The organism is Tardiphaga sp. 862_B3_N4_1 (assembly GCF_051811085.1).
Classification (GTDB): Bacteria; Pseudomonadota; Alphaproteobacteria; order Rhizobiales; family Xanthobacteraceae; genus Tardiphaga; species Tardiphaga robiniae.
Genome location: NZ_JBPWQB010000003.1, coordinates 1 through 57,671, shown reverse-complemented (window position 1 = coordinate 57,671; position 57,671 = coordinate 1). Strand labels below are relative to the sequence as shown.

General features: G+C 58.7%; 42 protein-coding genes and 1 pseudogene (1 of these 43 running past the window's edge). 22 read left to right on the top strand and 21 right to left on the bottom strand.

Going from position 1 to position 57,671, the window contains the following annotated elements; all coding sequences use genetic code 11:
* From AB8B02_RS30785 to AB8B02_RS30775, 3 genes are all read right to left on the bottom strand, one after another.
* Positions 1–162 carry the 5' end (the start) of a response regulator gene (locus AB8B02_RS30785; protein ID WP_439066006.1) on the bottom strand. It extends 210 nt beyond the left edge of the window, so only the first 162 of its 372 coding nucleotides appear in the window; the start codon lies at positions 160–162; its stop codon lies beyond the left edge, outside the window.
* Between the two features lie 212 nt (positions 163–374).
* Positions 375–533: a hypothetical protein gene (locus tag AB8B02_RS30780; protein WP_439066005.1), complete on the bottom strand. Its 159-nt coding sequence runs from the start codon at positions 531–533 to the stop codon at positions 375–377.
* Between the two features lie 819 nt (positions 534–1,352).
* Positions 1,353–4,568: an autotransporter outer membrane beta-barrel domain-containing protein gene (locus AB8B02_RS30775; RefSeq protein ID WP_439066004.1), complete on the bottom strand. Its 3,216-nt coding sequence runs from the start codon at positions 4,566–4,568 to the stop codon at positions 1,353–1,355.
* A 641-nt stretch (positions 4,569–5,209) separates the two neighbouring features.
* Between AB8B02_RS30775 and AB8B02_RS30770 the strand changes: the two genes are divergently transcribed.
* The gene (locus AB8B02_RS30770; protein WP_439066003.1) at positions 5,210–6,808 is read left to right on the top strand and encodes a winged helix-turn-helix domain-containing protein; all 1,599 of its coding nucleotides are present in this window, start codon (positions 5,210–5,212) and stop codon (positions 6,806–6,808) included.
* Positions 6,809–7,289: 481 nt separating this feature from the next.
* Positions 7,290–8,039: an outer membrane protein gene (locus AB8B02_RS30765; protein ID WP_439066009.1), complete on the top strand. Its 750-nt coding sequence runs from the start codon at positions 7,290–7,292 to the stop codon at positions 8,037–8,039.
* A 1,650-nt stretch (positions 8,040–9,689) separates the two neighbouring features.
* Here AB8B02_RS30765 and AB8B02_RS30760 read toward each other — a convergent pair.
* Both AB8B02_RS30760 and AB8B02_RS30755 read right to left on the bottom strand, forming a co-directional pair.
* Positions 9,690–9,947 (bottom strand): HdeA/HdeB family chaperone, encoded by a 258-nt coding sequence (locus tag AB8B02_RS30760; RefSeq protein WP_439066002.1) that lies wholly within the window; start codon positions 9,945–9,947, stop codon positions 9,690–9,692.
* A 64-nt stretch (positions 9,948–10,011) separates the two neighbouring features.
* The gene (locus AB8B02_RS30755; RefSeq protein ID WP_439066001.1) at positions 10,012–10,302 is read right to left on the bottom strand and encodes an HdeA/HdeB family chaperone; all 291 of its coding nucleotides are present in this window, start codon (positions 10,300–10,302) and stop codon (positions 10,012–10,014) included.
* Positions 10,303–10,998: 696 nt separating this feature from the next.
* On the opposite strand from AB8B02_RS30755, the gene AB8B02_RS30750 reads away from it, so the two are divergent.
* A complete protein-coding gene (locus AB8B02_RS30750) occupies positions 10,999–11,265 on the top strand; it encodes a hypothetical protein (protein WP_439066000.1) in 267 nt (88 codons plus the stop codon).
* A gap of 1,457 nt (positions 11,266–12,722) precedes the next feature.
* On the opposite strand, the gene AB8B02_RS30745 is transcribed toward AB8B02_RS30750, so the two are convergent.
* From AB8B02_RS30745 to AB8B02_RS30735, 3 genes are all read right to left on the bottom strand, one after another.
* The gene (locus AB8B02_RS30745; protein WP_439065999.1) at positions 12,723–12,986 is read right to left on the bottom strand and encodes a ribbon-helix-helix domain-containing protein; all 264 of its coding nucleotides are present in this window, start codon (positions 12,984–12,986) and stop codon (positions 12,723–12,725) included.
* A gap of 316 nt (positions 12,987–13,302) precedes the next feature.
* The gene (scpB, locus tag AB8B02_RS30740; protein ID WP_439065998.1) at positions 13,303–13,959 is read right to left on the bottom strand and encodes an SMC-Scp complex subunit ScpB; all 657 of its coding nucleotides are present in this window, start codon (positions 13,957–13,959) and stop codon (positions 13,303–13,305) included.
* Position 13,960: 1 nt separating this feature from the next.
* Positions 13,961–14,902: a DUF1403 family protein gene (locus AB8B02_RS30735; protein ID WP_439065997.1), complete on the bottom strand. Its 942-nt coding sequence runs from the start codon at positions 14,900–14,902 to the stop codon at positions 13,961–13,963.
* A 122-nt stretch (positions 14,903–15,024) separates the two neighbouring features.
* Here AB8B02_RS30735 and AB8B02_RS30730 point away from each other — a divergent pair, with 122 nt between their 5' ends.
* The 10 genes from AB8B02_RS30730 to AB8B02_RS30685 all read left to right on the top strand — a co-directional run bounded on the left by AB8B02_RS30730 (position 15,025) and on the right by AB8B02_RS30685 (position 23,534).
* Complete coding sequence (locus AB8B02_RS30730; RefSeq protein ID WP_439065996.1) at positions 15,025–16,164, top strand: site-specific integrase; 1,140 nt, start codon at positions 15,025–15,027, stop codon at positions 16,162–16,164.
* A 111-nt stretch (positions 16,165–16,275) separates the two neighbouring features.
* Entirely contained in the window at positions 16,276–16,548 is a 273-nt protein-coding gene (locus AB8B02_RS30725; RefSeq protein ID WP_439065995.1) for a type II toxin-antitoxin system Phd/YefM family antitoxin, read from the top strand.
* On the top strand, positions 16,545–16,979 hold the full coding sequence (locus AB8B02_RS30720) for a type II toxin-antitoxin system VapC family toxin (RefSeq protein ID WP_439065994.1): 435 nt from the start codon (positions 16,545–16,547) through the stop codon (positions 16,977–16,979). Before AB8B02_RS30725 ends, AB8B02_RS30720 begins: the two co-directional genes overlap by 4 nt.
* 244 nt (positions 16,980–17,223) lie before the next feature.
* Positions 17,224–18,426, top strand: a complete 1,203-nt coding sequence (repA, locus tag AB8B02_RS30715) for a plasmid partitioning protein RepA (protein WP_439065993.1) — start codon at positions 17,224–17,226, stop codon at positions 18,424–18,426.
* A 2-nt stretch (positions 18,427–18,428) separates the two neighbouring features.
* Positions 18,429–19,454: a plasmid partitioning protein RepB gene (gene repB / locus AB8B02_RS30710; RefSeq protein ID WP_439065992.1), complete on the top strand. Its 1,026-nt coding sequence runs from the start codon at positions 18,429–18,431 to the stop codon at positions 19,452–19,454.
* A 223-nt stretch (positions 19,455–19,677) separates the two neighbouring features.
* A complete protein-coding gene (gene repC, locus AB8B02_RS30705; RefSeq protein WP_439065991.1) occupies positions 19,678–20,910 on the top strand; it encodes a plasmid replication protein RepC in 1,233 nt (410 codons plus the stop codon).
* Between the two features lie 361 nt (positions 20,911–21,271).
* Positions 21,272–21,946 (top strand): hypothetical protein, encoded by a 675-nt coding sequence (locus AB8B02_RS30700; protein ID WP_439065990.1) that lies wholly within the window; start codon positions 21,272–21,274, stop codon positions 21,944–21,946.
* A 101-nt stretch (positions 21,947–22,047) separates the two neighbouring features.
* Positions 22,048–22,275, top strand: coding sequence for a DNA-binding protein (locus AB8B02_RS30695; protein ID WP_439065989.1), 228 nt, complete (start codon positions 22,048–22,050; stop codon positions 22,273–22,275).
* Positions 22,276–22,368: 93 nt separating this feature from the next.
* Positions 22,369–23,073, top strand: a complete 705-nt coding sequence (locus AB8B02_RS30690; RefSeq protein WP_439065988.1) for a hypothetical protein — start codon at positions 22,369–22,371, stop codon at positions 23,071–23,073.
* Complete coding sequence (locus AB8B02_RS30685; RefSeq protein WP_439065987.1) at positions 23,070–23,534, top strand: DnaA N-terminal domain-containing protein; 465 nt, start codon at positions 23,070–23,072, stop codon at positions 23,532–23,534. Before AB8B02_RS30690 ends, AB8B02_RS30685 begins: the two co-directional genes overlap by 4 nt.
* Before the next feature lie 623 nt (positions 23,535–24,157).
* Here AB8B02_RS30685 and AB8B02_RS30680 read toward each other — a convergent pair.
* Positions 24,158–24,808, bottom strand: a complete 651-nt coding sequence (locus tag AB8B02_RS30680) for a response regulator (protein WP_439065986.1) — start codon at positions 24,806–24,808, stop codon at positions 24,158–24,160.
* A 179-nt stretch (positions 24,809–24,987) separates the two neighbouring features.
* Positions 24,988–26,385, bottom strand: coding sequence for a sensor histidine kinase (locus AB8B02_RS30675; protein WP_439065985.1), 1,398 nt, complete (start codon positions 26,383–26,385; stop codon positions 24,988–24,990).
* A 530-nt stretch (positions 26,386–26,915) separates the two neighbouring features.
* Between AB8B02_RS30675 and AB8B02_RS30670 the strand changes: the two genes are divergently transcribed.
* The 6 genes from AB8B02_RS30670 to AB8B02_RS30645 all read left to right on the top strand — a co-directional run bounded on the left by AB8B02_RS30670 (position 26,916) and on the right by AB8B02_RS30645 (position 41,414).
* The gene (locus AB8B02_RS30670; protein WP_439065984.1) at positions 26,916–33,887 is read left to right on the top strand and encodes a peroxidase family protein; all 6,972 of its coding nucleotides are present in this window, start codon (positions 26,916–26,918) and stop codon (positions 33,885–33,887) included.
* An 82-nt stretch (positions 33,888–33,969) separates the two neighbouring features.
* Positions 33,970–35,721: a type I secretion system permease/ATPase gene (locus AB8B02_RS30665; protein WP_439065983.1), complete on the top strand. Its 1,752-nt coding sequence runs from the start codon at positions 33,970–33,972 to the stop codon at positions 35,719–35,721.
* Positions 35,718–38,060, top strand: coding sequence for a calcium-binding protein (locus AB8B02_RS30660; protein WP_439065982.1), 2,343 nt, complete (start codon positions 35,718–35,720; stop codon positions 38,058–38,060). The genes AB8B02_RS30665 and AB8B02_RS30660 overlap by 4 nt, the downstream gene beginning before the upstream one ends.
* Before the next feature lie 20 nt (positions 38,061–38,080).
* Positions 38,081–39,424 (top strand): HlyD family type I secretion periplasmic adaptor subunit, encoded by a 1,344-nt coding sequence (locus AB8B02_RS30655; protein WP_439065981.1) that lies wholly within the window; start codon positions 38,081–38,083, stop codon positions 39,422–39,424.
* A 418-nt stretch (positions 39,425–39,842) separates the two neighbouring features.
* Entirely contained in the window at positions 39,843–40,100 is a 258-nt protein-coding gene (locus tag AB8B02_RS30650) for a hypothetical protein (protein WP_439065980.1), read from the top strand.
* Between the two features lie 471 nt (positions 40,101–40,571).
* Positions 40,572–41,414 carry a universal stress protein gene (locus tag AB8B02_RS30645; protein WP_439065979.1) on the top strand — a complete coding sequence of 281 codons (843 nt, stop codon included), beginning with the start codon at positions 40,572–40,574 and terminating at the stop codon, positions 41,412–41,414.
* 237 nt (positions 41,415–41,651) lie between these two features.
* On the opposite strand, the gene AB8B02_RS30640 is transcribed toward AB8B02_RS30645, so the two are convergent.
* From AB8B02_RS30640 to AB8B02_RS30590, 11 genes are all read right to left on the bottom strand, one after another.
* Positions 41,652–42,953: a glycosyltransferase gene (locus tag AB8B02_RS30640; RefSeq protein ID WP_439065978.1), complete on the bottom strand. Its 1,302-nt coding sequence runs from the start codon at positions 42,951–42,953 to the stop codon at positions 41,652–41,654.
* A 431-nt stretch (positions 42,954–43,384) separates the two neighbouring features.
* Positions 43,385–43,903, bottom strand: a complete 519-nt coding sequence (locus AB8B02_RS30635) for a helix-turn-helix domain-containing protein (protein ID WP_439065977.1) — start codon at positions 43,901–43,903, stop codon at positions 43,385–43,387.
* 333 nt (positions 43,904–44,236) lie between these two features.
* Positions 44,237–45,430, bottom strand: coding sequence for a Na+/H+ antiporter NhaA (gene nhaA / locus AB8B02_RS30630; protein WP_439065976.1), 1,194 nt, complete (start codon positions 45,428–45,430; stop codon positions 44,237–44,239).
* A 1,251-nt stretch (positions 45,431–46,681) separates the two neighbouring features.
* Positions 46,682–47,611 carry an HlyD family secretion protein gene (locus AB8B02_RS30625; protein WP_439065975.1) on the bottom strand — a complete coding sequence of 310 codons (930 nt, stop codon included), beginning with the start codon at positions 47,609–47,611 and terminating at the stop codon, positions 46,682–46,684.
* Between the two features lie 481 nt (positions 47,612–48,092).
* Positions 48,093–48,410, bottom strand: a complete 318-nt coding sequence (locus AB8B02_RS30620; protein WP_439065974.1) for a hypothetical protein — start codon at positions 48,408–48,410, stop codon at positions 48,093–48,095.
* A gap of 30 nt (positions 48,411–48,440) precedes the next feature.
* Positions 48,441–49,430, bottom strand: coding sequence for an HAD family hydrolase (locus AB8B02_RS30615; protein WP_439065973.1), 990 nt, complete (start codon positions 49,428–49,430; stop codon positions 48,441–48,443).
* Between the two features lie 2 nt (positions 49,431–49,432).
* Complete coding sequence (locus AB8B02_RS30610) at positions 49,433–49,810, bottom strand: DUF1622 domain-containing protein (protein WP_439065972.1); 378 nt, start codon at positions 49,808–49,810, stop codon at positions 49,433–49,435.
* Between the two features lie 105 nt (positions 49,811–49,915).
* Positions 49,916–51,460 carry an arylsulfatase gene (locus tag AB8B02_RS30605; RefSeq protein WP_439065971.1) on the bottom strand — a complete coding sequence of 515 codons (1,545 nt, stop codon included), beginning with the start codon at positions 51,458–51,460 and terminating at the stop codon, positions 49,916–49,918.
* A gap of 95 nt (positions 51,461–51,555) precedes the next feature.
* A complete protein-coding gene (locus AB8B02_RS30600; RefSeq protein WP_439065970.1) occupies positions 51,556–52,017 on the bottom strand; it encodes a YidH family protein in 462 nt (153 codons plus the stop codon).
* Positions 52,018–52,031: 14 nt separating this feature from the next.
* Positions 52,032–52,541 (bottom strand): hypothetical protein, encoded by a 510-nt coding sequence (locus tag AB8B02_RS30595; protein WP_439065969.1) that lies wholly within the window; start codon positions 52,539–52,541, stop codon positions 52,032–52,034.
* Positions 52,538–53,512, bottom strand: a complete 975-nt coding sequence (locus AB8B02_RS30590) for a formylglycine-generating enzyme family protein (protein WP_439065968.1) — start codon at positions 53,510–53,512, stop codon at positions 52,538–52,540. Before AB8B02_RS30590 ends, AB8B02_RS30595 begins: the two co-directional genes overlap by 4 nt.
* Before the next feature lie 864 nt (positions 53,513–54,376).
* Between AB8B02_RS30590 and AB8B02_RS30585 the strand changes: the two genes are divergently transcribed.
* From AB8B02_RS30585 to AB8B02_RS30575, 3 genes and pseudogenes are all read left to right on the top strand, one after another.
* Positions 54,377–55,369 carry a SphA family protein gene (locus AB8B02_RS30585; protein WP_439065967.1) on the top strand — a complete coding sequence of 331 codons (993 nt, stop codon included), beginning with the start codon at positions 54,377–54,379 and terminating at the stop codon, positions 55,367–55,369.
* Between the two features lie 145 nt (positions 55,370–55,514).
* A pseudogene (locus AB8B02_RS30580) lies at positions 55,515–55,842 on the top strand (IS5 family transposase); the annotation flags it as partial.
* Positions 55,843–56,758: 916 nt separating this feature from the next.
* Positions 56,759–57,671: PAS domain-containing protein (locus tag AB8B02_RS30575; RefSeq protein ID WP_439065966.1), on the top strand; the 913-nt coding region annotated here is incomplete at its 3' end.

Here is a 57,671-nt window from a genome sequence, read left to right as displayed (position 1 = left end):
ACCTAATTTTATGTCAGTCACAAGCGCGCGATATTTTGATCCGGAACTGCCGAGTAGCCTGACCGCTTCTTCGCCGGTGTCAGCCAGGACGACTTTGAATCCGCCGTCATCCAACGTCTCTTCGACTATGTTTCGGATCAGCTCTTCGTCTTCAACGAGCAAGATTACTGGAAGTCGTCCACTGATGCGCCCCCTTGACTGTCGGAGGCGACGGTCGCGCTACAATTGATGCGGAGCCGAAAAGTTCCAATAAACCTTCGATGCTTAGCCGCCCTAGTAATGGAAAGATTGGTCTGAATTGACGCGAGTTGAGCAAAAGCGAGGTGGGATGACGGCAGACCGGTCGCATTGCGATACGGTAAACTGCCCAGCGATCACTTAAACTCGCGCGCTATTTTTTCCTTGATGTCAGTACGGCAACGCTCGGCCTCGCGATAGTAGTCAGCCCGAGTAACAGAGTCTTGTGTTTCTCGAGCAAGCGCCGTTAGACGCCGCATCTCTTGGACCGGTGTTTCGCGAATTTTGATTTTCATGTTTACCTCGTCACGGCGCCTCCGGGGTGACGTGGGTCAAGTCACCAATTGAGGATAATTTCCCCCAGCGGCGCCGAGCCTGACCGGTCCGAAGGGGGTGTGCCGGAGATGGCCTGCTAGAAGACGTCGGCATCGACCTTGCCAACGGCCCTGCGCTATTTCCTATGCCTTAATCGGCAGTCAATGTTGGGCTGCGGTTCTCCAGTGCAGCAAACAGCCTTTCAGAAGCTGACCCTGATCTGCACTCCCCCGATGCGGTCGGCGTTGGCGGAAAGGTCTCCGTCAAGGTGGAGACCAAGCCGGATATGTTCGCTGAGGCGGGCGCTGATGCCGGCGGGGATAAGCGTGCTGTTGTGATCGGCGGCGCTCCGCCGTCGCGATAGCGGCTCAAAAGCCGATAAGTCTGCCGTGGCGTGACGTTCATTAGCCCAGGCGCAGCCGCAACCGTCAGCCTGTTACTGTTCAACCGTGCGAGAACATCAAGACGGTTTAGCTCGCGCTTGTTCATCAACACCACGCTCATCGAAACGACAGCCTCCAGCGTTCCCAAAAGGACAGGAAACTGACATCTGAACTTTGCTCAGTGCTGACATTCTAGCTTTGCTGCTACACGAGGCATTCGTCCTTCGAGTGTTATGGAATGCACGGCTAAGGATACGGTCCGAGATTATTTTGGCGCGGTCCTACTGCGGCAGCTCAGCGGCGAAAACAGGCGGAGCGTTTTCGCCGAGCCAAGGGACGGAAGCGCTCCGGGGCAGGCTGCCCGATCTAGCCGTAATTTGGCAATGCGGTGGGAGCCCGCGAAGCGGGCTGCTAGCGCTACCAGGCGTAACGCACCACCCCCTTGCCCGCGTAGCTGCGGCTGACGTCGGAGAATTCGCCATCGAAGGTGGCCGCAACCGACCAGCCGCCTTTGAAGGACATTTCAGCCGAGGCCGAAGTCAGCGCCGCATTGTGGGCAGCGCGGGCGCCGTTCACGGTGAAGGTCGAACCGGGCAGCGACTGGAACACGGCGCTGACGTTGCGGTCGTTGTTGTAGTCATGCGCCCATGCGGCACGGCCGCGCAGCGTGAGAAGCGCATCGTTGACGGCGAAGGACTTGTCGCCGCGCAGGCCGAGTTCGGTGCGCGTCGAGGTCACGGTCTTCGCCGCGTAATTCAGAGCGAAGCCGCCGGCTCCGTTGGCGGATGTTTCCGAGTAGCCCGGCAGGTCGAACGCCGTGACCTGCATCGCCGCATAGGGCGTTACGCCGATGCCACCCAACGTCGGCATCAGCCAGCGATTGCCGCCTTCGATACGGCCCGAATACGCATTGGCGCTGAAGTTTGCGCGCAGGCGTTCGGTGCCGACAGCCGTGATCAGACGATCGGTGCTGATATCCTGCCAGCCATAGGCTGCGGTCGCGGTGATGTAGGACGACGCGAAGCTGTGGCGGACGAACGCGCCGGCCTGGAATAGATCGGACCGGCCATTGCCGCCATTTGCTACCGAGAAACTGGTGCCGCCACCGGCAAGCGCGAAGCCGGCCACGGTCGACGGCGAGAACCAGTAGTCGGCGCCGACGGCAGCGCCGGCGATGTTGCCGGTGGTGCGGTTCGAGCCGAGGGCCGTATTGCCATCGGTGGTGCGCGAACCGCCGAAGCCGGCGGCCCACGCGTTCCAGCGTGCCTCATAGGCGCGCGGCGGCGCCTTGGTGAACATCGCAAAGGCATCCCGCTCACCGCGCGAGCGCTTGCGGCCGTCCGGCGTATAAGCGAGCGCGTCGTCGTCGGCAGCGAAAGCCGAAGCACCCGGTGCAGTGCCGCCGCGGCCAGCGGTGAAGGGATCCGACATCACGCCCATGAACTGGGTCATGGCATCGAAGGTGGTCTGTTGCGCGCCGGTGATGGTCTCGCCCGAGATTTGCGTCAGGGCATTGAGGAGATTGTTGCCGGTCAGCACGAAAAGCCCGTTGAACGACGCAGGCATGATCGCACCGGCCTCGAGCGCGTTGTCGATTCCGGTGGCGACGTTCCTGTGGTTGATCGAGGCATTACCGGGCAGGCTCGGGTTGAGCAAACCGGGATCGAGGGTCAGCAGCACGTCGTTGCCGACATAGCTCAGCCGTGCATTGCGGCCGAAATTATTGGTCAAGGAAGCGCTGTCGAATGTGCCACTGAGCGTGCCCGCATTGAAGATCGTATAGGTCGTGGTGGATGCGAGACGCGCCAGCGGATCGACACTGACCTTGCCGGCGATGGTGGCTGTACCCGTCACGATCGTCTTGTCCGACAACGTGCCGGAGACCTGCACCAGATAGGTCGAGGCCGCGGTCATGGTCAGGCTGCCGATGGTGAGCGTGCCGATGGAATTGCCGGGCGCCAGCGTGCCGCCATTAATGACGGTGGCGCCGAGCACACCATTGCCGCCGAGTATGCCGCCGGCATTGACCGTGAGCAGGCTGGCGGCAGCGAGATTGCCGTTCACCGCGAGCGTGCCGCCATTGACGTTGACGGAGCCGGTATAAAGCGACGTACCGGTCAGCGACCACAGCGAGCTGTCGATCTTGTTGAAGGTAGTGAATCCGACATATTGAAGTGCTGGGTCCAAGCCGAGCTGCGAGATATCGAAGCTTCCGGTGCCGGTACCACCGAGCTGCAATGTGTTGCTGCCAACGGGAGCGAGGACCTGGCCTGAGATGACGGAGGTTGGCGCCAGCGTGAGCGTGTTGCCGCCGCTTTGGAAAAGCATCGCTGCGCCGAAGAACAAGGGGTCGGTGCCGCCGCGGATGGTGCCAGCGTTGAAGATCGACACGCCGGTGCTTGAGACATCTCCGTAAATCGCGACCCCAGCGGCGCTGATACTTGCTCCCGCGTTGTTGACAAGCTGCAGTCCGCCGCCGACAACGGCAATGCCGGAGCCGCCTGATGAAATCGTTCCGAAATTGGTGAGGGACAGGTTCGCAGCAGTGATGGCGGTATCGGGGAAGCTCGCGGAGATACTTGCGCCGGCGTGATTGACCAGCGTGCCACTCCCGAAGACTCTGTTGATGATGCCGAAATTGTTGGTATTCAGCACGCCGCCCAACAGCCCGATCACGCCCGTTTCCGTATTGAGCACCGTGCCTGTCGCGCCGCTGACCCCACCGAGATATCCGGAATTCTGCGCGACCATATCGGCCCCCGCGATGACGTTGCCGTTGATCGTTGCGCCGGCCCGGTTGATCAGCGTCAGATTACTTTGAGAGGAGGCGGCTACCGTGCCCGCGCCTCCGACCGTAATGGTTCCTGAATTGTCGAGGTTGAGCGAACCACCACGCCCGAATATTCCGATTGTCGGACCGGAAATGACACCGCCAGCCCGGTTGATCACCGTGCCGCCGTTGAGGACATCGATGCCGGCCGTGGTCGTGCCGGTGATGCTTCCGGCATTATCGAGGGTAATGCCGCCGTTGGTCGAAACGACGCCGTTGGCACCTGAGATGACACCGCCGGCATGATTGGTCACCGTCACGTCGGAGGCCGCACTGATGCCGTTACCGGTCGTTCCGGTGATGCTTCCTGAATTGTCGGCGTTGACGGCGCCGCTGGTCGAAGCGACGCCGTCCACTTGACCGGAGATGGCGCCAGTCGCGTGATTGGTCAGCGTCACGCCGGTGGCCGCGGTGATGGCAGTCCCGTTCGTGCCGGTGATCGAACCCTCATTGGTCACAGCGAGAGAGCCGGTTGCGCCGACGATGCCGTTCGTCCAGCCCAGGATCGTGGAGCCGACACCGTTGTTGATCACGGCATCGCCGACCCAGATGCCGTGACTGGCTCCGAGCGTTGATCCCTGCACCGACGCGTTATTGAGGACGTTGATCGTGATGCCCGTTTGATTGCCGGTGCCGTAGCCATTGGGCGAATTCTGTTCGGTGGTCGTCAGGTCGCAGGTCACCGTCGTGCCCGGCGCAGGTGTGGTTGCATCGACGGCGCCAGGCGTACATGCGGCTTGCGCCAGTGTTGCCGTGGTGATTGTCACGCCGACCACCAGAGCCGCGCCCGTAGCGCGCTGCATCAACCGCTGTCCCCGACCAAACTGCACGTTCGCCCCCATCGATTTCACGCCTGCGGCGCATGTCACGATGGAGTTCAACAACGGACCGGGGCACCTCCACAACCATTAATAATGGCTTCTGCCCAAAACATGTGATGCAAGTGTCTGAAAGAGCTCACTTTCTAACAATTACTCGACAATTCAAGAACAATGCCGCAACATTCCACACGCGATGCGTGTAGCAGATAGAAGGCGTGAAAATACCGATATGTCGTTGTTGTGCATGCCTGACGGAACCCCGGCTCGATTCGGCGTCGACACGCGCTGACACACGCAACAGGGTGGCACCGCCATGACCGCGTGCGTCCGTCAGCTGAGCCTTGTCGCAGTCTGCGGCCATCGCCTTTGTCGGCGCCATCGTGCTGCATGTGCTGTAGGGCTCGTGCTTATCCCCGTTATTGCGAGCAGCGAGCGCCGACCAACAGAACCGGCGGCGGCCTTCCTGTCGACTTAGAACCAAGTTGCGCAGGACAACTGGCCGCATCCTGACGGTGGCGCTTCCAGACGGTGGCAGGGTAAGAAGTAGATAAGCGCAGAATCCTCCGTTGCGAAACCGATGCTCGGTTTCGGTGCCAGGTCGAAAAGCGCGACTGGAGTTTGGAATGAGCAAAGCGCAAGGTCCCACTTTCGGAGAGCTGATCCTGGACGAAACCTGCCTGTTCGCGCGACGCGGCGGCACAACCATCCAGTTCACCCGCAACGAGCGCGCCCTGTTGCTTGCCTTTTCGCGCAACCCGCACCAGTTGATGTCGCGCAGCCGGCTGATTGAGGAGATCGCGTCGCCGGAGAACGAGTCTTCCGATCGCAACATCGATTTCCTGGTCAACCGTCTGCGCACCAAACTCAACGACAGCGCCAAGATGCCCCGTTACATCGCTACGCAATATGGTGAGGGCTATGTCTGGATCGCCGAGCCGTCGGCGGTGCCGGTCGCAGCGCCGCTGACGGGACCGATCGATGCCTATCTCGCCATCGTTCCGGCCTTTGCTGAACAAGGCGCGCGCATCGACCCGAGGGCTTCACAACTACTCGATCGCTTGCGCGACGGAATCGCCATCGACCTGTCGCCCGCGCAGACAATCGTCATCGTCGACGACTGGCGCCACGGCGTCTCAAGCGGGCTGCGCTATTTATTGCAGGTGAGCTTTCAGACCGCCGGCGATCGCCTCGATTGCACGGCGGCGCTGCGCGAGATGCCGTCAAAACGCATCGTCAGGGCGTTTCGCCTCGATCTCGCCGACAGCGCATCCTTTGCGTCAGAAGCGACCCGGGTTTCGCACGGCACGATCATCGAGCTGCGAAACGCGCTCACCCACGCATCGGCGGGCCTCGGCACGCCGTCCGACCAACCGCTGGATGTCCGCCTGCGCAAGGCGTCGACCCTGCTGTCGTCGTCCAGTCCGGCCTGGCTCAAGAAGGGCCAGGAGCTCAGCGCAGCGCGTGCGCAAAATCCGGCCGATCCCGACATTGCGCTGCAATGGTGCCTGCATCTGTTCGCGCGCCTCGTGCTCGCGGATCCCTTCACCGGCATCAGCAGCGAAGAACGCGCCGAGATCGAGGGCGAGATCGAGGCCACGGCGCTGGATTGTCTGCCGGCGATCGAGAACAATCCGCTGCTGATGCTGGCGGCCGCCAAGGTGTTGTATTTCGTCCATCGCGGTCATCTCGACCTCGCCGAGGATCTCGCCGATCGCGCCTTCGCACGCACGGCCGACTTCGCGGCCGCGCTGCCCCTGATGGGTCAGTTGCGGCAGGCACGGGGCAACTTCAAGGAAGCCGTCATCCTGTTCGACCGCGGCATCGAGATGGCCGATCCGGAGTCCGCGTTCCTGCTCTATCTGCGCGTGCTGAAATGCATCGCGTTGCTGGCGTCGGGCGATCGCAGCGCGCTCGATGCCGCCAACACCTTCACCTACGATATTCCTCACAGCCCCGCGCTTGTCGTGATGATCGGCATGACCATGACGGCCGCCGATCAGCCGCTGTCAGAGGCCGTGGAGAAGACGCTGACCGCGGCCGGCTCTATCGGCGTCCGCAATGCACTCGAGTATGTCTATTTCACCTCAGTGCGTCATCTCATCGCACGAACAGCACGCGCGAATGTCATGCGCGGGTTAGTCGCGCATGCGATGCGTCTGCACGGTGCAGTGGCGATTCCGCCTATCGTCCCGGCCGGCACCGGCCTTATCGTTGATGCGTGACCGCGGCTCCAGTTGGCTCATCTGGGCCATCATGGAGCGCTGGGAGATCGCGCAGCCGCGATGACCTGAAGTCATCTACGCGGTCGAGACCCGAGATTTACCTACGACGGAAATCGGCTGCGCGCGGGCGTGAGTAGACGTGTCCGCTTTGCGTCCGACATCGGACATTCGCCCGTCGGATGTTATGGAATGTCGGAAGCTGCGACGATGTACGAAGGCGACCGCCGGCAAACTTCTTTGCAAAGGCCGGATCCGGCCATTGGCGAGCCTTCAGTCCTGCGATGATCGTTATCCCATTCCGTTGGACTGTCTGGCCGCAGTCAGAACCGCGGCTTAACGGCAGGATGAGCAGCAATGCAAAATGACCCGCCGGAGAGTAAATTGGCTTGAGTGTTGCCATTCTGGCACGCGTCATTCTATGCGCGACGCCTATGTTGCTTGAACAGTGACCCATTCTTCTGAAGAAGCGAGGATGCAGATCATGAAAAGGCACTTGCTAGCTGCTATTGGACTTCTTGTGATGTCAGCACCGGCTATGGCTGCTGATCTTCCTGTGCGAGCATACAAAGCACCACCTGCTCTCGTGGCCGCCGTTTATGATTGGACAGGTTTCTATATCGGCATCAATGGCGGCTGGGGATCTAGCCGCAACTGCTGGGGTATTGTCCCATTGGCTGGTGCAACGATCGCAGACGGCTGTGCCGACCGCTCGGGAGGGGTTTTTGGTGGTCAGGTCGGTTATCGTTGGCAGTCTGGACAATTTGTCTTCGGCCTCGAAGGTCAAGGCGATTGGGCGGATCTCACGGGATCCAGCGTTAGTACACTCAACCCTGTCTATTCGACGGGCGTCAAAGTGGATGCGCTTGGCCTCATCACGGGCCAGATTGGTTATGCTTGGAATGCCTCCCTATTTTACCTGAAAGGCGGCGCTGCGACCGCAAGAAGCCGCCTGGACGTATGGAATACGGCGAGCGGCATCAACGTGGCGTCGGCTAGCGCAACTCGATGGGGCGGCGTCGTTGGTATCGGATGGGAATATGGCTTCGCGCCAAACTGGTCCTTCGGTATCGAATACGATCGTCTCTTCATGGGGGATGCAAATAACTCGTTCTCGGTGCCCAATCCCATTCTAGCCGGTGCAGCTAACCGGATTGGACAAGACGTCGATCTAGTCACGCTACGCATAAATTATCGCTTCGGCGGCCCGGGTAGTGTGGTTGCCAAGTACTGACTAATCGACGCATCAACGCGTGAAGGACCGGCCACTGTCCGGCCCTTCACAGCAGTGAATTTGCGACAATGAGTTACATAGCGTTTACTTGCGACAGACCTGCGCGCACCTTGCAAATGGTGAAATCGCGCGTGCGTAGGGAAACGGACCCCGGCGACTTCGGTTTAAAATAATCCGGCCGGACGTCACGTTTCGGAGGCCTCTACTCTTGCCTGTCTAGCAGAGATCCCTCGATCTACGTCACGGAACCTTTGGTACTCATCCTAGCTTTTTGCTGCACTGAAGGCGGCTCCGACCAACTTCCAGCCCGCAAGCAAGAAGAGGTCAGAAATGCATTCCAGAAAGGGTCGCGCGATAAAGTCTGCAACTATTGCGGGGTCTGCTGTCACGTACTGTTAGGACTTACTGGCGTCGCTGTTGGTCGCGCGCCGGCTAGGGCCGTTGTGTATTGTCAGTAGGTCGGGTACCCGCTGAGTTGCATTGCGCGCGCCGGCGTCGCGCGCAGACCCCGCCCGGTGGCGCGCGCTGCAGTCAGTCCTAATGCAGGCGACAATTTGAACGTGCCTTAACGGCGTTGGCGTGCGGCGATAGTTCGTAGCATTAGTTCCGTGTGAACAGCCGAGCTCGCGCGGCGTTTCTCTCGCGCTTTTGTAAGCACGACTTTCGAATTCCAGCACAAAATGCCTGATTGTATGCCTGATTGCTTCCACAACGGGGCGGTAGCCGGCGTCGGATCGTACAATGATCAGGTGTGAGTATGCCAATCAAGCAACGTTGGGCGTTCGCCGGGCTCCCCTTGGATCATGCCGAGCCCCTCAGTCGGCGTCCGAAGGCAGGATCGCATCCTGCAGAGTGGGCAGCTTGCGCCATCAAGGGGCAACCGGGCCGGAAAAACGGTCTAGAACAAATTGAAAGCCCGCAGCACAATTCGAGGCAATTAATGGCAATGGTTCTGCCCTACTTAGTGAGGCCTCTATCGGCTTCCTAACAATCGTGTTGTGCGGCGAATTACATAGGTTAATGTGGCTCAGTGTTGAGGGACCTTGGTCATCTGAGGTTGACGCCATGTTTGCCGTCCGGGACGCAAAGTGGTTCCGCAAGGAATCCGAGCACTGCCTAGCGCAGGCCGATGAAACGATTTGCCTGTCTTCAAGGGCGCAATGGCTGCTTTTTGCCGATTAATGGATGGGCCACGCGGAGATCGCTGAGACATCAGTCGCGATTAGTCTTGGCGATCGCTTAGTGAGAGCGGAGTTTCGGATGGGGGCTGGTCGCGAAAAAGTCACGCGGGTAGCGCTTACCCTTGATGTCCGCCCCGTGCAGCGCATGAAGTCGTCGCGCCGCTCGTCCTTATTGCCTTTCCATCGATAGTCCAGTTTGAGCTCAGATTCTCTGTAATCCCTGGCGGGAATGAGCGAGTTTTCCTGGGGCAGATCGCACTCAGCAGATGGAAGTCCGGTCGAAACTGAGAGATCGGAATGCACCTGATGTAAGCAACTTCGGGGTGTCAGCTGGCTCGGCGAGCGCGGCCAAAATCTTCACCCCGGCCGCTTCGCGCCGACGGCGGCCCCGATTCTCCCGTCCAGATGCGACGGGTCAGCGAATATCTCGCTGTGTTGTCGCCGGCGTGGCTAGCGCAATCCGGAGTTCTTATCGCCAGTTCTTTTGCATCGCAATCATAACGGTGTTGCTCTTGTTCTTTTTACAGTACTCAGTGACCACCTTAGCGTTACGTTTGACATATCGTAGATCCAGCTCGTTGAGATTCTTGGTCGCGCTGAAATATCCGCTCATCCACCAGCCCACCAGCGCTTGGCGTTCCGCATCTATCTTCAAAAATTGCCCGCAAGTGACCTGCGAAAGGTCGAGTATAACCTGCGCGTTGGCCGGCAAAAGTCCGATGCCCATTAACACAACCAAACATGACACAATGTGCCTGCTCATACTATCACCGTTCTTTGTTATGATTGCGCTATCGGCTTATCGACCGCTGAAGTCCCGACATAACCGTTTGGCTTGGATTGGAAGCGCACCAAGACTTTAGGTTCGCGACATTCTTGGCATATGCATCCAGGTCAACGTAGACATAGCCGGACTTCTGATTGAACCAGCCACTCATCCATGCCGAGAAGACAGCTGAGTCTGACGCTGACAGCGCCATATACTGCGCGCAGCTAACGCGGGCCATGTCCACGGTTACTTGAGCATGCGTCGTTGATGACAAAAGTATACCGAGGAGGGGAAAGTAGGACAGCTTCTTCATGATGGGCTCCTGATGCGAGCACTTTCGTGGGTCGGCCGGGACAAGTGTTGATCTACATCAATAGTCGGCACAACACTTCTTATGCAATGAGCCGTCCGCCCGACGGACTATCGGTGGAGAAGAATAATGTTCAGATCAGCAGCATTAATTTTGCTTGGGTTATCGTTCGTGTCTTCCGCATATGGCATGACACCGACGCCCGTCCCTCGACCAGACGCTATGCTGCATGAAATCGCGATCGGGTGCGGCCCCGGCCGAACGCGAATAGACGGTATATGCGTCGCGCGTACGACTGTCCGCCAAACTCGCCGTGCAGTTCGTAGATGTGTGCGATGGCAGGCCGGTGTCTGCGCTGCCTACCAGTAAGATCCCCGATTCCGATTGATTACGGCAACAGATTGATTCACTACGTCTTCACGACGTGGCGGCTCGCCTGGACGACGCACGGTCATTTCAGATGCAGGCCGCAGATCATTCCTGCAAGGAGCACCTGCAGCGTGCAGACCCATATGTTTCAGCTGCGCAACCGCTTGAACCTCGCGTGTGGAAATACGGTTTCATTGATCTAGGTCACCATTTGCTCGCGAGAATTGCATCCGATGAGTCATGGCAAGACGCTGGTTGATGTAAGTCGGTGCAACCGAGGCGTTTTCGCAAGAATTTGCGATGCTAGAGCTTTGTCGTATTTGGGCCAAGATGACTTACATCTGGTACGTCACATTTGAAGTGCCCAAAAGCAGCACTTTGGTGCCACGGCGTAACCCTCGACTAAGTAAGATTTTTGAAACCGAGGCGGAAGCGAAAGAATTTGCGCGACAGAAGGTCGACGCTGGTCTGATCGTGTCCGCGGGCACAATCAATCCCCATCGTCCAAGAGTGGGAATTCCGTCGGAAAAGATTTTTGCTTGGTTTGAAGCAAGTCAAGGGACTGGGCAGTCAGATGAGAACGGCGCAGCGACTTAGTGGGGATAAAACGGCGGCTCCCAAGCCGCCGTTTCTTCAGTCAAGCTTACCGACACACCTGCACTAAGCTATCCGACGCAACATAAAGCGCGCCAGGAGTACAATAAGGGCCGCTAGCATAGCTATCCTGGTAAGACGTCCGGGCAGAGAGGGGACCGTCGTAGTATCCGGTACCTAAGGAAGGACCGCGGCCCTCTCCCCAAGGCTGATTGGCAGCAACGGCTGCTGCTGTGCCAACGGCGGCAACACCGACTCCCGCCCGCACAACACTTCCGCCATACCCGTATGCGGTCCGCCGGTTTTGTCGGCGCGCAACTCCGGCGACGCTTACTGGCGTCAGTGGCCGACCGACCCTTGCCTCCGCGTTATCGACTAAGAGCGATACGCCGTGTTGCTCAGACCAGCTGAATGACAACAAGGCGGCACACACAAAGGTCGCGATCGCAACCGAAGCCTTAATCAGATTTGCCTGCTTCATGGGTTTCTCCATTACCGCTGCCCGCCCCATGTTGAAGCACATTCCTCGCCCTAGAAAATTGGTTGATCTAGATCAACGTAATCTCCGCTGCAGTATTAAGGATTGAAGATGGGGACGAGCGCAACGGAGGAAAAAGGTATGAGAACGACTCTGCGAACAATGGTTATTGCTGCTGCAAGCCTGGCTTCTGCGACGCTGCTGTCGCCGGGCTGGACTGAGCAAAGTGGCTTATCGCTGACAGTTAGTCAGGCGGGGGCACAGACCCGCGTTTACATCAGGAGAGGTTATCTCGGAAGCCACTACTACACTGCGGCTGGGCTGCCTTGGTACGCCGTGAGGGCCTACCATTATGATGGGCCATGGAGCGGCCCCGGATTCAGCTATGCGAGCTGGAGCGACTACGCTGCGCGCAATGGTATCGGCTGTACGCCGGGCACTGCGATTAAGGGCGGCGATGGCATTATGTATAATTGCCAGTAAAGCCGAGGTTGCTGGACTGGGTGAGATCATCCACTCAGTCGAGCAAACTTGCGCTTCTGGGATGGTTTGGCCGCGCGTTGCGGACTCTCACAATTATGGATCCTCTATGCCTGGCAACCAGCAGTAATATATCCCGCGTATAGATTGTCCTTACTGAACAGGCTTAGGTCGGCTTTTATGTCCGGCAGGTGTGCAAGTTCAAACCGAGCGTCTGGAATGCCATTGTGGTGACGTAGGTGCAGGTGCGCTCGGCCGGGGGCCCGCCGACCGGAGCCTATCAAGTCCAGTCGGCGCAAATGCCGATCACATCGCGGCCGATCTCTTGCCGAACAACCGAGCTAGCTTGCCAAAGTTGATCGGCTGGAAATATCACACATACAGCAGGACGCGCATCTCGCCCGCGGACAGTGCGCTGCCCGGCTCGATCGCCACGGCGAGTAAATAAACAATGCGGTCTCGACCTGGATGGGCCTTACATCATGGCCGAAGACCTCTGGTTCTACTGCCTGAGTTCGTTGGCAAAGCCGGCTGGCAGATCAGAGGATGGAATCTGACTGCGATAATGCGCGAGGACTTGAAGTCGAATAGCGGACGACAGATTTCCCTGATCCCGTTTGCGGTCGATCTCGCTCACCAGATTGGACATTGTGATCCTGCGGGCATCCGCGATTTCCTTGATGCCGCTCCAGAACGCTTCTTCCAAGCTGACGCTCGTCTTGTGGCCGCCGACGACAATTGACCTTTTAGCTACCGGAGACTTCATCTGACTGCTCCCTGGCTTTTCCCGCTCATGGTAGGTGGCTTAAGAAGCTAACCCTATAGCAAATTGGCTTTCAACAACTCCTTCGTCTGCATGGGGACGCACCACACGAGTTCGCGGAGAGACGCTGCCTAGCGACGGTGATGTATTTCGGCGCTCCCTATTGTTTCTTGGCTTTTTTCTGGATGTGGCGTGCAGCGCAAAAAGCCGTTTCTGAACGGTCTGACCGCGATCCCAAGCGTCACCTGCAGCAGGACCGGGAGTCTGGGTCAGCAGCCAGATAAAACCGGAATGAGTCCGGCTCCTAATTTGAGCAGCACTAATGCTCGTCGTGGTCGTTGCCATAGACCACTTCACCCGTGTCCGTCGCGAACAGCCTGTCTTTGCTGAGCAGGCCGGCATCCTCGAGCGCCTCGATGTCCGGCAGATCGCGCAACGTGTCGAACCCGAACTGCGCCAGGAATGCCTTGGTGGTCACATAGGTGTAGGGCGCGCCGGGTTGCGGCGCCCGCGGACCGGAGCCGATCAGGTCAAGCCTGCGCAAATGCCCGATCACATCACGGCTGATCTCTTTGCCAAAGAACCGGCCGAGCTCGGCGCGGGTGATCGGCTGGAAATATCCCACACACAGCAGCACCTGCATCTCGCTCGCCGACAGCGGGCTGCTGGGCTCCCCTGCCCCGGTCGCGGTACGGATCGCGTCCGCAAATTGTTTGCGGGTGCGGTGCTGCCAGCCGCCGGCGACGGCGACCAGCTCATAGGGCCGGCCGCGCAGCTCGGCCTGGATGTCATCGATGATCAGATCGAGATTACAGTCGGGTCCGACGACCTTCGCCAGCATGGCGCGGGTGACCGGCTCGGGTGATGCAAAGATCACCGCTTCGACGCGGCCCATCCATTCGCGCCAGCGCAGCGCGCTCGGCAGATCCGTCAGCGTGGTGTCCAGCGTAACGTTGGCTCTTGGTCGGCGTCCCATCCTACAGCCCGTACAGTCTGAAGGTCGGCCGCCCGGTCAGTTCGCGGACGACGCCGAGCGACACCAGGCGTTCGAACAGCCGGCGGCTGGAGCGATCGCTGGCGGTCTGCCCTCCCCGCGCCGGTTGCGCGTCTTCGCTGAGCAAGGTCGCCACCATGGTGTCGGCATCCCGGCCGCGCAGTTTCGGCGCCGCGGCGAGCAAGCGATCGGCGCGGTGTCCGAGTTCTGCATAGCGATCCCATGCGGCCGCCGCGGCGCAGGCATAAGCCAGGCTGCAGGCCCGCATCCAGCCTTGCTCATCGCAGTTGGTTGCCGCCCGGCGCAGACCATTGCCGGTGAGATGGGCCGCCAGCAATGGCACCGGCGCCGGCCAGCTGAGGTGATGGGCGAGCACGGCATCGGCGAGCCACAGCGCCAGCGGCCAGCAGTCCGGTCGCAGCCGCAGGCTCATCGCCGCCGTTGCCGCGGCGGCCTGCACCGGATTGCCGCCGCCGATGCACTGCGCGAGCGCGCATGCGATCGCCTGCTGCAGTGCCTCATCGTCGCGGAAAGCCAGCAGCGCCGGCAGCATCGTCGGCCAAGTCTCCTTCAGCGTGAGCGCCTTGCCGGTCCCGAGCCGGCGCCAGGCGCCAAGCAGCTGCCCGGCGGGGCCCGGATCGTCGCTGCTCTGGCGCAGATACCAGTGATCACGCAGCATCGCTTCGTCTTCCGTGCGGCCGCCCTGCCCGGCCAGCCTAGCCGCGCATGTGAGCGCGAGGCGCTGGCGCCATAACGTGCCAAGCAGATGCTCGTCGCGCGCGATCGGGTGCAGCGCCGCCAGCGCTGCGCCTGCCACAAATGGCGCATCGTCGGCGCGGCCTGGGATATCGCGCAGCCGCGCCCAGCCCGGCATCGGCGGGAAGCGGCGGGGCGGTGCGGGAATCAGGCGGACGCGAGAAGACATGCCGCAGCGTAGGTGAGCGCGGCGCTTTGCGCCATAAAATCTGCCCAAACCGCCCCAGGTTATGGTTAATAAAAACGAGTGATAATGTTGCCTTATCGTTCGTTTTGCCAATAGTCGCTGGCATGAGTCCTGACGCCCCCTCCAGCGCCGAATCCGAGACTTCAGACGGCGCCGCTCTGCCTGACGGCGCGGCCGCCGCCGGCGATCGTGCGGTCGCAGACCCGGCGGGTGACGGCCCCAGCACCCTGCCCGTCCCGGCCAGAGATCTCCGGATGCCGCCGCAGCTCGCCCGGCTGGCCGACCGCGCCCGCGACTATGTCGATGCCGCAAGCTCCGCCAATACCCGCCGCGCCTATGCCGCCGACTGGACGCATTTTGCCGCCTGGTGCCGCCGCCATGACCTCGAGGTGCTACCGCCCTCGCCGCAGACCGTCGGCCTTTACGTCACCGCCTGTGCCTCTGGCGCCGCGGCCGCCGATGGCCTGCCGAATTCGGTGTCTACCATCGAGCGCCGACTGTCGGCGCTGAGTTGGCATTGCACGCAGCGCGGCACTGCGCTGGACCGGGCCGACTGCCACATCGCCACCGTGATGGCCGGCATCCGCAACACCCATGGCGCCCCGCCCCGGCAGAAAGACGCCGTGCTGCCCGAGGACATCATCGCCATGCTGGAGACGCTGGGGCGCGGCACCCTGCGCGGGATGCGCGACCGCGCCATGCTGCTGCTCGGTTTTGCCGGCGGGCTGCGGCGCTCGGAGATCGTCGGCCTCGATCTGCACCGGGACGACACCGAGGACGGCCGCGGCTGGGTCGAGATCTTTGAGAAGGGCATGCTTGTCACTCTGCGCGGTAAGAACGGCTGGCGCGAGATCGAGATCGGCCGTGGCTCGTCGGATGTCACCTGCCCGGTCACGGCGCTGCAGACCTGGTTGAACCTCGCCCGCATCGGCCACGGCCCGCTGTTCCGCCGGGTCACCGGCCAGGGCAGGGAGGTCGGCCCGGATCGGCTGCACGACCAGGAGGTCGCCCGGTTGGTCAAGCGGGCCGCGCTCGCTGCCGGCGTCCGCGCCGATCTGGATGAAGGCGACCGGGAGAGCAAGTTCGCCGGGCATTCGCTGCGCGCCGGCCTGGCTTCCTCCGCCGAGGTCGACGAACGCTACGTCCAGAAGCAGCTCGGCCACGCCGGCGCCGAACAGACCCGGAAGTACCAGCGGCGCCGAGATCGGTTCCGGGTCAATCTGACCAAAGCGGCAGGGCTGTAGTCAGAAGTCGGTCATCCTCAGGCGGAGGTAGCTGGGCCGGGACGCGATTGAAAATCGACGAGGCGCTCATTATAGTCATACTAGTCATATTAGTTAGGGAGCGTGGTTGTAATGTCCCAAACAGCTTCAACAAGCGGGTCGGACCTGTGGACCGTTGCAGGCGCAAAGGCGAGGTTTTCCGAAGTGATTGAGCGAGCCCAAACCGATCCGCAAATTATCACCCGGCATGGCAAACCCAGCGTCGTCGTTGTCTCGGCTGACGAGTGGGCGCGCAAGACCATCCGAAAGGGCTCGTTGGCAGAGTTTTTGATGCAGTCGCCACTCCGAGATTCTGATCTCGATCTGGAGCGTCTTCACGATCAGCCACGAGACATCGATCTGTGAACGTGTTGCTTGATACCAACGTGCTCTCGGAAGTTCGTCGACCTGCTCCGGACCTAAAGGTTCTAGGGTGGCTGGATGCGTTAGACGAAGACCGGGCCTTCATCAGCGTCGCGTCAATCGCTGAGTTGAAGCGCGGGGTGGCGCTTATGGATGAGGGCAGGCGCCGTGACACGTTGTCGGTCTGGCTCGCTGAGGATTTGCCTGCTCGCTTCGGTGAGCGCATCATCCCGATCGATTCCCAGATTGCTGAGCGCTGGGGGGATCTAATGGCTTACGCGCGAAAGAGCGGTGTAGCGCTCTCTGTCATGGATGGATTTTTCGCCGCGACGGCTCTCGTCCGCGAGCTTGTTCTTGTCACGCGCAATACCAAGGATTTCGTTCCACTGGGGGTGCCGGTGTTCAACCCTTGGATCGACGAGCCTTCGATATGATGCACGTGAGGCTTCCGAAGCAGTCGGTGGCCGTCTGGCAGTTCAGTTGTCAGCGTACCACTCGGAGGAAAACGGCGTTCAGTTGTACGCGTACAACAGGTGTGGCGGTACTATCTGCGGCCACGCTGTTAACCGCTTGTTAACTCAATAATACTTGCGGGGGCGCAAGAATCGGGCATTAGTGTGGATCAGCGCATTTTTGGGCCAACTGCTCAAATTTCCGCAGATGCAGAGATGATCCGATATGCCGATTTCAAAGTCCCTAGATCATAATTTCCAAGATTTGCGGTCACTCATCAACGCAGATGCAGAAGAGCTGTCTACACGCTTACGCGCTCAGCAACTTCGTGATTTTCCGCCGGCCGCTGAAAAGACTATCCGCCGATTTTCCTCAGCTGAAACGGCCCGCTTCATTGGCATCGCTGAAGGGTATTTGCGGCAGCTTGTCGCTGAAGGGAAGGGGCCGGCTGCGCCGGCTAACAGCCGCCGAAGTTACTCGATCGAGGACGTCGACGCCCTCCGCAGCAATCTCGATGGCGCGAGCAAGGGGGGGCGTCGCTACGTGCCTCACCGGCGAGATTCTGAGGCACTCCAAGTCATCTCCGTCATGAACTTTAAGGGTGGTAGCGGTAAGACCACCACCACGGCTCACCTCGCCCAATACCTTGCTTTTCGAGGTTACCGCGTCCTTGCAATAGACCTCGATCCGCAAGCCAGTCTTTCGACCCTGTTTGGACATCAGCCCGAACTCGATGTCGGCGAGAACGAAACGATTTATGGCGCTATCCGCTACGACGCTGAACGCCGCCAAATGGCGGAGATTGTGCGTGGTACCTACATTCCCAACCTCCACCTCGTCCCGGGTCAACTCGAACTTATGGAGTTCGAGCATGAGACGCCAAAGGCGCTGATGACGAGGCAGAGCGATGATTCAATGTTCTTCGCGAGGATTGGCGAGGCGTTAGCGCAAGTCAGCGACGCGTATGATGTTGTCGTGATCGATTGCCCGCCGCAGCTAGGCTTTCTCACACTGTCGGCACTCTGTGCTGCAACGTCGGTTTTGATCACCGTTCACCCACAGATGCTCGACGTAATGTCGATGTCTCAGTTTCTTAATATGACCGGAAGTCTGCTCGATGTCGTAGCAAATGCCGGTGGCGCAACCCAGTACGATTGGATGCGATACCTGGTTACCAGGTACGAGCCTAGCGACGGCCCACAAACGACAATGGTTGGCCTCATGCGCTCGATTTTTGGTTCGCGCGTGCTGACCCACCCGATGGTGAAGAGCACTGCCATTGCGGATGCAGGGCTCACTAAGCAAACCCTTTATGAGGTTGAACGACAGCAGTTCACGCGCGGCACGTATGACCGGGCAATTGAAGCGCTCGACGAAGTGAACGGCGAAATCGAAGGACTGATTAGACAGGTCTGGGGCAGGAGCTGATTATGGCGCGAAAAATCAACTTCGACCCACCTGCAAGCGAAGACGCCCCGGCAGTAGCCGCACCGGAAGCGCGTGAGGGGACAGCGCTACGCACGCGCCCTCTCCTCGGGCTTGAGCGCACGATCAAGCAGTCGGGCGCGCTGGGTGCCATATCACAGTCACTGGGCGGCATTTCGGAGAAGGTCAAACGGGCGGACGAAATCGAACAGAAGCTCATCGAAGGGCAGGTTATTGTCGAACTGGATCCTGGCCTCATCGATAACTCGTTTATTGCAGACCGGATGGAGGGAGCAGAGGAACAATTCGCAGCGTTTCGCGAGCTCATCCGCCAACACGGTCAGAATGTTCCTATTCTTGTTCGTCCCCACACTCGAGAACCGGAACGCTATGAAGTCGCATTCGGTCATCGCCGCCTGAGGGCCGCTCGCGAGCTCAATATCAAGGTGAGGGCAGTAGTTCGACCCCTCACGGATGAGCAATTAGTTATTGCACAGGGTCAGGAGAACAGCGGTCGTACGGATCTTACCTTTATCGAGCGAGCGCGATTTGCTGCGCGCCTTGAAGATCGTAAATTTTCGCGCGAGGTCATTATGGCTTCGCTTAACGTCGACAAGGCTGCTCTTTCCCGGCTTATCGCCGTGGCCACTCGTGTGCCCGCATTGGTGATTGACGCTATTGGACCAGCGCCGGCCATCGGCCGTGTGCGCTGGCAGGAGTTAAGCGACCTCCTACAAGATGACGACAAGCGCGGCCGGGCTGTTGAAATTGTGAACTCACCCACTTTCGCTGCGATGGACACTGATCGACGTTTTGAAACGGTTGCCGCTGGCGTGCGCGGGCGGATAGCTCGCGCACGCGCCGAAGCTTGGACCGCCGATGACGGGACCCAGGCCGCCAAAGTATCGCGTGAGGGTAAGAAGCTTACCCTCTCATTTGACGATCGCGTTGCGCCGAAGTTTGGCGACTTCGTCAAGGAGCGGCTGCAGAAGCTTTATGATGAATTTAAAGCCGGCGACCAGTCGGCGTGAATCCCAGCTTGTCCGGCGGAATGAGCCGACCGGATCAAGACCCGCAACCAACCCGGAGAATCAAAGGCAAAAGAAAAGGCCCCCGAAACGTCACCGTCCCGGAAGCCTCTGTCGTGTTTGGCGACTGACAGAGAATCACCTCCGCGAATCGTAGTCAAGTCTCTCGTGAGAGACGGCGTCGTTTTGACGAGCGCATTTTCTTTGCCCTAACTGAGGCAATGACATGCAGTCACATTCCCCCACGACGCCCTTTGGGCGGCGGTCGCTGACGCTTGCCCATGTGGCAAGCCAGATGGTGGCCACTGAGAGGCCACCTGAGAAGGTCGTGCACAAATGGAAGGTCTATCAGACCATCTGTGCCGCCCGACCAAGGCTCGCGGTTTCCGAGCGATCGCTCTCGGTGCTGAACGCGCTCCTGACATTCCATCCCGAGACCACGTTGACGGGTGAGGGCGATCTGATCGTCTTCCCGTCCAACCATCAATTGTCGTTGCGCGCGCACGGGATGCCGGCATCCACGTTACGGCGTCATCTTGCCGTGCTGGTCGATGCCGGCTTGGTCGTTCGGCGCGATAGCCCGAACGGCAAGCGCTACGCCCGCAAGGGTACCGCAGGTGAGATCGAATTCGCCTTCGGCTTCGACCTGTCTCCGCTGGTTGTTCGATCGGAAGAGTTCGCAGGCCTCGCCGCCGAGATCCAGGCAGAAGCGCGGGCGCTCAAGCTTGTCCGTGAGCGGATCACGCTTTGCCGGCGGGACATCGCCAAGATGATCGCTACGGGCATCGAGGATGATGTCCCGACACGCAGCGGAGGGCAGGGCCCCGCCGACTGGCAGGAGGTCCACACGGCCTTCCGCTCCATCGTGGATGGGATTCCGCGCACGGCGACCAGGCAAGAGTTGGAGCCGATCGCCGAGGAGCTTTCGCAGCTTGCTGACGATGTCCTCAATCTTCTCGAAACACACATTAAATCCAAGAATACGAGCGCCAATGAGTCCCATTCCGAGCGTCACATACAGAGTTCAAATACAGACCCCCTTATTGATCTTGAACCTAGCCTTGCAGAAGGCAGGGCTGAAATTCTCGAGACAAAGCCGCGGGCAGAGGCGAGGGTGGAAGCGACCTATCCGTTAGGGATGGTGCTGAACGCCTGCCCCGACATCGTCGATTACGCGAAGAGCGGAATTGCGAACTGGCGCGATTTTCTCGCCACCGCCGCGGTCATCCGGTCGATGCTGGGGATCAGTCCAAGCGCTTGGGAGGAGGCCGAAAAGGTGCTCGGAGAAACGCCGGCCGCGATTGTTGTTGCGTGCATCCTGCAGCGCGGCGAGGCGATCAGATCCGCCGGCGGCTACCTGCGCGGGTTGACGCAGAAGGCGAGGGACGGGGAATTCTCACTCGGTCCGATTTTGATGTCGCAGATCAATTCGAAGCTTCGTGAAAAGCGGCGGGCGTGACGCATGGCCGATCAGCTCACGAGTAATCCGCTCAATCGGGCGCGCGAGCGGGAGCGGGGCAGCATCGACAAAACCTGTTCCGCGCCGGAACAGGTTACGGGGACGCGGGCATCGGTAAAGCCGCAAGTGCTGTTCTTGAAGAGTACAGCACTAAACGATGACGTTGGCCGAAACTGTTCCTCTCCGGAACAGTTTTCCTGCAAAGTTTGGTCTCAAGAAATGTTCCGAAGTTGAACAATTCTTCGCACCGGCCAGGACGGGGGAGTGCAGCCATGAGCGGCGCGCAACTGCGTAGCGACCTGCTTCGAATCGTGAAGCAGCATGCTAATTGGGAGCAATTCGGATTTCGGAGTAGGGTGGGTTGAAAAGTTCGATTGCTTCCCCTCGTTGGATCAATCTGCGCTCTGCGTTAGAACACGTCGTGACCTATCGGCACTCTCCGCCGCTGGCTGAGACCGCGCTCCGTGATGCTCTTGTGAATGCCAAAATCGCCTCCCGCGCAGCACTCTATCATTTGGTGCCGCATCGATTGGTAAAGCAGGCGGCACCGCCGGTGGCGCGTGACCACTATCTCACGCCTGATCAATGGAAACATTTTGTCGTTGATTGGGGTCGTTCATCTGTATCGCAAAAAGAGTCCACGAGCGTGACCCAGTGGGGCGTGTGGGAAACCAGTGGGCGGAAATTCCCGGCGGCGACGATGTACAGTCCGTCCATCCAGGCTTTTGGCGTCGTGATTTCCGAACCGCATTTGTATGCGATCTGGCCGGCGACTGCCGATACAGCCCCGCCACCCTTAGCGGCCGCAGAACGGAAAAATGCCGGCAGACCAAAGGGCACGGGCTACCAAGCCGCCGACGCCGCGGCTGTGGACGAAATGCACCGTTTGATTGAATCGAGACGCGCAAAGTCCGCAACCGATGCCGCTCGCCAAGTGGTGCTCGGAGGGTTGTTTGCACTCGAGGGAATTACGAAAGAGAGCATTATTATTCGGTTATCGCGGCAATATCGGAAGCGCTATCAGAGCCTTGAGTAACGCCCCATTATTCTTCGTTTTTCTCAATTATTCTTCCTGTTCGCGGCAGCACCGGCTGGTTCATCGTTCGACTCGCAGTCAATCACTGACAAGAGCGGAAGATGGCCCCAACCAAAGATAATATGCTGCCAGCGCCAGCAGTATGGAAGCGTTACGGCAAAACAGACCGGACGCTGGCTCGCTGGCTGAACGACGAAACTCTCGGCTTCCCGAGACCCACGCTGATTCGTGGTCGTCGCTATTTTTATGAAGTCGAGATCATCGAATGGGAACGGCGGCAAGGGACCATGTCGGCGGCCGGTGGATGTCAGGACGAGACTCGTGACTGAGAGTGTCTCTTTCATAACCCTTCCCGCTGCATGCAGGCGCGCGCCCCGCGAGGGTGCGTCGATCCCCCAGTCGCCCGAACGGAACGAGCGTCGATGACAATTATCAGAAGAAAACACAATTCTCGCTACGCAGCGTTCCCGAACGCGGTCTGGGAAGACGGTCGGATCGGCGCCGATGAGAAGGGCGTTTTAGGTTACCTGCTGTCACGCCCGCCCACTTGGAAGGTGAGTCTTTCGCAGGTCGGATATGTGATGAAAGTCGGCAAAGATCGCATGCAGCGGATCTTCCGCTCGCTAATTGCTGCCGGCTACGTCACCCGGGAAGTTGTCCGCAATGAAACTGGCGTAATCGTCGCCCTCGAGTACGTCGTCCGTGACGAGCCCGAACCGGTAACGGACATCGATGATGAGGATGCCGACGTCGTCACAGAACCTGTGGCTTTTCTACCTCAGCCTGAATACCCGGCTCCGGCTGACCCGGCGCCGGGTAAGGCGGCTGCATATAAAGAAATGAAAGTACTAAGTACTGATTATATTAAACCTTCTCTTCTTGAAGCGAGCTCTACTGCTGCGCGCGCGCGACCCCCTTCAACTTCACCGCCTCTCCAAACCCAGGAGCTGCAATCGCAAGTCGCCAGCCGGCTTGGCGAAGGCGATGTCGAGCTGGGTTGGGGAATGCTCCAGAAACTTAGCCCTGGCAGGCTCGACCAGCTTACCGCTCAGCAGCGATCGGGCAGACTATCTGAAGAAGGCCTGGCAAAGGTTCGGCTTGAGCTGTTGGCCGGGAGGGTCTCATGACAGGCAGCATTTCAACGGACCGTCTGTTTCGCCTGGCGGACACACTGCGCAAGGTCGATGATGCCGATGCGAAATTGCTGGGCAAGCTCATCGAGGGACTAGTGCGCGTTATGGAAGACGATGGGCGATCTGACCAAATAAAGCAGCTAGACACACCAGACACAGCTGTGCCCGTTGTTCGCTCCGATCCGTTCGAGCGGCCCGACATGCACCCCTTACTGGCCGCCGTGGCGTCGCGTCTCCGGGTGCGGCTCGGCGATGATAAGTGTGCCGCCTGGATCATGAAGCTGAGCTTTGTTGACGAAACGGCGGATATCGTGACGCTGGCGGCGCCAAAAAGGTTCACAGCTAACTACATCACCGCCCAATTCGGTGTGCCGCTGCTCGATGAGTGGCAAGCCGAGCAGCCCAGTGTCGTGCGGGTGGTGGTTCGCCCTGTCCAGCATCAGAGTCCTGATTAACTGATGTGTGCCGCTGAAGTAGGCGAGGGCAGGGTGAAAGAAGGCCCGTCAATGCGCCTCAATCGGCTTGATGGCGCCTCACATGCCCAAACCGGCTCTTGCCCGCTCTCGCAGCGCTGCGGGGCAGGGCACGACAGCAGGTTTTTGGGGAGGCCCCCCGGGCGTAGGGACCGTATGCTCGGTTTTTTGCATTACACGGGGTCGCAGCCCCTGGAATTTCGCCAGTAGATCACCTCGCAAGCGGTACACGCGAACACTTGTGATGCACGCGTCTGCACGCATTGCCCAGTCGCCCCCGTGTTGATTGTTCGAAAGAGACTCTTCTAGAGGACAGAGCGACCAGCGGCCACTGTATACGGTGCGATCATGTTGCCGGTGTGCAATAACAAATTTTGCTGCGAAACAGAGACCGCATCCGCTTGGATGCGGATGCTTCTGGAAGAAAGACGGCAGTATCAAAAAACTAAGGACGAATCCTCATATGCAAGTAGCAACTCCGCCACCATCAATACGATTGATTAGTCCGGCTCGAAGCGCGGATGGGCGATGCCGTCGAGCCCAGTTCTCAATACGGTCGCTATCAAACGGCGACTGTCCTTGGGGCGTCGTCACAACCGCTTGCCCTAGTGCATTGCCGCCCCGCCTCGCTCATCGAGCTTCTGGGCTGCAATGACAACCTCTAGACGATTTCGGACATGAAGCTTCTGCATCAGCAGTGTCATGTAGTGTTTCACCGTCTTCTCGCTAATGCGGATTGTTAGCGCGATTTCCTTGTTCGTTTTTCCATGAAGGAGAAGGCGAACGATTTGCTGCTCGCGAATGCTCAGTTTCACAGCTTCGGCAGCCCGACGTCGTAATGACGTATCTCGTAGCGCTGCAATGACACGGCTGGCAAAATGTTGTGTGATGTAGGTTTCGCCCGAATGCGCAGCTGTGATGGCGTCGATAAGCTCGCGTGAGCTACTGCCTTTCAATACATAGCCGGTAGCGCCGGAGTCGAGTGCGCGTATCGCTGAATCGACACCCGTCGCAGCGGTGAAGGCTATAACCTTTGTCGAAGGCGACGCGCAAATGGCTGCCGACATTGCAGTATAAATATCGCCTGGCATGTTCAGATCGACGACGATGACCTGCGGCGCGTTTCGTGTGCAAATGTCCACCACATCATTCGCACACACGCCTGTAGCAATGACGTCAAATCTACCGGACCGGAGAAGTAGCGACGATATCGCCTCAATCATTAATGGATGATCATCCACCAAAGCGACGGACATTAAACTCATCACAAGCCTCGCAAAACGCTGAGGATTTCAAATCAAGTAGGACTAATATGTACAAATACGCATGCTAGTGTGCATGAACAATGAGCTAAACTGTGCACGCTTTAGAGGCGTTGTAAATGTCGAATTTAACTTAGCGTTAAGCCCAGCACTAGCTGATTATACGTTGCTATTTAAGGTTGTGTTGGCGTTGATGTTTTTGATATTGGAAGTGTTACGGTCACTGTCATACGGTCATCTTGCGGTTCGACGAAGAAGCTGCCACCAAGCGCCGTCACTCTCCTGCGAAGGCCCAACAACCCGAGCCGCGCGCCTCTGCCAGACGAAGGTTTAGTGCTGAGTTCGGTGATCCCGCTGTTGCCCACAATGATCGTCACAGACGATGCATCCTGGATTGCTGTCACATGTTGGTCCTGGCCGTCTCCATGCGCATATGCGTTGTTCAGACATTCCTGAACCACACGAAACACGCATACTTGAAGTGATTGTTCTGGACGGAAAGATAATGAGTCGATCTCGCATGTCACATTGGTCGCCGTGTTTCGTTCGTGGCGCGAAACTGCGAGCTCAATTGTCTCGGCGCAGGTGAGCCCGTCAAGCTCCGGCAACACGAGGCCGGTTGAGATGTCGCGCAGTTCTTTGAGGATACTGGACGTGAGGTCTGTAACGTTCGTCAACAATACACGTGTCGTGTTCGGATTTGTGTCAGCAAGTTCACTCAATTTAAGTGCCAAAACGCTGGCGAGTTGAATGGGACCATCGTGAAGATCTTGTCCGATTTCTCCTAACAGGCGTTCGTTGGAGTGCATGGCGGCGAGTTTTACGGCTTCGGAAGTGCGGCGCAGCTGATCATTCTGCGCTGCAAGTGCTTGAGCCTCGTCAATTCGTTTTTGAAGCGAGAGCCGCTGACCCGAAACAATGGCATTGGCGCGCCATACCGTCACAAACAGTATGATCATCATGGGGGCGGTAACGGCGCCGACAATGCTGGCTGTGGTCACCCTCATCGTCTGTAGTTCGGCGGTGAAGCGCGCTCCACTATTGTATACTTCTCCAACTGCAATGACGTCGCGACTTCCCGTCGCATAGATTGGTGCGTAAATCTCGATCAGCGGTCGTTCGAATGGCTGTTCTGTCTGATGTTCTGCATCGTCCGTATCCGCAAATCCACCAAAGGCCTTACCGGCAAACGCCGCATCCCGTTCGGCAGATGGAAATTTCTGCCCGATGAGCCGCTTGTCGGTTGCATAAGCCAACGTACCATCTCGTAACCAGACCTTTAGCGCCTTAGTGCGCTCACCCATGGTTGTCTTAAGCAGATTGTCCAGTGCTAGTGCTGTGTTGGAAGTTAGCGTCGAGGACGTTGCCAGCTCCTGAAGGGAGGGGCCAAGGAATACGTCGACCAGAATCGCGCCTTCCTCGGCTGCCGTTTCCATCATGCTCGTCTCAAGCTGGCGCGAGATGAAATACGCGAGCAAAGTCATGGAAATGACGATCGTCAGCGTGGCGGCGATGAAAAATTGTCGAAAGAGGTTTGACTTTTGACCGATATCGGGTCGGTGCCAGATCATTGCGAGGTTCCGCTTTGAATAATCGGGTTACTGAAATCGCGTTTGATTTGCTTAGTCAGACTTAGAAAATTGAGGTAGGGCGGATAAAGCCGAATTTTCAAATTCTTCTAAAAGCGATCACTGAGTGGAGCGTCAGGATTGGGCTGTCGCATCTTATGCCTCCGTCGGATCGGGAGCTGTTCCACGTAAAGCTAACTCGCCGATCGTGGGTCCGATACAAAGCCAAATAGAGAACATGAGCGGCGGACGCACTGATCCAGAGCGGGTTCCTGCACACAAAGACCATTCTCCCTTACAGACACAAAGGTCGTCAGACCAAGGTCCTATCGTGGTTGGTCTTCAGTCCGAGTGCTGCTCGGACCTTGTCCCCTAAGCAAGCAAATACGGCGGCCCTAGCGTGGAGATCTGATGCCAGAGGGGCCAGCCATCACCACCAGCTTGATTTTGACCTCCGTTGAACATCGAAAACTGTCGGACGGAATAGTCGTAGACGGGCTTAAGGGTGAAACGACTTACATAGGGAGAGCAATATGGCCAATTATATCAAGAGCGATCTGGAATTCATTCTAGAGCAGATCAAGATCGCCGAAAAGCACGCTGCCTATGTTGCCAACCCGAATGATCCGAACGCTGCCCCGCTCTACGGTGTAGGCGATGCCGGTCAGGTCGGCTCGGTTCCCGCGTATACCCTGAGCCTTGGGCTGCGCACCGTCGACGGCTCATACAACAACCTGTTGCCGGGCCAGGAACATTGGGGCGCGGCCGATCTGCCATTCCCAGAATTGCTCGATCCGGTGTTTCGGCCGGCCCAAACCATCCCGCCCGGCTTCGGCCCCCCAGTGCCGACCAACTACAATCCCTCCAACAATCCTGGTTCGATGGTCTTCGACTCCAGTCTGCGCACGATCTCCAACTTGATCGTCGACCAGACCCTGGGCAATCCGGCAGCCATCATCAAGGGTTTGCAGGTTGGCGGTCTCGTGGCCGCGGACCTCACCAACGTGGCCCTGGTGCAGGCCATTTACGACATTTACAAGCCGGTCTCCAATGCGGAATACCAGTCGCGCGTTGTCATGGATAATGCCAAAGCAGCGGCAAACGCCCTCAGCGATGGCAATCCGGACACACCCCCGACTCCCGCCGAGCAGACTGCGATAGATACGCTGGCAGCGGCGACTGCCGCGCACGATGTCGCGGTTTTCAATCTTGAAGCCGCGAGCATCGTTCGCGATGCGGCGCTTGAGCCGTTCGGAATCGTCATGGATGGCGATAACGTCAGAGTAACCAACGTGGCACCTGACGCAGGCCTGTCGGCTCCATTCAATTCTTGGTTCACCCTGTTCGGCCAGTTCTTCGATCACGGCCTTGATCTCGTGAACAAGGGCGGCAGCGGCACAGTGTTTGTTCCGCTGCAGCCGGACGACCCGCTTTATGTGGCGGGCAGCCCGACCAATTTCATGGTGCTGACACGCGCTACGGTAGGCCCCGGTGCCGACGGCATCATGGGAACGGCCGACGACACCCGCCCGGTCAACACCACAACGCCCTTCGTTGACCAGAATCAGACCTATACCTCGCACGCTTCGCATCAGGTTTTCCTGCGGCAGTACGCGATGGGTGTGGATGGCAAGCCGCACGCCACTGGTAAACTCATCGAAGGCGGAGGCGCTCAGCCGGGCGGCATGGCCACTTGGGCCGAGGTCAAGGAACAGGCCAAGATGCTTGGCATCCTTCTGACCGACCAGGATGTTGGCGCTGTGCCACTGCTCCGCACCGACGCCTACGGCAACTTCATCCCAAATGCCGCCGGGTTTGCCCAGATAATCACCGGCGTTGGCGCCGATGGCGTTCCCAATACTGCCGATGACGTCGTCATCTCCGGCACCTTTGCCGCCCCGGTCGGCCTCGCCAGCGCAATCCGCATCAACGCGGCATTCCTGGCAGATATTGCCCATGACGCGGTGCCAAATGGCATTGCGGACGGCGACATTGAAATCGGCCTGCTGAACCCCGGCAACAACCCGGCGGTCTATGACAACGAATTGCTTGATGCGCACTTCATCGCCGGTGACGGCCGTGTCAACGAGAATATCGGCCTGACTGCCGTGCATCACATTTTCCACTCCGAGCACAACCGTCTGGTCGAGCACACCAAGGAAATCGTGCTCGCCAGCAAGGACATGGCCTTTATCAACGAGTGGCTGGACATCGATCTGACGCAAGCGCAGGTCAATGCCATCCCGACGAACCCGGCCGCCCTTGCAGCCTATGCCGCTACCTTGACCTGGGACGGCGAGCGCTTGTTCCAGGCAGCCAAGTTCGGCACTGAAATGCAATATCAGCATACGGTGTTCGAGGACTTTGCGCGCAAAATCCAACCCAATATCGACTTCTTCGTAGTTCCGGACGGGTATCACGCGGACATTAACCCGGCCATCGTGGCTGAGTTCGCCCATGTGGTTTACCGCTTCGGCCACTCCATGCTGACCGAGCAGATCGACCGGCTGGATGCTTCGTTCACCAATGATCAGATCAGCCTGATTGAAGGCTTTCTCAACCCGATCGAGTTCGATACGGGCCACACCGTCGCCGACAGCATCGCCGCTGGTGATATCATCCGCGGAATGACGCGCCAGGTTGGCAATGAAATCGACGAGTTCGTCACCAGTGCGCTGCGCAACAATCTGCTGGGGCTGCCGCTCGATCTGGCCACCATCAATCTCGCGCGCGGCCGGGATGCAGGCGTTCCTTCGCTAAATGCTGCTCGCCGCGAGTTCTTCGAGGCAAGTTCGCACGCGCCAGAACTCAAGCCCTACGATAGCTGGGTGGAGTTTGCCGGCAATCTCAAGAATGAAGCCTCGGTCATCAACTTCATGGCCGCCTATGGCCTGCACAGCTCGATTACTGGCGAGGCAACGATTGAAGGTAAGCGCGCTGCGGCGATGGCCATCATCTTTGGCACGCCACAGTCTATCCTCGATAACCCGGCGACTGCGGCGAATGAAGCCCGCACGATCAGCGTCCCGGCTGACGCGGAGGATTTCTTGAACGGCACCGGCGCGTGGGCCAGCTTGCCCAGCGGCGTCACGACCACCGGACTCGACAACATCGACCTGTGGATTGGTGGTCTTGCCGAAAAGATCCTGCCGTTTGGCGGCATGCTCGGCTCGACTTTCAACTTTGTGTTCGAAGTCCAGCTCGAGCAACTACAGGACGGCGACCGGTTCTATTATCTGCAGCGCCTGGATGGCATGCATTTCCTGTCGGAAATGGAAAACAACACCTTCGCCAAAATCATCAGCCTCAACGCGGACGCGGGCCATTTGCCCTCCGACGTCTTCTCGACGCCCGGCCTTATTCTGGAAATCGACCGGACTAAGCAATGGAATCCCGGCCTCGGTGAAACTGCCGGCCAAGACAGCATCCTATTGGACGATCCGAACACAGCGATCGACGAATCCGCCGACAACCTGGGTAACGATCCGACCGGCGGCAGCATTCTTACCCCGCTGGTTATTCGTAATAACCCCGGCACGGTTGGCCCGGATTCGAACTACCTGAAATATACCGGCGTTGAACACGTTCTGCTCGGTGGCACCAATGGCAACGACATCCTGATCGGCAGCGAAGGCGACGATACGCTCTATGCCGACGGCGGCAATGATCGGCTCGAAGGCGGCGCGGGCAACGACTCCTACTTTGGCGGCGACGGCGACGACATCATAACCGATCTGTTCGGCGACGACATCATCCGCTCCGGCGCAGGACACGATGCCATCAATGCCGGCGCGGGCGTCGATCTGATCGTCGGTGACGCGGGGCAGGACTTCATCGTCCTGGGTGCGGATATGCTTGACGAGGCCTTTGGCGGGGTCGGCAACGACTTCGTGCTGGGCAGCAAGACTACCGAGCAGACACTTGGCGGCGAAGGTGATGACTGGATTGAAGTCGGAGCCTGGACCGGCGCGGTCGGCGATAACTTCGACGACCAGTTCCAGGCCGACGCGGTCAAGGGTCACGACGTGTTCCACGGCGACGGCGGCTTCGACGAGTTCATCGGCGAAGGCGGCGACGATATCTGGTTTGGCAGCCTCGGCCGCGGCAAGTTCGACGGCATGTCCGGCTACGATTGGACGACTTACGGCGACATGAACTTCGCGGTGGATGTCGATCTCGCCCGGCAGATACTTCCTGGTGTTCCGGTCCTTCCAGCCAATGTGGCACTAGACACCTTCACCCAGGTGGAAGGCGCTTCGGGCTCGACCAAGGATGACGTGATCCGAGGTACCGACGTCACCGCCGCGGATGTGCCGACCGAAGGCTTCCGCGGCAGTGCCCTGGATGCCGAGGGCATAGCCCTTATCCAGGGTTTGCAGCAGCTGCTGGTTGGAGCCGGGGCAGGCTCGTTCGATGCCCAGGGCAGCTTTGTCGGGGGCAACATCCTCCTCGGGGGCGCCGGCAGCGACCTCATCGAAGGCCGTGGCGGCGACGACATCCTCGATGGCGACAAGTGGCTGAGGGTCCGCATCGCGGTCATGTCCAGCTACGACGCCAATGGTCCGACCGGTAACACGGTCCTGAGCTACCACGACTCGATGACGACGCTGGTTTCCTCGGTTTTGTCCGGCACAGTCAATCCCGGGCAGCTCAAGATCGTCCGCGACATCGTCTCGGCGACTGGAACTGGCGATACCGACACCGCGGTCTTCTCTGATATCAGGGCGAACTACACGATCACGGGTAATGCGGATGGCAGTATCCGGGTGGAGCATCTGATTCCCGATGGGGCAGGTGGGTTCACACCCGGTGGTCTGGATGGCATCGATATCCTGCGCAACATGGAGCGCCTGCGCTTCTCCGACGTGGAAATAGACGTGCCGCGTCCGCCCACTGACATCCAGTGGAACGGTGTAACGCCGGGCAACACAACGCTCCCCGGGAACGGCACGATTGCAACCCTGAGCGCAGTCGATCCCAATGGTGCAGGTACCTTCACCTACGCCTTGCTGGCCGGGAGCAGCGCGGGCTTTACGGTGAGCAGCGGCGGCACGGTGGCGCGCACCGGCGGCACAATGGGCACGAACGCCACTTACACGCTCAATGTCCGTGTAACGGACGACACCGGGTTGACCCGTGTCGAGACCTTCACGATCAGAACCGGATCGAACGCCAACGATACGATCGCCATAACGCTTACGAACGATCACATCATCTATGGCGGCGTTGCTGGCAACGACACCCTGAGCGGCAATATCGGCAACGATACGATATTCGGCCAAACCGGCAACGACACCCTGAACGGCAACGGTGGCAATGACACGCTGCTCGGCCAGGACGGCACCGACACGCTGAACGGCGGCATCGGCGACGACACCCTGACCGGTGGCGACGGCAACGATATCGTCAACGGCGGTGCCGGCAACGATACCATCCGCTACACATTCGGCGATGACACCGATACCGTGGACGGCGGCGCTGATATCGACGCGCTGGAAATCACCGGGACTGGCGGTGGTGAGACGCTCGACGTGTCCTTCAACGGCACGGCGCTTACCCTATTCGAGGGCGGCACCATTGCCGGCGTTGAATCGGTTACGGCCGACCTGGCCGGTGGCACCGATACCCTGATCTATACGTCGGCGGGTTCCGTCACGGTGGATCTCAACAACGGCGCGGCATCGGGCTTCTCGTTCGTGTCGGGCATCGAAAACGTTACCGGCGGCGCCGGTAACGATACGATCACCGGCGACGGCAATGCCAATACCCTGCTGGGTCTTGGCGGTACCGACACCATCGAGGGCGGTGGGGGCAACGATGCCATCAATGGCGGAGCGGCCAACGATGCGATCCGTGGCGGTTCAGGCGCCGACACGATCACTCAGCTCAGCACCGACGGCCGCGATATCATCGATGGTGGCACGACCGCGATAACCGCCGGCCGGGATACATCCTCGGACACCTACGTGCTCACTGGTGTTGCCGCTGCCGAAGCCTTCCGTATCTATACAAGGGCGGCATGGGGTGCTGTGGCGGGAAATAACCTTTCCTCGCTCGCCGCTGGCACTGAAATTGTGATCACACGCAACGGCACCAACAATGCCTCGGTCATTGCCGAACTCGACAACATCGAGGAAATCCAGATCAACACCACCAACGTCACCGCCAATGACGGCGGCGGCCTGAACGGCGGTGCTTCGAGCGGCGACACGATCACGGTGATCGGCGACTTCAACCTGCCGAACACCAGCCTCAACTTCAGCACCATCACCATCGACGGCAATGTCGGCGACGACACCGTGGATATCACCGCCCTGAGTTCGGCGCATCGCATCGTGTTCCGCTCCAATGGGGGCCACGACACCATCATTGGAACTCTGCGTCCGCAGGATGTGATCGAACTGCCTGCAGGTACGACGGCCGCCGACTACGATGAGACGGTCACGAACGGCGTAACGACCCTAACTAACGGTGCCCACAGCATCAGCTACGTCGCAGCCGGCGCCGGCCCTCAGGTGGGTTCCGGCGATCACGACGATGATTGTGGTGGCGATGACGAAGACAACGAGGAAGCCGGGAATGCTGTCCCGTCAACCGGCGCAGTCCGAACCGGAACCCAGCAGATGGACGTGCTAGTCGGAACGGCAAGCGACGACAACATCATTGCATTCGATGGTGATGACGTCGTGATCGGCAATGCTGGAGCCGATGCGATTTCGGCGGGCGACGGTGCCGACTTCGTCAACAGCGGCGACGGCCGGGATGTGATCTTCGCCGGCAACGGCGACGATCAGGTGTTCGGGGGTAATCAGGCCGACATTATCTACGGCGAATCCGGAGCAGACCGTATCCTGGGTGAAGCAGGCAACGATCTGATCAATGGCGGCGCCGGAGCAGACACGGTGTTCGGCGGTGCCGGCGACGACCTGATCGTGGCGGAGGTGGCTGACGGCGACGATGTCTATTTCGGTGACGATAGTGAAGGCGGGACGGGGATAGATACCCTCAATATGTCGGCGACCACCGCCAACATCACCGTCAATCTGGGCTCCGGCCCGGCCGCCTTTGCCAATGGAAGCGTATCAAGCTCGCAGACCGGTAATGACACGATCTGGGGCATTGAGAACGTTACAACCGGATCCGGGAACGATGTCATCATTGCGAGTAATGCCGTCAACGTGATGAACGGCGGTCTAGGTAATGACACGTTCACATTCACATCCGCGTCGGCTACTAACGGCGACACCATCCTCGGATTCCAGCCGGGCGACCGGATCGACCTCACCGGCATCGATGCCAATATGACTGCAACTGGCGATCAGGCTTTCGAGCTGATCAATGGAGCCGCGTTCAGTGCCGCGGGCCAACTGGCTGTTAGCTTCGTGTCGCGAGACGACGGTGACTTCACAATCGTGCAGGGCAACATCGATGGAAACACGGATGCCGATTTCAAGATCGAAATCGCTGGGCATCAGCAGCTGACGGCGGCCAACGTCGGGCTCTAGTCTGCAAGATTGGGAGCGGTGGATCGTTGATCCACTGCTCCCAAACTCGTCCTCTTGAGTTTGAAATCCGGGCGGCATCACAATGGTAAAATCAAAAGAACTCACTCCCGCAAAACGCAGGAGCCTTGCAGAACTCACGCGCGGCTTGCGCGGTATCGTTATTTTCTTGTTCATCGTATCGGGGCTGATCAACGTTCTGGCTCTGACTGGCTCGCTATATATGATGCAGATCTATGACCGAGCCTTGACCAGCGGAAGCATACCGACGCTGGTCGTGCTCTCAGGTCTGGCTGTGGGGCTGTATCTGTTTCAGGGCTGCTTCGACGTCATCCGGTCCCAAGTGCTTGTTCGTGTCGGTGCCCGGATGGACAAGAAGATTGCGCCACTCGCGCACCGGGTCGCGATCGATATGCCGCGTTTTGGCTTTTCGACATCGGAGGCTCTTGAGCGGGGTCGCGATGTCGATACGGTTCGTGGTTTCCTGGGCAGTCAGGGACCGGCAGCACTGTTCGATCTACCCTGGATGCCGATCTATCTCGCATTCATCTATTTCCTTCATCCGCTGCTTGGTGCGTTGACGATCGCGGGCGCGCTCTTTCTGACGGTTATGACGGTTGTCAGCGAAGTGCTGACAAAACGTCTCAGCGTGTCAACACGCAAGGCGGCGCTCGCGCGAAACACGATTGCCGACTGCAATGCGCGCAATGCCGACGTTCTCAAGGCCATGGGCTTTGCCGGGCGAGCTGTGGGTCGTTTCAACGAGGCAAACGGCGAGCATCTGGAATTGCAGACCAAGGCCAACGATATCACAGGTACATTTGCAGCTGTCTCTCGGGTCTTCCGCATGATCCTGCAATCGGCGCTGCTTGGGCTTGGCGCATATCTAACAATCAAGAATGAATTGTCCGCCGGTGCGATCATTGCATGTTCGGTAGCCTCTTCGCGCGCGCTCGCGCCAGTCGATCTCGCGATCGGAAACTGGAAGTCGTTTATCGCAGCACGCATGGCTCATGCGCGGCTACGCGATACGGTGATCGCTCTTGCTGCGGCGGACCAGCCAATGCAATTACCAGCCCCGAGCATGCGTCTAACGGTGGACAAGGCGACCATTGCTGCCCCGGGATCAGGCCAAATTATTTTGAGCGATATCAACTTCGAGATCGAGGCGGGACAGGCGCTTGGAATCATAGGCCCCAGTGCGGGCGGTAAGACCACCATGGTGCGTGCACTGACCGGCATATGGCCGGTGCTGCGTGGAAGTGTGAGGCTCGACGGGGCCGATCTTAGCCAATGGCGCGAGGACGAGATTGGCCAGCACATCGGCTACCTGCCACAAGAAGTTAGCTTGATGGATGCAACAATCGAAGAGAACATCTGTCGGTTCGAGCCGCAGCCGGACTTTCGTAAGGTTGTCGACGCCGCGAAAGCGGCTGGCGTTCATGAGATGATCGTGAAGATGCCGTCGGGATATCGGACCCAACTGGGTCCGCAAGGCGCGGCTTTGTCCGCCGGTCAACGACAGCGCGTCGCGTTGGCACGCGCGCTCTATGGCAACCCCTTCATCGTCGTCATGGACGAGCCGAATTCAAACCTTGACGGCGAAGGCGAAGAAGCACTCACGCGAGCGATCGAGGGTATTCGCGAGCGCGGGGGGATCACGATCGTCATCGCGCATCGGCCAAGCGCGCTTGTGGCGGTGGACCTCGTCGCCATCGTACAGAATGGCCGGATGGTCGCTTTCGGCAATAAGCACGACATTATGACGCCGGGTCTGCAGGGAGCTGCCAAGCCGGTTACAGAAGATCAGCAAACAATGGTCAGGAGGCCAGCATGATTACAGCCAGGGCCACCAAGCAGGAATCCGGACCGGCGAAGCAGAGCCGCGATGATTTTGTCGAGAGCGACAACCACAAGGGAAGGCTTGTTCCGGTTGTCTTTCTTTTATTTTTGGCCAGTTGCGTAGCCTATCTGCGCAGCTTTCTGCCGATTCGCGTCGAAGCGCGCGCGGACGAAAAGCACGAACAGCCTAATAAAGAGAGCAGCGAAGACGGACGCGACAACGAACAACGCGTCGAAGGCGAAGCAGAATCAGAAGAGGACGTAACTGGCGGCACGGAACGGACGCGAGGATCGTCGAGATCCGATGCTCCGGTCCTGCCTAAATCGGAAGAGGGCGTACAGAACAGCTCCGTCACGCATGGGAATGGGCTGGAACGGCCACCTGTTGTGCACCTAAGTTCCGGATCATCGATCGATCCGGAGCGCCCGAAGGATAACCGGCCAGCGGGGCAGGGTGACACCGGGCGAACCGGCGGAGGCGGAGGCGGAGGCGGCGGAGGCGGCGGAGATGGAGACAGCAGAGGATCGGGCGCACAGCCGCAAGGACCGCGTCCACACCTGATCGACATTCCAAATCCCGGAGGCGTGAATCCAGAGACGGCGCGGAACAGGGCGCCGCGCATCAACGGTCCGGTATATCTCCAAGACATATATGGTTGTCAGGCGTTCTTGATTTCAATGCTCGCTCTTCTGGCAGGCGCTAGCGATGCTGACGGCGACAGTCTTCGTGTTGTCGGCTTGTCTGCGAACTCTGGGAGCGTGAGCCAAAGCGCCGACGGCGATTGGTCTTTTGTTCATGATCAGGGAATGCTCGGACCGGTCAAGTTGACTTATTTCATCACTGACGGGTTCGTCGTTGTACCTCAAGTAGCCTATTTTAATGTCGTGGCAGCGCCACCGATTCTCGGAACCAGCGGGGACGACAATCTTCTTGGTACGCAATGCGCTGATACCATCAACGCTGGCGACGGCAATGACAATATAGATGCGCGCGAAGGCAATGATGTCATTTTCGGTGACGGGGGTGACGACCACATCGTCGCTGGGGCCGGCAATGACGTCGTCTATGCCGGTGCGGGAAATGATCTTGTATTTGCAGGTTCTGGCAATGACATCGTCTTTGGCGGGGCAGGAAACGACCGGATCTACGGCGAAGACGGCGACGACAACTTGATGGGTGAACATGGCAATGATGTGCTGTTCGGTGGCGCAGGTAATGACATCATTCTTGCCGGTGCGGGGGAAGATCTTGCTAGGGGCGATCGAGGCAACGACACACTCGACGGTGGAGATGGTGACGATAATCTCGATGGCGGCGATGGCGCGGACATTGTGATTGCCGGTGCCGGCAATGATTTCCTCGCTGGCGGTGACGGTAACGATACACTTTTCGATGGTGTCGGCCGCGACACCGTTGATGGCGGCACGGGCGATGACTATCTGATTGCGGCTGCAGACGGCGAAGCGGACAGCTACGATGGCGGCGCGGGCATCGACACTTTGGATTATTCGACTGCGACATCCGGAGTTTTAGTCGACGTCGCAAATAATGCAGCGAGCGGCGCGGATATCGGAAACGACCAGATCGCGCGATTTGAAGCGGTGATTGGCGGAAGTGGCGGTGACACAATCACCGCTGGAGCGTGGTCGCTATCAATGGAGGGGGCGGCGGGCAACGACAGATTGATCGGAGGAATTGGTGACGATGTCGTCGCGGATGGTGCGGGCCAGGACGTCGTGCAGACCGGGGAGGGCGATGATCGCGTCTCGGCAACCGCTGACGCTGCGAGTGATCAATACGATGGAGGCGACGGCTCAGATACACTGTCTTATGCCACCGCGACCCTCAGCGTCACCATCGACCTTGCGAATGGACGCGCGGACGGCCAGGACATTGGTCACGACCTGATCAATTCGTTTGAAAAAATCATTGGTGGAGGTGGTGACGATCGCCTGATTGCCGGTTCAGGATCGGTCTCCATGACCGGCGGTTTGGGCAGGGATCGTTTTGAATTTCAACGCAGCGATGACGACCATGAGCCGCTCCTGATCCGTAAGATCACCGACTTCACGGTGGGCGATCGCATTTTTGCGGCGACATACGAAATCGCCTATTTGCAAGAAGCGGACGACGGGCAGCAGATCGCGGATATGTTCGACGACATCTATCTGCAGGGTAATCAGGATAACCGACCGGTTCGCTTTCGGTTCGAACATCTGAATGATGGTGAATTTACCGTGGTGGATGTGCATGACCGATCGGATTCAGACGACTTTTTCTCCATCGAAGTCGCCGGCCATCACCAGCTCCAGTTCACCGTTGCCATAAGCTAAAGCAGGCAGGACCTCGGACAATGAAACATTTTGACGCCAGACAGTTTGAGGCAGAAGTTGTTGCGCCGAAGCCCGTTCGCGGCAGTTCCTTCCGTATATGGCCGCGTGTCGTCGGAGGTCTGACACTCGTTCTGCTATTGGTGGCCGGCTGCGGGGGATGGGCCGCGTTGGCAATGCTGGAGGGGGCCGTTGTCGCGTCGGGTGTAGCGAAAGTCGACCAGAACCTAAAAGAGGTTCAGCACAGGGATGGCGGTATCGTAAAGACTCTCGCCGTCCGCCACGGTGATTTCGTCAAGCAGGGGCAGATTCTCGCGACGCTTGATGATGTGCAGATTAGGGCTGAACTCCTGATCGTGCGTTCGCAGCTTGGCGAATCCCTGGGGCGTCAGGCACGATTGATCGCCGAGCGTGATAACTTGCCGTCCATTGATTTCCCTGCCGAACTTCCAGCAATCTCGACCTCTGTTGATACGGTGGTTCAGGGAGAACGGCGCCTATTTGCAGGCAACAAGCTTGGTCGAGATAGCCAGAAGGAGCAGCTTGAACTGAGCATTGCCCAAACCGGCGAAGAAATAAACGGAATGGAAGCGCGTCTGGCAGCTAAGGAGGAAGAGATCAAGCTCGTGGGCGTCGAGCGGGACAAGCTGAATGATCTTTTTGCCAAGCAGATCGTCGAATACGCCCGCGTCTATTCGGTTCACCGGGATTGGGCACGGATTCGGGGCGAACGCGGCGAAATCATCTCCAGTATTGCTCGTGCAAAGGTCCGGACTAGCGAAATTCGCGTACAGATTATTGCCGTCGATCAAAACGCTAGCACCGAGGCGCAGCGTGATCTCAGATTAATCGATGCCCGAATTTCTGAGTTGAACGAACGCAAGCTCGCCATTGAGGACCGGCTATCACGTACCGAGATTCGTTCGCCGATCACCGGATACGTAAATGAGCTCTTCGTGTTTACCATTGGAGGGGTCATCACGCCGGCCGCGCGCATTGCCACCATCGTGCCCGAAGGTGTCGAGCTAAAGTTCGAGGTGAAGATCTCTCCCACCGATATTGATCAGGTCAGAGAAGGGCAGAGTGCCCGGGTGCGGTTGACCTCGTTTAACCGTACAACCACGCCTGAACTTACAGCGCGTGTCGCTATGGTATCGCCGGCATCGGTGAAGGACCCGTCAAATGGGCAAGAGCACTACATGGCCTATCTTCAACTCACGGATGACGCCATGTCGAAGATCAAGGATATGAGGCTTGTTCCCGGAATGCCTGCCGAGGTGTTCATCTCGACAAAGGAGAGAACAGCAGCGTCGTATTTGGTGAAGCCGTTTACCGACCAGATGAACCGAGCATTCCGAGAACGGTAATCAGAAATTCGCGATTTGGCGGAGAGCGGTCGACGTCTCCGGCTGGGCAAAGACGTCATTCACGTGATACGATGGCACGTTGCCTCTCGAGTGAAGGATCTGCAGCGTCACAGTTGAACGCTGACTCGTTGGCGGAGGACTGTTGAGGCTGTCATGGGGCGCTCAACGACAGCAGCGAGTCCTGGTCCGGGCGCGGAATATATTCCATAATGTATGTTATGCGAATCGTATCGGTGATGCCATTCGAAGCGGCGAGCTCACCCGAATATGGGTGGACGACGTCGAGGGAGCATTACGCTCTGTTAAGTTCACGCCCCGATCGGGAGAGACGTTGAGGACGACGCCTAAAAGACCGTCGCAACTCGTTTTCAATCGTTGGGAAACAGCAGTTTCAACGTGCGGGAAAGGAACCAGACAGATGAAAGTACTGCATTTTATCTGCCTGATCATAATGATTGCCACCTTGGATTTGGCGGCAGCAGAATCGCTCGAGCGTCGTTTCGGGCCCGACAGGCAGAGAGGCCATCGTTCTGAGCGGGAGTTCGAGGGAACGCGCGATGGCTTCAAGAATCGGGATCGAGCGAACTTTCTCGGAGTTGAGCAAAAGTCCCATCCCGAAGCGTCAGTCATCCATCCTGACTTGCATCACTCTCCGCGCATAGGATTGCAGCGGTAGATTGGCGCTTCCGAGCAACCTGATGGTCATTGACCCGCGAAGAACTTTCCCAGTCAGCGACCCTTCTGCGGCACGATCCAGGCGTGCCGCGATATGATCCTATCGATCTACGCATGATCTAACGCAGCGAGAGGCTGGCGATTGTTCTTAGGCTCGCTTGATCTCAAGTAATTGCTGGATAATTGAGATGAGCGTTGCGCGCTGGAAATGCCGGTGGTCCGCAGCTTGTGTCGCATCTAAGCCCTCCCCTATCCACCACATTCGTTCAGCGGTCGTTCAGTCGCGCCAGCCCATGCTTCTGCTCGTGCAAAACGTCAGGTGCGTCACTCCCTCCCCTTGGCACGGCTGACGTCATCTTCATACCGGCACAACCCGGCCTGCAATGTGGACCGGCCCGCCAGCGCAATCCGGCCAGATCGCTCGCACTACAACTGCCAAACGCGACACGCGCAAACTGAACGGATAGGCACCATGGCCCTCAAGTCACTGATCGTTTTCGTCGACCCTTCGCCAGGAGCTGCGGTCCGGACCCGTTATGCCGTCCGCCTTGCTGCTGAGCACGACGCGCACCTGATCGGTGTGTTCATCGCGCCCACAGGCTGGCGGCAAAATCCCGCCGATGGCTTCGTCGCCGGAGCCATTGCCGTACGCGAAATGGTGGAGCGCCACAGCATGTTCGAACGGGAGGCGGCTGCGGGGGCCATCAAGAATTTCGAGGCCTTAGCCGGCCGCGAGCGCGTGACCTTTGAATTCAGATCCATCGAAGCCAACAACGCCGACGAACTAGCACGGCTGCATTCGCTTCACAGTGACTTAGTCATCGTTGGCTATCCGTCGCCCGGCGGCCTGCCTGCGCAGGGTACTCCGGCGGCCATGTTGCTGGCGACCGGTGTTCCGTTTTTGATCGTGCCGGAGAGCTGGACCAGCGACAGCGTCGCTAATAGAATCCTGTTTGCTTGGAATGCGAGCCGGGAGGCGCGGCGGGCAATTAGCGATGCGCTGCCGCTGATGAAGGCCGCGCACTCCGTGACCGTGCTAGTGATCGATCCGAAGAAGAATGCGTCCCACGGCGAACAGCCGGGCGCCGATGTAGCGCACTATCTCTGCCGGCATGGCGTCATAGCCGCCGTCGAGCAACGACAGTCCAACGGCAAAGCCGTCGCCGACATTATTCGCGAATTCGCGAGCCACGATGGGTCGGACCTGATCGTGCTCGGGGCCTACAGCCATGCCAGAACTAGGGAATTCATCTTTGGCGGCGTGACACGATCACTGCTCAGGAACATCACAGTGCCGACTCTGATCGCCCATTAATCGTATTTATTGGACGTCTCGGCGAACTAGATGCATAGTTCGACTGCTGCCCATATCGCCGTTATGCAGCGGATCACGACCGATCCAAGTGTTTTCCACAATGAATGCTATGCCATGCGAAGCTGGAAGCCTCTAGGCAAAGCGCTACGGGCGCACGGCACCAGCCTGATCAGCTGAGCACAATATGGGCCGGTATTCGCGGTTATATAACTTACAGAAAAGCAGGAAGCGTGGACGCTACGAGCCCGAGTCTCCTCGTCGGTCAGCACGTCTCGATCGTGACGTGGCGCGAACAGCGGCATGAGCTTCGATAACCTGAACGGCTGTCGATTGACCGTCCGCCGTGATCTGATCCTGAATCCTCCGGGCCCCGGTCACGTATGCTTCGTTGGAAACCAACTCTACGATGGCCTCGACAAGCTGATCGACGTTCAATGCCGTGATCGGGAGAGGCTCGGGGCCAGCGCCGAGTTCAGCGATCCGACGCCCCCAAAATGGTTGATCGCCGAGGAGAGGACAAACAAGGGTCGGGCGGCCATATCGCAGTCCGGCATGCGTGGTGCCCGAGCCGCCGTGATGAACGACGGCCTGCACGCGCGGAAAGAGCCACTCATGAGGCACATCATGGACAAAATGGACATGCGGCGCCGCCTCGATCTCCTCCATGCCGCCCCAGCCTAGACCCAGCACGCCGCGCAAGCCGGCGCGTTCTAGGGCCTCGACGACAATAGCCGTTCGAACGGCGGCATTCCCTGGCGCCATACTTCCAAAGCCAATGTAAATCGGCATCAGGCCGGCCTCGAGGAACGCTACCAAATCGGCGGGTGGAGACCATGCTGGCTCAAGATCTGAGAACCAGTAGCCGGTGATGTGATCGTTGGCGGTCCAATCCGCCGGTCGGGAAACAAGGGCCTCGCTAAATCCGTAGAGCCGTGGAACGGGCTTGCCCAAGACGTTCAACATCGATGTTTTCACCGTGGCGGCCGGCGGTAGACCGAGCGCGGCGTCCCGCCATGCGTCGATCATGCCACGATACCCCAGCCGCGTGGCTGCGAGTACCAGATGGTGGCTGAACCGATTGGTCAGTCCAGACCAGACGGGCCAACGGAATAGCGGCGTCGGAAACGCAGCGGTCGGCGACAGACCTGGCATCGGCAAGGCAATCAGGGCGGGGATTCCCAATTTCTCGGCGATATGCGGCCCTGCTAGGATTTTGGGATGGTAGATCAGCAGGTCGGCGCCCGATGATGCAGCCCAAGCATCGTCGAGGACTATGCGCATCAGTGGTTTGACCTCGCGGGCGGCTTTGATGGCCCCGCGCAGGGAGCCTATGGCTTCCTGCCCTGCATGTTTCGTCATGATCTTCTTGAAGTCGATGTGAAGCGGCGCCCAGGCCAATCCAGCCTGCTCGACCGCAACGGCGAATTCCTGGCTGGTTGCGAGCCTGACATCGTGTCCAGCCTGCTTCAGCATTTGGCCAAGAGCCAGGAACGGCTGCACGTCGCCTCGCGATCCTAAAGCTTGGATCACCACCAGCATCGTGTTCCACCCATGCCGTCAATCATTGTCGGCGCTCCAGGGGGGCGCGACATCGGCGGCCTCGCGGGCAGTGCCGGTGATGAGCTTGCCCTTACAGAAAACCGATCTCTCATGGGCTGCCATCACTTGAAAGCCCAGTTGCGGCCACAGCCGATATCCCTACGGCGTATCACGACGACCGACATACAGATAGACGCCCACGATGATGACGAACGCGGCGAAGGTCCAGCCGCTGTTAACGGCGCCAAGCAACGGAAACAGGTCGGCGGGTTTCATCAAAGCCTCCAAACGATTCGCGTGAGGCCTCCCAATGTCACCACATCGGTTGTTCCCACAACACACCCGGATGCAAAGTGCATCCACGAGTGCGGTGTTAACTCAGGCCAGCGGCCGTCAAGCGTCAGCGCTTGCCGTGTCCAATGTCCTTGCCGCTAAAACGTGCCGGCCGGAAAGTCGCTCATGGTCAGTGTGACCGTGGATGGCACCTTTGCGACCGAGTTCAGGTGCTGTTCAACTGCGGCCAGAAACTGAGGCAGTCGGCCCTCTACAGCTTTTATCCTCTGGTGGGGCGTCGGGACATTACCGCGCACGATATCGTCGATGATCTCGCGTGTGATTATTACTTGGCAGGCCTGTCCTTTAAAGCGCACGGGGAAGATCAGATTCCATCCGTCCGCTCGTAGCGTGTTCGAATACTCCAAAGCCAGTTTTCGGAGCCGTACGCCAGGGCCAAGGCCCACCTGCACATCTTCAGGAATGAACTGCACGCCAGCATGCTCCAGGCTGGCGATGATGCTGTTCAGATTCCGCTGTGACGGCTCGATCCGGGAATTATTTTCGAAGGTCGCGATAGTCGCACGCGCAATTTGTGCCGCCTCCGCGAGCTTGTCCTGCGACCAGCCCACCAGGGCACGCGCAGCCGCGCATTGTTTTGACGTAATGGAAGTCACCACAACGACTCCTATTCATTTTGTAATGTCATACATAATGTATATCTTTACAAAATGCAAGATTTCTGGACGGCAGCAATAGGACTGGGCCCTTTAGGAAGCAGCGAGCGGCGCTAAGACCGGACCCAGCTTCAAAAGGCCCTCGCCTCGCTCACCCGCGTTGGCCCGACGCAAAACATGTCGCGCTTCTACAAACTGGATATTCAACCCACCTTGTTCGGCGAATGGGCCGTGATCCGGGAATGGGCGGCATCGGCAGAGGCGGCAGCGTACACGCTACGTCCTATGGGACTGTCAGCGAGGCCGATGCTGCCCGCGATCGGCAGCAGCATATCAAGCAGCGGCGGGGCTACGCGCTTCCGGTTGGCTTGTCTTCCCTTTCGTAAGGGACAGCACGAGCATCCCGAGTACGCCAGCGGTGACCGAGCCGATGAGCACACCCACCTTAACCTCGTTCTGCAGCACCGCCGCACCGGGGAACGCCAGAATTCCGATAAACAGGCTCATCGTGAAGCCGATGCCGCAGAGTAGCGCTACGCCGTAAATATGAAGCCAGGTGGCATGGTCTGGCCGCACCGCGAGCCTCAGGCCGACTGCCGCCCAAGTCGCCAAAAACACACCCACCTGTTTGCCGAAGAATAGACCGGCTGCGACCCCAAGCGTCACGGGAGCCGTGAGAACGGCCCAATCCATGCCGGCGAACGAAACACCCGCATTTGCAAAGCCGAAGATCGGAACAATCAGAAAGGCAACCGGCGTTTGAATGGCGTGCTCGAGCTTCAACAAGGGCGGAAGATCGGCAGACGACGTGCGCGCCAGAGGCATCGACAGCGCGAGCGCAACGCCAGCAAGCGTCGCATGCACGCCGGACTTCAGCATGAAGAACCAAAGGACGACACCCATCACGAGATAAGGCGTCAGCTTTGTGACGCTGAAATAGTTGAGCATCAACAAAATGCCGAATGTCGCAACGACGGCCGCCAGCCATGCCGGCGCGAGATGGTCAGTATAAAAGATTGCGATGACGCTGACAGCGCCGAGATCATCGAGGATGGCAAGCGCTGCCAGAAAAATCTTCAACGACGCCGGGATCCGTGAGCCCAGCAAAGCCAGCGCGCCCAACGCAAAGGCGATGTCGGTCGCCGTGGGGATCGCCCAGCCCCGCAGCGTCTCGAAACTGCCGAGGTTGAATGCGACGTAAACAAGCGCCGGGGCGACCATGCCACCCAGGGCTGCTATCGCAGGAAGAATCCGGCGCGGCCAAGTCGCGAGCTGGCCCTCAATGAACTCCCGTTTGATTTCGAGGCCGACCATCAAGAAGAACACCGCCATGAGGCCATCGTTGATCCACTCAAGCACGGAAAGGCCGCCAACATGCACCTGTAGCGTTCTGAAATACGCTGTTGCCATAGGAGAATTGGCGACGACCAGCGCGGCGGCCGCTGCGATCACCAAAATGATTCCGCCGCCTGCTTCACTGGTCAACAGGCGGCGGAATGTCGATTTCGGCTTAGATATTGAGTGCATAGGTGATAGTGCCACTTGTCAGAGCTTGCCTCAATGCTTTCCGGCCTTTGGCACCGGGACTGATTGATGCAGCGATCCCAACGGTCGTCATTTTCAATGTCCTGGAGACGCCATCACCGCACCAGGCTTGTCATATGTGGGGAGACACTAAAGCATCGTCGCTGTTGCTTCATTGGTGCCGATGATTTCAACGGGAATGTCATGGTGTCGAACTTAAGCACCGCGCGATCGAGAGCGCTGAGGCGAGGCAATGCCGGCTACAGGGACCAGTGCTGACCGCTGCCAGCGCGAGAGTTCCGTACTTTGCCATGCAGCCGAGTCATCGAAGAAACTTCACAATCATCGCCACGGCACACGCCGAACCTGCCAATACGGGAATGGCGACCGCAATTGAGATGAAGACATAGATTGCTGCACGATCGGAGCACCTCGACCTGTTGCCGTGTGAATTGCGCCAATGCGTCGCCATGACTATCCCGGGTTTCGCTCTCGCGTAACAACGTGGCTCAGCCCCCAATAGACGCCAAGGCTGCAGATGCACCAACAGAGACCTCGCTCCGAACAGATCCCACCGAAAAACGGTGATGAATTCGGCCAACAGATAGACTTGGTCGCGGATCGCGTCGTCATCGAATTGCTCTACGACCAAACGCTAAACCAGAAGAGTCGAAGCGGAAACCGCAATTAGGCGCGTCATATTGACTGCGTCGGAACGTCGCGAACTGTTACTCCGTGGGTTCCGGGCCGCAAAGATGCCGACAAGATTTGCTGAGATGGAATCTGGGAAAGCTACTGGATCAGCGAAAACTCAGGCCGGTTGCGATCTGCAATGCAATCAGCAGGAAGCAGCCGATGCTTAGTATTCCGAGGCATTGATGAGCGGAAAACATTCGGAGACTTCCTACGTTATGACATGCTGCCTACAAGCACCGCACATGGTTAATGAGTGCTTAATATTCTCCAGGAGCCATGAACCGCGCCAATTGACCTCAGGTATGATAGAATCCGACCAACTGCGCCTTCGCAAAAGTAGTTAGGGCCACAGTGTCACAGAGGCACCATGCGCTCAGGATTACGTAGTTGCTAGACGCTGAGAGGCCGCTGGAGAAGTTCAATCGCGAGCTGCTATCCCGTATGTAACTTATGCGAATCTCACTTCCTCGCTCAGCACACCGTCGACGTCGACTGGGTCAGGCGGGCAAGTCTGCGTCATGTTGATATCTGCCACATGTCTCTAGGTTCTCCACGAGGTCACAAATAAAGCGCGAGCGCTCTTCCGTAGAGAAGTACCCAGCCAAAGAAATCAAACGGAGCCGAATTCGGAGCATATACTGTAGCCGTTCCAGACATGCCGGGGCGCAGTGAATCTGCGCTAAGGCCATTTGGCCTGTTTATCATCGCCGGGTACTCCGATGTGATCGATAGCGATGTCACCCTTGTGATGGTACCGGACGATGTAATCTGACCTTCACCAACGCCGCTGACAATGTCACCGATAGCCGACTCGTACAGATGGCCCGGATTGTTGGAAAGCGCGAGCTGGACGCGGGCCCCCGGCTTGATCGTCTGATAACCATTCTGGCCGAAGATTCCGACAAGCTGTACTGCGTCGGCGACCAGGAACGACATCACTGCTTTTGAGGACGTCGCTCGGTCGCCCTTGCTCAAAGCGAGGTTGGTGACATACCCGTCGGCCGAAGCGACCACGGTTGTCTGATCAAGATCGTACTGCGCTTTCTCAAGCTGAGCCTGGAGCTGGTCGACCTCCGACTGACGCTCCTGCACGTCGAAAGCTCTGCCGGTACTGCTCGCTTCTAGCTGCTTCATTTGAGATAGGCGTAGTTCCTGGAAGCCGAGCTGGGCCCTGAGCGCGCGTACCTGGGTCTCATAGGGAACCGGGTCTATTTTGAAGAGCACTGCTTTTGCCTTGACCATCTGGTTCGGTTTCACCGCAATGTCGGTGATCTGACCCGAGACGTTTGGCGTAACTTCGATCACGCGGCTGAGCACCACGACGCGTCCGGTTGGCGCAAGATAGCTGAGAAAACCTGCGAAAAGGGCGCAAACTAATAGTCCCATCAGGATGGTAGCCGTCCCTGTCCCCCATCCCCAGCGAAACCATTTCAGCTTGGTGAAGACGAGCCAAACGACCAGCAGGTACAAAACGGCAATTAGAACCATGAGGAGCTCCGGGTCCGGCTACTATTAGTTCACACGTCTTCTACAACGAGTGTAGGTAGGAACGACTTTGATGTGCTATGTCATCAAGTGCGCAGTGGATATCTTGAACACATTATTCAAAGAAGTCGCGCCCCCTGCACTGCTACAGCCCGTGACATCAAAGATACGAAATATTTTCGTCCTTCACGCCAGATAGGATCAGTTTTGCTCTTGCTGTGAATGCATCCTCTGGCGCGGCGCGATCCAGCGACTCCGCCCCTCGATATCGCAGCCGGACCACGATTGGCCTTGCGACCGCAGGTCCGTCGCGACGCGCGGCCATCCGGCGGACCGCCAACCACTGGGCGCTCAATCACCGTCCCGCTGCGAGATCCACGAACAGATCGGCTACACATTCCGACGGATTGGCGGCGTTATCTCAAAGACCGTTTTCTGACGGCTCATGCAGTGGCGCGTTTTCATAGATGCTTTGCGCGTCAATTCAATGTTTCAGCCGCATTTCCACGATGTCGATTGCTAGCAAATCGGTGTAACGACGCTCGACTGTTTCCACGTAATCGTCCGCAAAGTGTGCCCCGCTTTCCTGTGACAACGCTTGCCAGGCTGCTTGTTTCTCAGCACGGCACGACAATATTGCTAAACGCGAGACAACGAGAGCGCTTTCCGTACTTTTTGCGTATCGGGTTGCTGTAGCGTCAGCACAGGCCCGCCATTTCTTGATCGCAGGTTTCGATTCTTCCTCTGCTGTCGCGGCAAAGGAGACAAGGCATATAATAGCAGCAAGCATCGGTTTATACATTCGTTTGCTCCTCAGGTTGTGCCTTCGAGATCAAGGAAAAACCGTCTTCCAGTCCTGCTTCATGTTGACCACTGTCCAGCCTTTCGCGGTGCCTTCATCCAGCGCCTTGTCGAGCTTGCCGACCTTCGACTGACGATCATACGCGTACTCTCGCTCGGCGTCGGTATGGTGCACGATCCCCATGAAGCGCGCGCCTTGACCGGCTGCCGTCCATTGCAGCATCTGGAGATCACCATCGGAATTCCCGAATGCAAAGATTGGACGGCGGCCGATGAAGCGGTTGATGCCGACAGGCTTTCCATGATTGTCGTCAACGAACTCGATTTTGGGTGTCTTGCGCAGCGACGGTTTCCCATCCGCGCCCATCTCGAATTTGACGACGCCACTGGAGCCGATCACCTGTTCGGGCGGAATGCCGTAGACCTTCTCCATCCATGGTCGCATGAATTCGACGCCGCCGCCGGAAACGACGAAGGTCTTGAAACCGTTGGCGCGAAGGTAGGCCAGAAGTTCCAGCATCGGCTGGTAGACAAGCTGCGTGTAGGGACGGCCGAAGCGGGGGTGCCGCGCGGTCGCGATCCATTCAACGACCGACTTCGAAAATTCATCCGTAGTCATGCCGCTGTGGGCGGCGGCGACGATCTGCAACATGCCTCGTTGACCCGAAGCGGCTAGCGCCTTCCCGTCGCCTTCCAGTAATGCCTTGAACGGCTGCTGTGTCTTCCATTCCGGATGCTGCGGGGCCATCGCCTTGACGCGGTCGATCGCGAAGGCGGCCTGGAAATAAGCGGGCTGTTCGGACCACAGCGTACCATCATTGTCGAAGGTGGCGATACGCTCGGCGACGGGCACGAAGTCCGGACCGCCCTCCGTCGTCACCCGCGAGACGAAATCCGTAATGGACTTCTTGACCGCACCATCGTTCCACGACTGCAGCGGATCCGTCGACGGCTGCGCGGCGGCGAGGTCAATGACCGACAACGCGAACAGGAGGGCCAACAGGCGTCGTCTGGTGGGCATCGTCAATTCCCTCCTACCGGCTTCGCCGGCGCTGCGCCTGTCTCGCGCTGCCGCCCACGCACTTCCTCCAGATCGCGATCGAGGAAGTAGTTGAGGAAGGTACGGATCAGCGCGACCGCGGCGATCCGCCCTGTCGCGTTCCAATCGGTCGTGATCGAAGTCTCGACGATGTCGGCGGCAAGCTGGAACGTCAACCCCGCCACCAGCCAGCGTGCGTAGCGTAGCCAGACGTCGCGCCGCTCATGCCCGGACGGCGACCCCAGCATCGCACGCATGCCGCTGAAGAAGGCCTCCACCGTGCCCACGACGATAATGACGAGCGCCAGTGCATCAATGACGACGATGGCGTTCTCGGTCGCATAGATCAGCCACTCTTTCATGCGTCTTCATTCCCACTTCGAACTGAACGTCGCCCCGACCGGTTTCGAGCGGACGATGTCTATGCCGTCATCGTCCGCTGTCGCTCCACGATTACTGGGCGCTGTTCAGTTCTTCCGGCCCCCCTCCTGCAACGCCTGCAATGCCTTCTCAATGCTGAGTGATCCGGAAGCTTGGCTGGGCGGGTAATCTTTGAAGGTAGCGAGGAACTGACCCATGATACCCATGGCGGGCATCATGACCCACAGTGCCTTCCCCCACCATTCGCCGTAGGACGTCGACTCGGTCTGGTATCGCTCCCACGGGTCGACGCGCAGGTTGGTTACAAGCGGGACGTTGGTAGAGTCCTCCTTGCCGCTGAATAAGTTGCCGACAATGGTCTTAAAGGTGATTTTCCACTGGTTATAACGCACCGCCATCAGGTCGGCGTTGTCGCTGAAATAGAAAAACTCCCTTCGCGGACTCTCGGTGACCTTGCCTTGGAAGAACGGCATGAAGTTGTAGCCGTCGAGATGGTTTTTGAAGGTTTTCGTTCCCGCCTTGTAGCCAGTGAGCAGCTTCTGTTTCAGATCCGGATCGCCGCCGGCAGCCGCGACGAGGGTCGGCATCCAGTCTTCGGCCGACACGATTTCGTTGATAATGGTGCCCGGCTTGATGACCCCAGGCCACTTGACGAGCATGGGGACCCGGAACCCCCCTTCGTAGACAGTGCCTTTCTCGCCGCGGAACGGATGATTGCCGCCATCGGGCCAACTGAAGATTTCCGCACCATTGTCGCTGGTGAACATCACGATCGTTTCGTCGGCGATGCCGAGTTCGTCCAGCTTGGCGAGCAACTCGCCTACGACCCAGTCCAACTCGGCCATTGCATCGGCAAACAAGCCATAGCCGGTCTTGCCGTCCCATTGCTTGGACAGATGCGTCCAGGAATGGCAGCGCGTAGAGTTGTGCCAGAGGAAAAACGGCTTCTCGGCCTTCACCGAGCGCTCGATGAAGTCGCATGAGCGCTTCACCAGATCGGCGTCGATGTCTTCCATGCTCACCTTTGCGGCCGGATCCATGCCGGGATGCGGCGGCAGTGGACCGGCGTCGGTGATCTTCTGTTTGCCGACGCGGCCCCAACGCGGATCCTCCGTTGCATCATCGACGTCTGTGGCAACGGTACTGATAATGTTACGCGGGCCAAACTTTGTGTGGAATTTCTCGTCTTTCGGATAATCCGGGTAGTAGGGTTCTTCCATTGCATTCAAGTGGTAGAGGATACCGTGGAACTCGTCGAAGCCATGGACCGTCGGCAGGTATTCGTTGCGATCGCCCAGATGGTTCTTGCCGATCTGCGCTGTCGCATAGCCGAGGGGTTTAAGGAATTCGGCGATGGTCGGATCCGAGTCCTGCAGTCCCTGTTTCGCCGCTGGCAATCCGACTTTCAATAGTCCCGTCCGGAACGGCGTCTGCCCCGTGATGAATGCCGCGCGTCCCGCAGTGCATGACTGCTGTCCGTAGTAGTCGGTGAACAGCGCGCCCTCGCGCGCGATACGGTCGAGGTTCGGTGTGCTGCCACCCATCATGCCGCGGTGATAGGCACTGATGTTCCAGATGCCGACGTCGTCGGCCATGATCATGATGATGTTCGGCTTGCTGCTTTTGGCCATTCGAGTAGCTCCCATTCTTGCATCTGTTGAATTACAGGGTCTCTTCTGGTCTCAAACTTGTCGTTGTCTCAATGGGACGCGCCGGCCCTCCACTTTCAACCGAACGGCCCGACCTGGAACATCATGCTGGCGATCGCGGCGATGCCGATGAACAACAGGAATACCGCGGTGATCAGCGTCAGCGAGACCGGAAAGCTGCTCTGGGCATGGATTAGCCCGTCGGCGGCCATGGTCTTCCGCTCTTCGCGCAGTTGAACCATGAATTGCAGGTGATAGATCAGGCCACCGATCAGCATCAGGATGCCGAGCGCCACCAGCGTCACGCCGAAGTTGCGAGCGGGAGCACCGTGCGTGATCACGTTCTGGTCGCGCAGTTTTTCGAACACCTGGGAGATCGTGAAGCCGAACGAGATCAGCGACAACGATGTCCGGATCACCGACATAAGGGTGCGATCCGCGCTCATCCGGGTGCGCTGAAACGACATCCCCGTCCGGCGCGACGACAGTTCGACCGATATCTGGTCGGCGGGGGACTTGGACGACACGCTTTCGATCATCGAACGTCCTTGTGTTACATAGCCTTGCCCGTGCCCGTCCGCGCGAACCACCAACGAGCAATCAGCTCGACGATCCACCGGAAGACGAAATATGGAATGACAGCGAGCATGATCGCCATCATCAGCGCTTCTACCGGGTAGAAACGGTCGAGCACTTTAAATTGGTAGATCACGTCCATGCTGATGCCGAGCAGCACGATACGCGCGACGGATGTTACACCTTCCCGCAGCCGCCCCGTGGACGCGTTACGGTCCCACCACGCTGACCAAAAGAACGAGCGGTGGCCGAGCCGCGCATCGCGGATGCCGTCGGGGAGTGCCGCCAGCAGCGCCATCATGGGCTGCAGATAGAAGCGGAACGTCATCGGTCCGTGGAGGCGCTCGAAGATGTCCACCCAGAACCGACGATGGATTTCCATCGACCACCCGTATCGGTAGGCGCCGAGCAACAGGAGGACGACGGACAGTACGATGGCGGCTGAGGTCAGGCGGCGCGCGAACGCTGAAGTAGGAGCAGCCGTCATGTCATGCCCCGCACGACACAGCGAAATCCCAGATGGCTGGTCGATGTGTCCACCTGCTCCGCATGGCGCGCCGCCGGCCGGTAGCGTCGGCAATAATTCGGCGCGCACAAATGCGACCCGCCCTTGATGACCTTGCGTGGGATCCTGATGTCGGGCTGGGCCGGGTCGTAGCTGCCCTCTTCCCGAGCGCCGCGCGGGTTTTCTGGAATGCAGCAAGCCTTGGGCGCATCAGCTTCGTGCTTCGGCGCATACCAGTCTGTCGTCCATTCCCAAACGTTGCCGACCAGGTCGTGTACGCCGTAGCCGTTCGGCGGAAACGCCGTCACCGGCGAGGTGCGCTCATATCCGTCCGTGTTCAGGTTCTGACGGGGAAACTCACCTTGCCAGGTGTTGGCCATATGGACGCCGTCCGGCGTGAACTCGTCGCCCCATGCGAATTCAGCACCCTCGAGACCGCCGCGCGCCGCGAATTCCCATTCGGCCTCGGTCGGCAGGTCCTTGCCCGCCCACTGCGTGTAGGCCAAGGCATCGGCGAACGACACATGCACGACCGGATGATGATCGAGGACGTTGATGTTGCTCTTCGGTCCGTAGGGATGACGCCAATCGGCCCCCTTTAGGAACTGCCACCATTGGCTCCAGTCGCGCAGATTGGTCACACTCTGCTGCGGCGCAAACACCAATGAACCTGCGTACAGCATGTTCGGCAGCGCACCCGGATAGTCCTTCGGGTCCGGCGGAATTTCGGCAGACGTCTTGTAGCCGGTCGCTCTGACAAACGTCTTGAACTGGCGGTTTGTCACCGGCGTCCGGTCGATCCAGAAGCCCTCCACCTTAACTCGGTGAACAGGTGTTTCCTCTGGATAGTGGTCATCGGATCCCATGCGGAATATGCCGCCCGGAATCCGGACCATGTCCGAGACGTCGACCGGCCGTTCAATCTCTTCCGGAGCGGCGTCCGACAGTGTCATGACAGGCTGCTCCCGGCATTTATCGGCAATAGTCCCAGAAACCTTGGGTCCGCGATGAGTCCGTGTAGTACCAACACATGCCAGGCGCCGGAGGAGTGCCGGCCCAGGCCGCAGCGGTGGCGGCCGTCACGACTCCAATGGCCGCGCCTGCCGCTATCGCACCGCCTCTGGGCCAGCCGTAAGGACGAACCCACCGAACTCCGCCGCCGGCATATCCTGGGCGCCCCACGGCTCCTGCGCGAACAACCGTTCTACTATGATACACGCCGCCTCTCGGACCGACCGCCGTCCTGGTGCGCACTGCAACACGCCCTCGCGCACGCACCTGCGTTATGTCACCGTAATTGCGAACCTGCTGCTGGAGTTCGACGCCTGGGCTGAATGCAAATGCGGCGGGTGTGACATTCCACGCAACGCATGCGCAAGAAATACCGACCGCATATGTCGATTTGCGGAAAAGTTGGAGCAGCCTGTAGCTAGTAGGAAGAATATGGTTCACCACGAAAGAATGCATGTTGGACCCTTTCAAGCTTCGGAAGCCCTGGGAACACTGCTTTATCCGCGACAGGCGCGGACATCTTCAGGTTGCTACACTCTGCCCGTATTATTTCGGCCGTCAATGGGCAATGATACTTCGCTATTATGACGATACCCGCCTGCTCTCATGTCCGTAACTTTTATGCGCTATTGAAGACCTGAACACTCACGCGAATTCTAATCAATGTCCTGACGGTTTATATGTGACGAGCGGATGATCGCGTCGCCGCCAGAGTGGGACATCTGTTGTAATAGCGACGGAGCTGTGATCAGATTGCGCGAATATAATCTGCCAATATCAGTTCACTTTCGTGCTGCGGGTGACAGATGCGACGTGATTTTTGTGCAGCTCTTGCGTTGATCGCGATCTCGATTGTTCCCCGGCCATCGATTGCCGCCGAAGGCGGAACTGGCGCTTATCTACTCGGAACAAGAGGTCCCGGCGCTGGATTCACTCCTCCGCCTGGCGTCTATTTTCAAGACGACACATATTTCTATAGCGGAAAACTGGGCGCCGGCAGAACCTTGCCCACGGGCGGTCTTCTTGTCGCAAATGTGTCGCAGCAGACGTGGATCAACCTCCCGACAACGATCTGGGTGACGCCGGCCAAGATCCTTGGTGGCGATCTGGCGTTCTCATTGACCACACCATTTGGAGAGCCAAGGGTAAGTGCTAATCTCTTGGTGAATTCGCCGCGCTTCGGACCGATCGGCGTCAACGCAGTAGATTCCGAACTGGCTCTCAGCGACTTCTTCATCAATTCCTTCGTTGGCTGGCATTCCGGAAATTTCCACTGGCAAGTCGGTGTCGGCGGCGTGATCCCATCCGGGACTTACGTACCCGGGCAGCTCTCGAACGCGTCGCTGAACCGCCCGGCCATTGACGTCTTCACAGCGCTGACGTGGCTCGATCCGACACTGGGCTGGGATCTCTCCGCAAGCGCGGGCTTCACGTTCAATCAGCCGAACACCGCTACGGACTACAAGAGCGGCGACGAATTTCACCTTGAATGGGCAGCGACGAAATACATTTCCAAGGAATTCACACTTGGCCTAGTCGGCTATTATTATCAGCAGTTGACCGCCGATTCCGGAAGCGGCGCTCGCCTCGGATCATTTGAAGGGCGCGTGGTTGCGCTCGGCGGATCGATCGGCTACACATTTGAAGTCGGCAAGCTTCCCATTTCAACGCGCCTCAAAGTCTTCCGCGAATTTGCGGTAGAAAATCGGATGGAGGGCACATCCGGCTTTCTCACAGTGTCCCTACCGATCGCAATGGACGCGAACGTTCCCGCCGGTGCGATCAAAACGAAGTTCTGAAGAGTTGTGGGATCGACCAGCACGTAGGGCGTCTGATTACTGGACCTACGGCCGAGGCCTTGGCATGTAGTTGAGATTGAACCAGTTCGGTTCAGACGCCGGTTAGGTTCAATGTCTGCAAAGAGTCAATCGCGACGGCGTGACGGTGCCGAGGGTGGACGACCGACGGGTCCTCAACGGCACCTTCTGGAAATTTGCGGTCAGGAGCGCCATGGCGCGATCTGCCAGAGTCCTTTGGGCCTTACACGACCTGCTACAACCGGTTTGTGCGTTGGCGGACATCTGGGACTTAATCATGGAGGCCCTCGAAGAAACTCATGATGGCTGTGTCCAGATGATCGACACCTCCATTGTCCGCGTACATCAGCACGGCGGTTGCGCGGGTGGGGCCGAAACAAGGCTGATGGGCCAGTCGAGAGGTGGGCTGACGACCAAAAATACACGCTTGCGTCAATACCAATGGAATGCCGGTGCGGACTTGAACTGACGACCGGCGAGGCCCTGCTCTGCACAGACCGGGACATCTCGGCTTTGTTGCAACACCGGATTTTTCGAACCAAAAGGGAGTGTTCGGCGACCTACCATTTTGGCGCGAGCGCGAACCTTGTTGAAGATCGACACACGAAATGCCTGGCAATGCTGGGTCGTGCGACCCCTCATTTTCGGACTGCCATTGCCTATCGTCGCGGCATGGTGCGATCTGCAGCCATCTTGGAAGCTGATGGCGTGGACGTTTTTCAGCATAGTTTGGTATGGAGCGACCGACCGCATCGATGCGAGACCAAACGATGGTCGACAGCAGCCAAAGCCACCAGCCACACTCTTAACGAGGGCTCAGATTGCAGAATTGGCCAAAAGCAGCCGTCCCGACTAAGGGCTGAGATGCTTCGATTTGCCCGCAAGCGCCGCTATAAAGTCTGCGCGGCGCTATCTTCCCGCCCCTGATAGCCGCCGGATGACATCTCCTTTGCGCGCACCGGGACATTTCAACTTTGTTGCAACAGCGCGCATTCGCCGTTCGCACGTTATGGAAGGCCGAACTTTGCGGCTTGCGCAATCGCGGCACCAGCGCGCACTGAGCCTTTCAGTGCGCGCCCATGTGCGGGAGCCACGAGACACGCAACGCGCCGAATGGGCCCATCATAGCGATCCGAATAGGAGACCAGCGACCTTCCGAAGGACTTGGCGGACGAAAGGAAAGTGTCAGCGCCGCGGAAGCGGTCGCCTCAGGCCAAAGCGGCCAAAGTCGATGAGGTGGAGTCGCTATTGAGACCGGCTTTAGCCATTTCCCACTTGTGTGAACACGCCTAAAATGGTGAGGGATAGCTGTGTTCCGCTGAATTGGAATAGGTCCCAACAGCATCAAGGGGGGTGGCCGTGAGGGGCTTGGTGTCTGACGAACCTTTCCCGTTCGGCGGCGGTGAAAACGGCGCTCTTATTCGTGCGCTTGATTGGTCCGACACCGGTTTGGGACCAATCTCCGAGTGGCCCGAAAGCTTGAAGACCACGGTCAGCGTATTGCTGCGTTCCCCGGTTCCCATTGTGCTCCTGTGGGGACCGGACGGCATCATGATTTACAATGACGCCTATTCTATTTTTGCCGGAGGACGCCATCCCCTCCTGTTCGGGTCAAAGGTCCGCGACGGTTGGCCGGAGGTGGCCGACTTCAACGATAACGTGATGAAGGTCGGCTTGAGCGGGTGTACGCTGTCATACCGCAACCAAGAGCTTACCCTTCATCGTTCAGGCGTCCCTGAGCAGGTCTGGATGAATCTCGATTACAGCCCAGTGTTGGGCGAGGATGGTCGTCCGGAAGGCGTTTTCGCCATTGTCGTGGAAACAACGCAACAGGTGTTGGCAGAGCGAGCGTTAGGCATCGCGGAGGAGCGACTACGACAAGCTCTGAACGCTTCTGGGATGGTAGGTACGTTCAGTTGGCATGTACAGTCCGACACCTTCTATTCCGACGCGCGATTTGCTGAGATGTTCTCGGTCGATTCCGCCAAAGGAGACAAAGGTGCTCCGTTGTCGGAGTATCTAGCTGGCATTCATCCCGAGGATGTTCGGCGGATCGCCGATGCCGTGAACCACGCTGTCCTCACCCAGGAAAAGTATGTTCAAGAATATCGGCTTCTTCAGAAAGACGGGAGTATCCGCTGGGTCGAGATGCGCGGCGAGTGCCTCTACAGCGAGAATGGTAAGCCGGACCGCTTCGTTGGTGTAGTGATCGACGTGACCAATCAGAAGAACGCACAAGAACGTCAACGTTTGCTCGCTCGCGAAGCGGATCACCGAGTAAAGA

What these genes read in the sequence shown, in the direction of transcription:
- AB8B02_RS30770 (WP_439066003.1), top strand. Translation starts at nt 5,210, where the DNA reads ATGAGCAAAGCGCAAGGTCCCACTTTCGGAGAGCTGATCCTGGACGAA.
- AB8B02_RS30610 (WP_439065972.1), bottom strand. Translation starts at nt 49,810, where the DNA reads ATGAAAGAGTGGCTGATCTATGCGACCGAGAACGCCATCGTCGTCATT.
- AB8B02_RS30625 (WP_439065975.1), bottom strand. Translation starts at nt 47,611, where the DNA reads ATGGTTCTAATTGCCGTTTTGTACCTGCTGGTCGTTTGGCTCGTCTTC.
- AB8B02_RS30675 (WP_439065985.1), bottom strand. Translation starts at nt 26,385, where the DNA reads ATGATCTGGCACCGACCCGATATCGGTCAAAAGTCAAACCTCTTTCGA.
- AB8B02_RS30660 (WP_439065982.1), top strand. Translation starts at nt 35,718, where the DNA reads ATGATTACAGCCAGGGCCACCAAGCAGGAATCCGGACCGGCGAAGCAG.
- AB8B02_RS30730 (WP_439065996.1), top strand. Translation starts at nt 15,025, where the DNA reads ATGAGTCCTGACGCCCCCTCCAGCGCCGAATCCGAGACTTCAGACGGC.
- AB8B02_RS30750 (WP_439066000.1), top strand. Translation starts at nt 10,999, where the DNA reads ATGACTTACATCTGGTACGTCACATTTGAAGTGCCCAAAAGCAGCACT.
- AB8B02_RS30680 (WP_439065986.1), bottom strand. Translation starts at nt 24,808, where the DNA reads ATGTCCGTCGCTTTGGTGGATGATCATCCATTAATGATTGAGGCGATA.
- AB8B02_RS30655 (WP_439065981.1), top strand. Translation starts at nt 38,081, where the DNA reads ATGAAACATTTTGACGCCAGACAGTTTGAGGCAGAAGTTGTTGCGCCG.
- AB8B02_RS30735 (WP_439065997.1), bottom strand. Translation starts at nt 14,902, where the DNA reads ATGTCTTCTCGCGTCCGCCTGATTCCCGCACCGCCCCGCCGCTTCCCG.
- AB8B02_RS30665 (WP_439065983.1), top strand. Translation starts at nt 33,970, where the DNA reads ATGGTAAAATCAAAAGAACTCACTCCCGCAAAACGCAGGAGCCTTGCA.
- AB8B02_RS30765 (WP_439066009.1), top strand. Translation starts at nt 7,290, where the DNA reads ATGAAAAGGCACTTGCTAGCTGCTATTGGACTTCTTGTGATGTCAGCA.
- AB8B02_RS30685 (WP_439065987.1), top strand. Translation starts at nt 23,070, where the DNA reads ATGACAGGCAGCATTTCAACGGACCGTCTGTTTCGCCTGGCGGACACA.
- AB8B02_RS30600 (WP_439065970.1), bottom strand. Translation starts at nt 52,017, where the DNA reads ATGATCGAAAGCGTGTCGTCCAAGTCCCCCGCCGACCAGATATCGGTC.
- AB8B02_RS30775 (WP_439066004.1), bottom strand. Translation starts at nt 4,568, where the DNA reads ATGCAGCGCGCTACGGGCGCGGCTCTGGTGGTCGGCGTGACAATCACC.
- AB8B02_RS30670 (WP_439065984.1), top strand. Translation starts at nt 26,916, where the DNA reads ATGGCCAATTATATCAAGAGCGATCTGGAATTCATTCTAGAGCAGATC.
- AB8B02_RS30595 (WP_439065969.1), bottom strand. Translation starts at nt 52,541, where the DNA reads ATGACGGCTGCTCCTACTTCAGCGTTCGCGCGCCGCCTGACCTCAGCC.
- repA (WP_439065993.1), top strand. Translation starts at nt 17,224, where the DNA reads ATGCCGATTTCAAAGTCCCTAGATCATAATTTCCAAGATTTGCGGTCA.
- AB8B02_RS30690 (WP_439065988.1), top strand. Translation starts at nt 22,369, where the DNA reads ATGACAATTATCAGAAGAAAACACAATTCTCGCTACGCAGCGTTCCCG.
- nhaA (WP_439065976.1), bottom strand. Translation starts at nt 45,430, where the DNA reads ATGCACTCAATATCTAAGCCGAAATCGACATTCCGCCGCCTGTTGACC.
- AB8B02_RS30645 (WP_439065979.1), top strand. Translation starts at nt 40,572, where the DNA reads ATGGCCCTCAAGTCACTGATCGTTTTCGTCGACCCTTCGCCAGGAGCT.
- AB8B02_RS30745 (WP_439065999.1), bottom strand. Translation starts at nt 12,986, where the DNA reads ATGAAGTCTCCGGTAGCTAAAAGGTCAATTGTCGTCGGCGGCCACAAG.
- AB8B02_RS30620 (WP_439065974.1), bottom strand. Translation starts at nt 48,410, where the DNA reads ATGTATAAACCGATGCTTGCTGCTATTATATGCCTTGTCTCCTTTGCC.
- AB8B02_RS30650 (WP_439065980.1), top strand. Translation starts at nt 39,843, where the DNA reads ATGAAAGTACTGCATTTTATCTGCCTGATCATAATGATTGCCACCTTG.
- scpB (WP_439065998.1), bottom strand. Translation starts at nt 13,959, where the DNA reads ATGGGACGCCGACCAAGAGCCAACGTTACGCTGGACACCACGCTGACG.
- AB8B02_RS30725 (WP_439065995.1), top strand. Translation starts at nt 16,276, where the DNA reads ATGTCCCAAACAGCTTCAACAAGCGGGTCGGACCTGTGGACCGTTGCA.
- AB8B02_RS30605 (WP_439065971.1), bottom strand. Translation starts at nt 51,460, where the DNA reads ATGGCCAAAAGCAGCAAGCCGAACATCATCATGATCATGGCCGACGAC.
- repB (WP_439065992.1), top strand. Translation starts at nt 18,429, where the DNA reads ATGGCGCGAAAAATCAACTTCGACCCACCTGCAAGCGAAGACGCCCCG.
- AB8B02_RS30760 (WP_439066002.1), bottom strand. Translation starts at nt 9,947, where the DNA reads ATGGGCATCGGACTTTTGCCGGCCAACGCGCAGGTTATACTCGACCTT.
- AB8B02_RS30755 (WP_439066001.1), bottom strand. Translation starts at nt 10,302, where the DNA reads ATGAAGAAGCTGTCCTACTTTCCCCTCCTCGGTATACTTTTGTCATCA.
- AB8B02_RS30695 (WP_439065989.1), top strand. Translation starts at nt 22,048, where the DNA reads ATGGCCCCAACCAAAGATAATATGCTGCCAGCGCCAGCAGTATGGAAG.
- AB8B02_RS30780 (WP_439066005.1), bottom strand. Translation starts at nt 533, where the DNA reads ATGAAAATCAAAATTCGCGAAACACCGGTCCAAGAGATGCGGCGTCTA.
- AB8B02_RS30585 (WP_439065967.1), top strand. Translation starts at nt 54,377, where the DNA reads ATGCGACGTGATTTTTGTGCAGCTCTTGCGTTGATCGCGATCTCGATT.
- repC (WP_439065991.1), top strand. Translation starts at nt 19,678, where the DNA reads ATGCAGTCACATTCCCCCACGACGCCCTTTGGGCGGCGGTCGCTGACG.
- AB8B02_RS30590 (WP_439065968.1), bottom strand. Translation starts at nt 53,512, where the DNA reads ATGACACTGTCGGACGCCGCTCCGGAAGAGATTGAACGGCCGGTCGAC.
- AB8B02_RS30615 (WP_439065973.1), bottom strand. Translation starts at nt 49,430, where the DNA reads ATGCCCACCAGACGACGCCTGTTGGCCCTCCTGTTCGCGTTGTCGGTC.
- AB8B02_RS30640 (WP_439065978.1), bottom strand. Translation starts at nt 42,953, where the DNA reads ATGCTGGTGGTGATCCAAGCTTTAGGATCGCGAGGCGACGTGCAGCCG.